Raw genomic sequence first — 57,671 nt, forward strand, 5'->3', positions numbered from 1 at the left:
GCCTCCTAAAGCGAGTAACCATAATACAAACTTGTTATGGACATCCCATCGTTTAAATCTACTTAACACTAGATATAGGAATGAAATTCCTAATAAGAAAAAGCCAATCATAACCATCAAATCAAACAAATAGTGAATGATTAATGGTGGTCGCTCACCTTCTGGGGTTTCCTCAAGTCCTAGTACCTCACTCGTAAAATCACCATGAGCTAAAAAGCTTAGAAAACCTGGGACTCGAATAGCTCCAACGACTTCATTGTCTTCATTTAACCATCCAAACAGAACTAGATCGGCATTTCCCTCTGTTTCAAAGTGCCACTCTGCAGCTGCTAATTTTTCTGACTGGTGCTTAGCTAGATACTTTGCTGATAAATCTCCACCTATTGCAGTTAGCATAGAGAACACAAACATAGAAATAACAGTCATTTTTAATGCTTTCTTATGATATTCTGCAGCACCTTTCTTTTTTAATAGTGCAAACGCAGCAATGGTAGCTAAAATTGCAGCAACTGTTAAATATGAACCTCCTAAGACGTGAAAAACTCTTGTTGGAGTTGACGGGTTTAACATTGCTTGCAATGGATTTACAGCAGTAAACTCACCATTCACCATTGTAAATCCGTCTGGTGAATTCATAAATGAATTCACTGTACTAATGAATACTGCGGACATACCTGCACCGATGATGACAGGTAAAGATAATAACCAGTGTGTATATTTCCCTTTAAATCGGTCCCAAGTATATAAATAAATCCCCAGGAAAATTGCTTCAAAGAAAAATGCAAAGACTTCCATAAACAGCGGCAATGCAATTACATTACCTGCAAGCTCCATAAAGTTAGGCCATACTAACGATAGCTGTAAGGCTATAGCCGTCCCTGTAACCACACCTATAGCTACAGATATTACAAAACCACGGGACCAGCGTTTAGCTAATAATTCATAATGTTTGTCTTTCTTTTTAATTCCAATAAATTCAGCTAAAGAAATAAATAATGGTACTCCTACACCTAATGTAGCAAAAACAATATGAAAAATTAGAGTCATAGCAGTAATTAATCTGCTTACCGTAACTGTATCAAACTCCATTTTCACCCTCCTCAAAATGTAATTTTATGTGAAATAATGAACAAGTTATTGCATACTTTGTTACTCTTTGCACAATAAAATGTATCATTCCTTCATTTTCATTTAAAAAACCACATATCCACCTTTTTAATTCATCGTAGTATATGTATTTCTTTTTCTATTTCCACTATATTTATAATGTTAACATGGATTTCTATAAAAATTTATGTCCATTTTTCGAAGGATTTTTTTCCCAAATGACAATATTTAAATAACATATTATTTCGAATTATTAATTTAAAGTTCTGAGAGAGAATAATGTTGATTTTCCTTTTTTAACTATCGGGTTAGTTAGTGGAAGAAGGGTTAATTAATTTCTATAATGAATTAGAGATAAAAAAGCAAGAAAATAATAATGTAATTAATAGAGGATTATGTTAATAGAAAGGTGCTAGGAGAATGAAAAAATCAATACAAAGTAGATTCATTGGAGTGTTTACATATAATGACGATTTAAAAGTATATGAGGCAAACGAAGGGAAAATACATTGGAAATTAGATATAAGAAATGAATTAGTTGATGTAGATGAGATGTTGAAAAAAGCAGAAAAACTTTTTTCATGTATAGAAGAATTTGATAAAAATGCAAAAGTATCCATAGCAGAGAAATTGATTGATTATAAAAATGATTTTTGGCCCGAGTATGATGAGGATGATGAAAATTTAAATTGGGATGCTGTAGATGCAGGGGAATATGATATAACAAAAGAAAATTTTCAGGAAGCAATTACCCTTTATGACATCGAAATTAGAGCAAATGAAATTTACTGTGAATATGATGATGGAGATTTATTTGTTGGGCATAGAATACATGCTTACTTTGATAATAATTATGTGTTATTAAGGGCTGATGTATAGAAATAATTTGATTTTTAAATTTTTTTGTGACAAACACTAAATTCTTGGTCTTTTCTATTAAAATAAACATCAAAAATGACCTTTATCAGAGCCAATTTAATAGATTTTACCAATAATCCTTTTAAACAAACAAAAAGCATGAGAACAAGTCTCATGCTTCCTTAATGTTATAGCTCTTCCCCATTTGTTGCAATTACATTTTTGTACCAGTCAAATGATTTTTTCTTGCTGCGTTCTAATGTTCCGCTGCCGTCGTCATGCTTGTCAACGTAAATAAAACCGTAGCGTTTAGACATTTCGCCTGTTGATGCACTTACTAGGTCGATACAGCCCCATGGTGTATAACCCATTAGCTCTACTCCATCTTGAACTGCCTCTCCCATTGCTTTTATATGTTCACGCAAGTAATCAATGCGGTAATCATCGTTAATCGTTCCGTCTGCTTCTACTTTATCATAAGCACCTAAACCATTTTCGACAACGAATAGAGGTTTTTCATAACGATCATATAGTTGGTTTAGAGAAATTCTTAATCCAGTTGGATCAATTTCCCAGCCCCAATCACTTGCTTTCAAGAAGGAATTTTTTATTCCGCCTAGGATGTTACCTTGGCCCACTTCTTCTGGTTTCTTGCCTTTCTTTTCTGTACGAGACATATAGTAGCTGAGTGCAACATAGTCAACTGTATGCTCCTTAATTAGCTCTAAGTCGCCTTCTTTAATATCTAGTTCAATTCCATGTTCTTTAAAATAGCGCTTAATGAATGCTGGATAATGACCACGCACTTGCACATCTCCACAGAAGTAGTTGAAGATTTGTTCTTCTTGCAATGCGAATAGAACGTTCTCTGGGTTTGAATCTACAGAGTAAGTTGGCAGGTAAACAAGCATGCAGCCAATTTGTGCACCTGGAATGATTTCATGACAAAGCTGAACCGCTCTTGCACTTGCTACAAATTGATGGTGATATGCTTGGAATGTTGGCTGGTAGCGGTCTTCTTCACTTTGAATCGCAAATCCTAAACCAAGGATTGGCATATGTAGACTGCTGTTAATTTCATTGAATGTCATCCAGTATTTTACTTTATCTTTGTAACGGTTGAATAGTACTGTTACATATCTCTCAAAGAATGTTACTAACTCACGGCTTCTCCAACCACCGTATTCTTTTACTAGATGAATTGGCAATTCATAGTGAGAAATTGTCACAACTGGCTCAATATTGTATTTTAATAGCTCATCAAACACTCGATCATAGAATGCTAAGCCTTCTTCGTTTGGCGTAAGTTCATTGCCATTAGGAAAGATTCTGGACCAAGCGATGGACATACGGAAAGTTTTGAATCCCATTTCAGCGAAAAGGGCAATATCCTCTTTGTAACGGTGGTAAAAGTCAATTGCTTCATGGTTTGGGTACGTATATTTCTCTGTGTCTAGTTCAAAATCAAAGCCTGGATCTGAAAGCACTTTTAATCGAACTTTCCCGCCTGGAAGCACGTCTGGTGTGTTTAAGCCTTTTCCACCTTCATTTGAGGCACCTTCTAATTGGTTTGCTGCAGTTGCTCCTCCCCAAAGAAATCCTTCTGGGAACTTAAATGTTGATGTCATGTTTGTTTCCTCCTTTATATGAAGGAGAGAATAGTGTATCACTCTCTCCTTATTCACATTGCTTTAAACGATAACCGTTAATAGTTTTTCGGATTGGACAATATTTTCTTCACTTGTTCCAACGACTTCTACATACTCACTTGTATTAGTAACAATCACTGGCGTTGTTACTGGATAACCAGCTTCTTTAATTTTCTCAATATCAAACTCTACTAACAGATCGCCTTGCTTTACTACATCATCTTGCTTAACATGCGGTGTATAGTATTGACCATTCAATTGAACAGTATTGATGCCTATATGAATTAATATTTCTGCTCCATCTGTTGAAGTAATACCTATCGCATGACCTGTCGGGAAAACGGTCGTAATCGTTCCATTTACTGGTGAAATAGCTTTTCCAACTGTTGGCTCAATCGCTATTCCTTTCCCCATTGCTTCTGAAGCAAATACAACATCGTCTACTTCTGATAATGGCAGTACCGTTCCTGTTAATGGGCTAGAAATTACTTCTTGTTTTATAAGCGGTTGTGCTTTTTCTTCTACTTTTTCTGCTTCTTTTTCAACTGGTTCATTCGATGCTTCTTCGTTCTTCTTTTTATCTTCAAAACCAAGCACTAGTACTAATACTAAAGCAATTACAAATGCAATGATCATTGGAATAATAAATGACACAATTGGTGTGTAAGCTGGAATTGTTAAGAAAGCTGGAAACGCAAAGGACATAGCTTTATTACCAAGAGCGCCACTTATTCCTCCTCCGATTGCACCAGCAATGGCAACGAAAGGAATTGTTCGTTTATTACGCAGCAGCAGTCCATAGATAATTGGCTCTGTTACACCTGCTAATGCTGCTGGTAAAAAAGTAGAACCAGCAACAGTTTTTACCTTCTTGTCTTTTGACTTTAAGAATATCCCCACTGCTAATCCCATTTGGGCAAACACAGCGGCGGAAAGCATAGCCATTAATGGATCATATCCTTCTGCTAAATTCTGCAGGATAAGCGGCACAAGGCCCCAGTGTAGTCCAAGTATTGTTAAGAAAGTCCAGCCTGCACCCATAACGGCACCTGCTAACCAACCACTCTTCGAACTTAAGAAGCTGATACCATCACCAATCCAGTTTCCTACATACACCCCAAATGGACCGAATGCCAGCACAGTTAATGGCACAATAATCATTAATGAAAGCATCGGCACCAAGAATAGCTGCAAGTCTTTATGAATAATTTTCTTTAAGAATTTATCTAGTAGTGCATAAATACAAATAGCAATAAACACAGGGAATACAGTAGACGAATAATCCATTAGTACAACTGGAATTCCAAGGAAACTAGAAACATTACTTGTCTCTGTCATTAACCCCGTAAAGTTAGGCTCAAGTAATGCAGCCCCAATTGTTCCACCAACATAAGGATTTGCGCCAAGCTTAGTAGAAATTGTAATCCCTAAAAGAATCGGAAGGAAATAGAATACTGCATTTCCAGCCGCAGACAGAATAAAGTATGTCCCGCTTGTCTCTGATAATAACCCAGTCATTGTTAAGACTGTTAAGATTGCTTTTAACATACCTGCACCGGCAAGCGCTCCGATTAATGGAGAGAAACTTCGTGATATTACTTCAAAAATTTGCGCCCCAATGCCTTGTTTCGGTGCATTTTCAGATGTTTGCTCCGAACTGCCAATATTAGCGATCTTGTTTATTTCTTTATATACTTCCGGAACATGACTTCCAACAACCACTTGAAACTGTCCGCCACTTTCTACAACACTAAGCACCCCGTCTAAGTTTTGCAGTGCTTCTTTATTCGCCTTGCTGCTATCGTTTAATTTAAAACGTAAGCGTGTTGCACAGTGAACAAGGCTTGAGATATTTTCTTCTTTTCCGACTAAATCAACTATGTCGTTAGCAAGTTTATTGTAGCTCATTTTCTTTTCTCCTTTTTATTTAATACACTTATATTCATTTCCCTGTTGACGTGAAATTTTCCAACAAAAAAAACCTAAATCAAAACATCTCTGTTTGATTTAGGTTTTGCCCGCAAGGTTACAACCCTATTTGTCATTATTGCTTTTGACAACTCGTTCTATATGGATCGTTAAATAGATCATTTCTTCATCTGTTAACACATAAGTATACATGCTTTCGATAAATTTCTTTATTTTCAGCGCACATTTATGTGCTTCCGGGTATTTCATCTGAATTACTTGATATAAATCATCATCTGTAGAGCTGTTATAGTGATTTCCTTTCACTAAACGCTGCGCAAAAAACTTGAGATGGGTAATAAATCGATAGAAATGCAGGGAATTCTCATTGAAATCAATTTTAAAGTGATACCTGACAAGTGTTAAAATTTCCTGCATAATCTTTGTCATATCATGAACAACTGGCATCTCTTCATTCAATTCAGCGTTGATGAAGTGAAGTGCCAAGAAGCCTGCTTCATCTTCTGGCAATATTACACCAAATTGATCACAAATCATATTCAATGCTTCTAATCCTACCTCATACTCATCTCTATACAGCTGTCTGATTTCCCATAGTAATCCGTTTTTTATAGGAAGGTGGTTCTTAAATCGATCCACTGCATAATAAATATGGTCCGTTAAATGAATATAAATGCTTTCGTTTAATTTCTTACCCAGCTTCATCTTCGCATATGCAATAATCTTCTCCGATAATTGCATATATTCAATCGGCATATCAGCAATCAAGGTTTTGAATTTCGTCATTATATCTTCGTTTTCTAAAGTGAAAATCTTATCGATTTGTTCTTCATCTATAAGATCACCAGCCCGCTTTTGAAAAGCTATTCCACGACCAATGATGATAATTTCTTGATTATCTTTTACAGAGATAACTGCATTATTGTTTAATATTTTCTCGATGTTCACTTTATTACCCTCCGATATATAGAGAAAAAGGCAAAACCCACCCTTTAAAAATAAGGTAATCGGTTTTGCCTGATTTAACAGTTACAATCCGTTCTGTATACGCTTCCTACATCTTATCAAATAATAATAAAAATAGCAAGTTAATTTTTATCAAGGGTACTTTAGCTCATTATTTTCCATATTAAAGAATGACTTTCCTAGCCTGTAAGAAGGCTTGGTTATTCTGAATCGTAACGTCTACATCGTAGTAACCACTTTCAAAAGAAGAGCATTTATAATCACCTGAACATCCTGTTACAAAGAATGGAGTATTAGGAAAATTGGAATGGATATTGGTTAGCTTGGAATAAAAAACATGGGCGTGATGTGTAAAGATCCCGAGGATTCTATTTCTAACATTGGCAGGAATGGCATTAAAAAAACGGTCCGTTTCTTGTCGGCTCACCACATGATCTGAGCTGACAGTATTATAAATTCCTGGTACATAAAGCGGCCAATGAGTATCGATAATATAGTAATGATTGTTATCCAGATTATTTAGGAGGTCAATGCTGTCTTGGCTGAATGTTCCCGTACCATTATCGAGCCAAACATGCTGCACTAACCCTTGAGTCCTTGGAATACTCACTCTGCCTGTTAACGGGTTAAAATATTGCAGAAATAAACTTCTGCTGTCATTCCTGCTAGTATCTTCCCAGTTTCCTATCGACGTTCGGTAATATATATTTTTAGGTCCCAGATTATGGTCAACAATATTTTTAAACTGCTGATAATAACTTCGCGCTTCTGCTGTTGTAAAAGCTCCTAAAGCATGGGCGTTGTCTCCACCAAAAATGACATATCTTTTGTTCCCAGTGCTTAAAACGCGGGGGAGGAAGTTATTAAAAATACTTTGGCTATTTAAATAGCCTACATGACTATCGCCAATAACTGCTATGTTGACATTATATCCGGATGAAGCCTGTAAATTAGACTGTGTTAATATACTAGGGTTAGAGGCAGAATTACCCCTTCTTTTCTTATTCATTTTCATCACACTCTTTTTCATTATCTTCCTATATGATATTCAGTAATTTATAGTGTGCTTGTACACTTTTAAATACCTTCCCACAGCAAAATATATTCTGTGTGATATAAAGAAATATTTTTCAATATAGTTGATAATTTTGAAAGATTACTAATACTTTCATCCTTTGTAAAAGTGTTATCGAAATGAGGGAGTGTATATTCGTCTAAATTACGAGCCATAGCTATTAACTGATTCATTATGTCTGCTAATGTTTTAAAAGAAGAAGCAGTTATTATACAGATTCCTGCTAAAGCAATTCCTTTTTCTGTTGCTATCTTATTATGGAAATTATTTTAAAAATTTAAGTCATTTACAGCTAATTGCTCGAATTCTTTACTATCCGGATAAAATACTGGGATAGTACTGATTAGTTCCGTTTGACGAGGATGAGCCTCTCCTACATAACACAAAAAATCATCGTGAATATAAATAATGTCTATTATTTTATTTTTTGGTGTATGTAAAACTTTGATTTCATGAAAGTAAGTCATAAGCGAAAGCTCCGGACTTATTTAATCTTAACAGCATAACAAGGATGAACTACTTTAATGCTAGTCTATAAATCCTTTGCAAAGCTTTCCATGATTATGCCACTAATAACACTTGTAATAAAGTTCTAGGAACAATTCTCCCATTCAAAAAAGCACGGGTTTCCCCGTGCTTAAAAGTGTATTAAGTTTAAAGTACTCCTGCAGCGGAAATCAATATCCCAGGCTACACTCTCACATGAACGGGTGTAGTCCCATTTTCCACACCTAACTGATTCAGCCATCTGCGATAAGCTATCGTTAGGGCATCTGATTTAAGATGCAGTTCTGCTTGTAAATCCAACGGAAGCAGTTCTGGCTTTTGGCTTTGTACAATATCTAAATCTTGATAAAAGATAGTGTCTTGGAACTCAACAAATGGTTCGTCAGGCATATCTAAATCATAGTTTCTTGTTAACAGCATATATGCTTGTGATTGTTCATTATCTACTTGATTAACAATCAGTAAAATAGTTAATGCATCGTCTGAGCCTTCTGATGTCTTCGTAAAACGAGCTGTTGTTGGATTTAAGATTTCGTATACATAATCTGCATAGCCACCCTTTGAACGTCCGTCAGGATTTGGCTGATAAACAGGAATTTTACTTGTAATATAGCGATTATCGATAAATTCTACTTTATAATCTACTACTTCCGCATGTTCCTCGTCTCCAAGTAAACCTTCATGTACGAACATAAGATGTGAAACATCAAGAAAGTTCTCAATAATTCTTGGTGCATTTGCTCCTACATCATAAGGACCACAGATGACAGTACGATGATTCTCCATGTTGAATTCTGGATAAGAAATAAGCGGAGCTGGATTGTCACCTAAATTAACCCAGATTAGACCAAGATATTCTTCACAATGATATACAGTTGCTTTTGCCTTCTTTGGAATAGCTCTTCCATTTGGAAGGGCTGGAATCTTTACACAGGCTCCAACACAATCATATTCCCACGCATGGTAAGCGCACACTAAATTTCCGTTTTTTACCTTTCCGAGCGAAAGGGCAGCGCCGCGGTGGATACATAAATCCTTAAAGGCATGAACTCCCTTTTCATTGCGGAAAATAGCGACTCTTTCTCCAAGTACAAATACTTGTTTTGGATCTTCTAATAATTCCTCTGCTTTACATACTGGATGCCATTCATTCCATAATCTATCTTGTTGCATTGTGTAAGACTCTCCTCTTTTTCTAGTTTACGTTCATGGAAACATCATTAACTTTTACTTTATCGTCTTTTTTCTGTGGAAGCACTAGGTTCAGAACTAATGCAGCAATCGCTCCGATAGCTGTTCCAGATGATACAAAATAAGTAACGATTTCTGGCAATCCAGCTAACACATCTGCAGGCATTAATACAGCGAATAATGCAAGCATAATCGGCACACCGATAACAAGCATATTTCTTTCTGTAAATGCTTCATCTTTAATAACTTTAAAACCATTCATCATGATAACAACACATAAAATCGCAAACACACCATTAATTACTACACTTGGGATACAGGCAATTAAGCTTGTAAGCTTTGGCATCATGCCAAGCAGCACTAAGATTACTCCACCAACAATAATTGGTTTACGGCTTTTCACCCCAGTTATCGCGATAATACCTGCATTAGAAGAATAACCTGTTACAGGTGTCCCCCCAAAGAAGGAACCAACGAAACAGCCTAACCCTTCCCCAAGAGCGCCGCCATTTAATCGCTTTTCATCTAGCTCTTCTCCAGTTACTTTACTGACAGTAAACCATGTTCCAGTAGTTTCAATAGTTACAATAAAGTAAACAACGACCATTACTAGAATGGCATGCAGATTAAACTCTGGCATACCGAAAGAAAATAGACCTGGCATTTGGAACCATGCTGCTTGCTTTAACGAATCAAAATGAACTAATCCAAAGAATGACGCAACAATAGAGCCAATAATAAGTGCTAAAACAACTGATACAATTTTAATATATCTCCATTTGGATTTAGCTTTTTCTCCGACATACATACAGAAGATAAGAACAGCCGCAGTAATGGTAGCTACTAGGATATTCTCTCCAAAGCTGCCTTCTGCTGTATAAATGGAGTTGATGGCACTCGGCATTAACGAAAGGCCAACAACCACTATAACCGTTCCTGCAACGATTGGCGGTATGATTTTTCTGACAACCTTGCTATAAACCTTGAGCGGATAACCTAATAAAGCAACAATTAATGCACCAGGAATTAAACTGCCAATCATGGCACCGATACCTGACGTTGTGCCAATCGCTGCTAATGCACTTAATGGGACAAAAGACGGCCCTTGCATAACTGGAAGCCTCATGGCAAATCCTGCTTGAATAATCGTGGCAATTCCGCATGCGATAAACGTCATTTGAATCAATAAGGCACTATCTGATACGGAAAAAGAAAGTAACCCGGCCAAAATAATTGGCGGAATAAATAAATCCATTGCTAATACTTGCTGTAAACCTAGAAAAATCGACTTGCCAACGGAAATTTTTTCTTTTTGTTCCGTGATAGTCTCCTTCATCTCTTTTTCCATTTCCCCATTCCCCCTATAGGTTATTAGACATTCATATAATCAAAAGTTTCTACCAGCAAAAAAGCTCGAAATACATACTTTTCCAGACAACAGAAAAGCATGTACTTCGAGCTTCATAGTTCAAAGTATCAAAAGAATAGACCTATATTCATAAGCCATTCTTTTAGCTTTTCATAGTCAGTTTATTTACGGTAAACAGGTAGAAACTTGTAGGCCATATCCCCACGATTATATGAAAAACACTATTTAATTTTGGTTTGTTATTACAATACCACGAAATTTATTAAGTTCAAGATATTTTTCAAAAATAATTTTTCTTGTTTCTTTAAATCTAGCAAAGCGATATGATTTTCTGTAGACTAGCTACTAATCATCCATTACAATGTTTATATTAACATAAAACACGAACAATAGGAAGGTGTTTATTATTAATTATACGTATATTTTTCACGGCACTGCATTCACTAGTTATTCTCCTAAAAAAGTAAATATCTTGAAAAACCATCTCTTCTTTGTAAATGCTGAAGGCTTAATCGAAAAGATTGTTAGCCCTGAAGAAGAGGATTATGCTTCCCTTTTAACTGCACACAAAGAAGATGCCAACTTTCGGCAATTAGATGAAGGCCAATATTTTTTACCTGGTTTTGTCGACTTACATGTTCACGCTCCGCAGTGGGCACAATCAGGGACTGCCCTTGATCTCCCGCTATATGATTGGCTGCATACGTATACTTTCCCCCTTGAAGCAAAATATGCAGATTTATCATTTGCTGAGACAGTATATGAAGATTTAGTTAGCACCTTACTCGCCAATGGAACTACAACTGTGCTTTATTTCGCGACAGTTCACAAAGAAGCAAGCTTATTATTAGCAGAGATTTGTGCAAAAAAAGGACAACGAGGCCTTGTAGGAAAAGTAGTGATGGATGATCCAGAACAAAATCCTCTCTATTACCGTGATGCTGATACAGAAACAGCTCTTAAAGATACAGAGGAGTTTATCCTTGCCGTACAGGAATTAGCCAAAGATGTGAAGCAAGGCGTCTACCCTGTTGTTACACCTCGCTTTATACCAAGCTGTTCAGACGAAGCGTTGAAAGGACTAGGTGATTTGGCTGCTAAATATGACACTCATATACAGTCCCATTGCAGTGAAAGTGATTGGGCACACCAATATGTAAAAGATAGATTGCAAAAAAATGACGCTTTTGCACTTAATGATTTTGGATTGCTAGGCGAAAAATCAGTTATGGCTCACTGCAATTTCCTTGATGACAACGATGCTGCATTGTTTGCAAGCACCGGCACTGCCATTAGTCATTGTCCATTATCGAACGCATATTTCGCCAACAGTGTCTTACCTTTAAAACGATTTCAAGCAATGGGAATTGATATTGGCCTTGGAACCGATATTTCAGCAGGCGCAACGCCAAGTATTTATGACAATGCAAAGCAAGCAGTCGTCTCGTCTCGCATGCTAGAAGATGGTGTCAGCACTGCACTTTCTGCAGAAGAGCGCGGTGTGCCAGATTCTCGCATTTCCATTCATGAAGCCTTTTATTTAGCTACGGCTGGCGGTGGTGAAAGCTTAAGTCTGCCTATTGGAAAAATAGCAGAAAACTATTCGTGGGACATTCAAATTATTGATACAAAAGCGCCCGCAGCTAAGCTTCCTATTTTTAATTCAGAGGAAGAATTAGATGATATTTTCCAAAAAATACTATACCTTGTTCGCCCAGAAAACATTAAAGAAGTGTGGGTCCAAGGAGAGAAGGTTCATTCACGTTAGTAATAGAATTAGCAAAACACGAACATTCATTATCACTTGCCTGTGTTATGGGATGAGACTTCACCCCGTAAAAATAAAAAAAGAAGACAACTCTTTAATAATAGAGAGTTTGTCTTCCGTTTGAAAGGACTCTTCATAGGGTCCTTTTAAGCTTATAATCTACTTCCATCAGCTAGATTTTTTTGCGAAATTTTCTGCATAAATCTTATTTAACGCCTGTTCTGCAAGATCTGCAAAGTAATAAGCCGCCGGCAATATCGCTTCTTCATTCAGTGTATATTTTGGATGATGGAGACCATATTCACCAGATACGCCGATATTAACAAAAGCACCACGAATTAATTGCTGGTAAAAGGAAAAATCCTCTCCTCCTGATGTTGGTTCAACTTCGACTACTTTATAGCCATTTGTTTTTGCAATATGGCTCGCAAAGTTGGTCCATTCTGGGTCATTATTAACAGATGGCGGGCCAGCATGCCAGATTAGTTCCCCTTTTGCGCCATATGTTTCTGTTATTCCTTTAATGACTCGCTCGATTTTTTTTCGTATCGTTTCGCGAATATCTTCCTTAAATGTCCTTACAGTGCCTTCTAAGTAAACTGTCTCAGGAATTACATTCCAAGTGTTGCCGCCGCGGATTTGTGTGACGCTGATAACGGCTGTTTCACTCGGCTTCGTTTCTCTGCTTATAACTGCTTGTAATCTTGAAATAATTTCAGCAGCAATTACGATAGGATCAATACCTTCATGTGGTCTTGCAGCATGACTGCCTTTTCCCTTTATGTTAATTTCGAACCGGTCAACTCCCGCTGTTAACACGCCTTCCTTTACACCAAGGACACCGACCTCACTAAGCGGGTCATTGTGTAGGCCAAATATTGCCTCCACTGCGTTCAAACCGCCTGAATTTATAATAGATTTGGCACCATGGCCAGTTTCTTCAGCCGGCTGGAAGATAATTCTGACTGTTCCCCGCAATCTGTCCTGCCTGTTTTTCAGCAAATAAGCGGCTCCAATTATAACAGCTGTATGGAAATCATGGCCGCATGCATGCATTACACCAGGAATAGTAGATTGGAATGAGCTGACAGCTTCCTCATTAATTGGCAAAGCATCAATATCAGCCCTGATAGCAACAACCGGCCCATCAGACTTTCCTTTAACTTCGCCAATGATACCTGTTTGCAATGGTACATCCAGCACGGAAATTCCTGCGTTTTCCAGCCATTTCTTTATCTTCTTGGAAGTTTCTATTTCTTGGTTAGAAAGTTCAGGTTCAGCATGAAGATTCCTGCGAACATCAATTAAATGACTTTCCAGTTCATTCTTATTATCGCTCACTATATTTAATCCCAATTTTCATCCTCCCTTTCCGATAAGCTGCTTTTAAGATTCCTCCAGAAATTGCTTAAGTGATTTAACTAACCCGCCGCTCCCAAATTTGACATACTTGCTGTCTGTTTGGAATTGCTCTTGTTCCCACAAATATTCTAAGTAAGCAATAACATGAATCCGTCTGCTGATGATATTATGAATTCCGTGTGAATAAAACCATTCATCAATTGTATGGTAAATCCCTTTATTTATTTTGTATTTTTCATTGCACCATTGAAAGAACCGAACTTCGGGAAAATGAAGATATTCACAATGAGCAAATGCTTCCCTTTTCTTGATTCGAAATACTTTTTTTGAGACGACAAGCCCATAATCCAGCAGCATGTGAATTCCTTCCTCCCCTGTAAGTTTATTTTTGATTAATTGGCTGTTTTTCGTATTGGCTATGCTTGTATGATAAACCTAAATTCTCGCGGAGCGTTGTACCAGTATACTCCTTATTGTAATAGCCCTTGCTTTCCAAAATTGGCAGGATGTGTTCAATCCAATCAGACAAACCGCTGCCAAGCACTGGGGCACCGTATATGAAGCCATCTGCAGCACCACCGTCAATCCAAGCAATCAGCTGGTCTGCCACTTGCTCATATGTTCCAAAAAAAGCGCTTTTCGGGGTTGTTACTTGCAGGGCAACCTCTCTTAATGATAGGCCATTTTCCTTCGCCAGTTTTTTGATGCCGTCTGTTGTAGAACGGAAGCTGTTTGCACCGATATCCCCAATTTCAGGAAAAGGCTCATCAAGAGGAAAGGCACTGAAATCGAAATGGTCAAAGAATCTTCCTAAGTAATTTAATGCTTCTTCTATGGATACAAGATTTTGAATAGCTGCATATTTTTCTTCCGCCTCTTCAATAGTTCTGCCTGCAATCGGGTGGATGCCAGGGAAGATTTTGATGTCATCCTTGCTTCTGCCAAGCTGCTCTGCCCGATTTTTCACGTCATCATAAAAAGCCTTAGCTTGTTCAAATGAATTCGAATTAGTAAAAACAGCATCAGCGTCCTTTGCAGCAAGGTATTTCCCTGCTTCAGATGAGCCAGCTTGAAAAATAACCGGCTGACCTTGCTTTGAACGTTCGATATTTAATGGACCTTTGACAGAGAAATGCTTGCCGGTATGATTTAAGGTATGCAATTTTTCTGGATCGAAAAACTGTCCCGTTGAGCGGTCTCTTACAAATGCGTCATCGTCCCACGAATCCCACAAGCCTTTGGCCACTTGCAAGTACTCTTCGGCAATTTCGTATCTTAACGCATGGTGAGGATGATCTGCTTTACTGTAATTTTCTGCTGATCCTTCTAATGGAGAAGTAACAACATTCCAGCCTGCTCTGCCGCCGCTCAGCTTATCTAACGAAGCAAACTGGCGAGCAATCGTGAATGGTTCACTATAAGAAGTAGATACTGTCCCGACTAAACCGATATTTTTAGTAATGGTGGCAAGCGCAGATAAAATCGTCAACGGCTCAAATCGGTTCAAGAAATGAGGAATCGATTTTTCATTAATATAAAGACCATCAGCAACAAAAGCGAACGTGAACCCAGCTTCTTCTGCCTGCTTAATGATAGATTGATAATATTCAATATTTACACTAGCGTCTGCAGGAACAGATTCATCTTTCCATGCGTTCATATGTCCTCCAGGGCCGTGCAGCATAACACCAAATTGAATTTGTTTTTTCTTTGTCATCATTCTCATCCTCCATTAGCTTTTTTTAAATACCAACAAATCTTGTAGGAATAGTTTTGATTATCATAAACCAAAAATTTGAAAATGTATAATTAGTATTTTTAAAGTCATGCTTTAATTTTATTAATACAGGTAACTAGACGGTTCTCAATTCCAAAAATTAGTATTTTTAAAGTCATTTATTAGTTTTTTTAATTTAACAAATCTTCTGTCAGATGTTAGCATAAGCACTAATCCTACAATACAAAGTTAAATAGTAGGAATTAAACTACACGCTACAGGGGGTATTACTTTGAAAAAAACAAAGTACAAATGGCTGTCATTATTACTTGTTGTATTCGTAATGGCTGGTTGCAGCAACAATACTGGCACAACAAGCAGTTCTGACAAAACGGACAATGAAGTTCAAGATGGAGGAACGTTGAATATCGCTTTTCAAAGTGAGCCTACCACACTTGATCCGCAAATCACCGGTAACTCTTCCGTAAAGGATGCAACAAGGAGTATCTATGAAAAGCTCGTTATTCTTGATGACAGCGGCAATGTTGTACCAGATTTAGCCGAAAAAATTGATGTAAGTGAAGATAAGAAAGTATATACATTCCAGTTGCGTAAAGGCGTAAAGTTTCATAATGGCCAAGAAATGTCGGCAGATGATGTAGAAGCGTCTATTAATAGATGGATTAAGCTTTCTTCTCTCGGCAAAACAAACTTTATTGGAGCAATCGTTAAAAAAACAGGCGATTATACAGTGGAGCTCCATTTAAAAACACCTAATGTAAATACGCTTGCACTGCTCGCCGATCCAATTCCCGCAGCCGTTATTATGCCTAAAGAAATTATTGAAAATGCGCCAGATGAAGGGGCAACAGAATATATAGGAACAGGACCATACAAAGTGAAGGAATGGAAACAAAATCAATATTTAGTTTTAGAAAAATTTGCTGACTACTCTTCAGATGGCAGAGAACTAAAAAAAGAACCACATCTAGATGAAATTAAAATCAGTTTTATTACCGATGAATCTACAAGAATCTCTGGATTGACAACTGGACAATTTGATATTGCATTAGGAATATCCAGTGATAATGCACAGCAAGTCGAAGGGGCACAGACTGCTACCCTTGAATCAGCGCCTGGCGGTTTCTTAGGTCTTTTTTATAATTCACAAGAAGGATTTTTCAAAGACTTAAACGCAAGAAAAGCAGTCAATGCGGTCATAAATGCTGAAGACATCCTGTCCAGCTCTTATGGAAGTTCTGATTTCTATGAGTTAACTTCTTCTATTGTTAATAAGCAATTCCCGAACTATTACAGTGAAGCTGGCAGTTCAGAATATAATCAGCATGATCAAGATAAAGCAAAGCAATATTTGAAAGAAGCTGGCTATAAAGGCGAAGAAATCAAGATTTTGACTTCCCGTGACTATCAGGATCAATATAATACCGCTGTGGTTGTCCAACAGGAATTAGAGGATATTGGTGTCAATGTAAAACTGGAAGTATATGATTGGGCAACATTCGGTGAAAAATTAACGGATACAAGTAGCTGGGATCTTTACCCTGTTGATTGGGCTGCACGCTCCACGATTTTCCAAGGCTTTTGGACTTCATATGGTGCGCCTGTTGAAGAATCAACTAAATATTTAGAAGCTATTAAGGCTGCTGACAATGTGGAGGACGCCAGACCTGCGATTGATGCTGCCCAAAAGTATGTGTGGGATACACTGCCATTTACTTTAATTGGACATAAAGTTGCCTTAAATGCTGTTACCAATAAAGTAGACGGCTATGAGTTCAATCTTGGACCTGTCTTTTATAATATCAGTCTAAAAAACAATTAATACAACTTAAGAAGCAAGACTTGTGCTTACTTACTCCTGTCTTGCTTCTTCCATTTTAATTATCAATTTTGAAAGGAAGATTTCATGGGCGGATATATTATAAGACGGCTTTTGTCACTCATTCCCGTACTGTTAGTCGTTGCTGTCGTTGTTTTTCTAATCATCCATATAACGCCAGGTAACCCTGCCATGATTATTTTAGGAGAAGGTGCAACTCCTGAGCAAATAGCAGAACTTAATCAAAAACTCGGTCTTGATAAACCGTTGTTGGCTCAATTTTTCATTTGGCTCACTAATATCGCACAAGGTGATCTTGGCACTTCTTATTTTCTCGGAAAGCCAGTTCTTACAGCATTTTTGGAAAATGCCGGTCCGACGCTTTCTCTCGCTGTTCTTTCCCAACTTATCGGTGTCAGCATCGCCCTTTTATTTGGGATTACTGCAGCTAAAAACCAAGGACGGGTTAAAGATGATTTGATTTCCGGAACTAGTTTAATCGGAATTTCGATACCTAGCTTTCTATTAGGCTCATTTCTGATTATGATTTTTGCGGTTCAGCTGAAAATCCTGCCAGTATCAGGCTATGCTCCTTTAGGTCAAGGAATCTGGGAGCATCTAAAGTATCTTATTTTGCCTTCGATAACTCTTGGAACGATTCAAGCCGCACTTATTACGAGAATGACAAGGTCCTCCCTTCTTGATACTTTATCGGAAAATTTCATCAAGACAGCAAAGGCGAAAGGTGTCAGTGAAAAGGCCATTTTGTTAAAGCATACTCTGAGGGTCGCCTTTCTCCCGATTTTAACTGTGATTGGCGAATCCTTCGCAGGGCTTGTCACTGGAGCTGCTGTTACCGAATCACTATTTAATATTCCCGGTCTTGGCCAGCTGATTGTCTCGTCCATTAATCGCCGTGATTATGCAGTCATACAAGGAGCTGTGTTGATGATAACAGTTGTCTATGTACTGATGAACCTGCTCGTTGATTTGTTATATGCCGTAATTGATCCACGGGTTCGGAATTCTTATCAAGTCTAAGAAAGGAGAAAAACATGTCAGAAAGCACGAAAGTACTAGTTAATAAGCCATTAACCAGCAGAAAAACAGTCAAAAAAAAGAGCCGGTTTTTTTCCAACAGATTGCTGCTTACGGGAAGTATTCTGCTAACTATAACTACTCTAATAGGAATGTTCGCCTCTTTTGTTTCTCCGTACGAGATTTTAGAAATCGACCCAAAAAACCGCTTAGCTGCACCGTCTAATGCCCATTGGTTTGGGACCGATAATTTTGGAAGAGATGTGTTCAGCAGGACGATGTACGGTGTTCGAATCTCCTTAATGATTGGAGTAACTGTAACCTTAATCGCTTCTGGTATTGGTCTGACTGTCGGGCTGCTAGCTTCCTATTACAAGCTGCTCGATCATATTTTTATGCGGATATGTGACGGGTTGTTTGCTTTTCCGTCTATTCTGCTGGCGATTGCGATTATGTCTGCCCTTGGACCAAAATCAATTAATGTTATCATCGCCCTTGTTCTTGTCTTCATCCCTTCTATAGCAAGGATTGTCAGGGCCGCTGCCTTAGTTGTGAAGGAAAAGGTTTTTATTGAGGCATTACAAGCACAAGGAGCGAGTTCATTGCGAATTCTCTTTTTGCATATTGCTCCAAATATCCTTGCTCCGCTCATTGTACAAGTGACATTTGTCTTTGCTGTCACTATTTTAACGGAAGCATCACTCAGCTTTCTTGGTGCTGGTATTCCTGCTCCCCTGCCAAGCCTCGGCAATATGCTTTATGATGGGAAGCTTGCTATATACAATGCTTGGTGGATGACCGTATTTCCCGGCCTGTTCATCATACTAATCGTGCTTGGACTCAACCTGTTCGGCGATGGCTTACGAGATCATCTTGATCCAAAAAGCAAACAAACTGTGAGGAGGAGGAAAAGAAAATGAGCCAGGTGCTGCCATTGCTTAAAATCGAGGACTTGCAAGTGGACTTTGCCACACATCAAGGAGAGGTCTCGGCTATTGACGGTGTTTCATTCGAACTGGAGGAAGGTGAAATATTAGGTGTTGTCGGGGAATCCGGCTGCGGAAAAAGCGTGACAGCAGAAGCCATACTCCAGCTGCTCGATGAAGACAGCACCTTTTATAATGGAAAGATTATGTTTAACGGGGAAAACCTTTTGGAGTATGACAAGAAAAAGATGGAGAAGCTGCGCGGCAATGAAATTGCGATGATATTTCAAGATCCAATGTCCTCTCTCAATCCTGTTATGCCCATTGGGAAGCAAATTGCAGAATCAATTCGGATTCATCAATCTGCCACAAAAAAAGAGGCATACCAAAAAGCAGTCGAATTGCTGAAGCTCACTGGAATCCCTTCCCCTGAACAAAGGGCAAAGGAATACCCTCACGAACTTTCCGGCGGGATGCGGCAGCGGGTTATGATTGCCATGGCGTTATCATGCCAGCCTAAGCTGTTAATTGCTGATGAGCCGACAACTGCATTGGATGTAACTATTCAGGCACAAATTCTCGAATTAATTACTTCTTTTCAGAAACAGCTGAATATGGGGATTATCCTCATAACCCACGACTTTGGTGTGATTGCCAATATGTGTACAAAAGTCGCTGTGATGTATTTAGGGCAGGTAATTGAAGAAACAGATGTGCAGACTCTTTTCAAACAGCCCTTTCATCCTTATACAATTGGTTTAATGAAGTCTGTGCCTCAAATTGAGGGTGAACGAGTTGATTATTTACACAGCATTGCGGGCACTGTTCCTTCCCTGTTTCAAATTCCAAAAGGCTGTCGGTTCGCACCGCGATGCAAGTATGCAACAAGCAGATGCGAAAGTAAAATGCCTCTTTTAGAAACAGTCGCAAAAAACCACCGTGTCCGCTGCTGGCATTATGATGAGGTAAAGAAAGGAGACACACTGTATGCAGACTGAGCAAACCTTAAACAGAGGAAAACCGATCCTTCAAGTGAAAAATTTGCAGAAATATTATCCTGTGAGAACTTCGTTAGGAAAAACAAAAGCCTTTATTAAAGCAGTCGAAGACCTTTCTTTTGACATTTACGAGGGTGAAACGTTCGGATTAGTAGGTGAGTCAGGCTGTGGAAAAAGCACTGCAGGAAGAACGCTCTTAAAGCTTGTCGAGCCGACAAATGGCGAGGTGCTTTATCGGAATAAAGATATTTTCAAGCTGAAAAAATCCGCTTTAAAATATGTGCGCAAAGAGCTGCAAATGATTTTTCAGGATCCTCATACCTCATTGGATCCACGAAAAAAAGTCGGCTATTCTATTGAGGAATCACTGGCGATTCATAAGATAGGAGCAAAGCAGGAACGAAAGAACCTAGCATTAGAGATATTAAAAAAGGTGGGATTTAATGAAGAACATTACAGTCGGTATCCACATGAATTCTCCGGCGGCCAAAGACAGCGTATTGGTATTGCCCGGTCGCTAGTCCTTGAGCCAAAGTTAATCATTTGTGATGAGCCAGTTTCCGCCTTAGATGTTTCTATCCAGGCACAAATTGTTAATCTGTTAAAAAGCCTGCAAAAAGAGCTGAACTTATCCTATTTATTTATCTCTCATGATCTTAGTGTTGTCAGACATATCGCAGATAAAGTTGGAGTTATGTACTTAGGCAACCTTGTCGAACAAGCTCCTACAGAGGAATTATTTACAGACCCATTGCACCCATATACTAAATCATTAATTTCAGCAGTCCCACTGTTAAATCCAGAGAGCAAACGAGAAAAAATGGTGATAAAGGGAGAGATACCCTCCCCTCTTAATCCGCCGTCAGGCTGTGTATTTCACACTAGATGCCCAGTCGCCTTCGATCGCTGCAAAACAGAAGTACCGAAAAATATACAGGTACAAACGGAACGGACTGTGAAATGTCATTTGTACGAAGGATAGATAATGAAGTTAATATGGATATAATATTTTAAATATAAGTTGACAGGTAGGAATTGTGTGTTTTATAATCATCTTAATTTAGAAAATTAAAAAATCGGCAAGCTGATCGGAACACCGAAGGCGTAACCTTTATTGCAATTACTGCATATATAGGATTACGCCCTTTTTTATACTTTCAATAATATTAAGGGGTATTGAACATGAAAAAATTGATTATTTTTGCATTTATCGGCCTGTTGGCACAATTGATTGATGGATCATTAGGAATGGCTTACGGAGTTACATCGTCGTCGCTCTTGCTTACTTTCGGAATCGCACCTGCTGTTGCTTCTGCATCTGTTCACTTAGCGGAAGTCGTCACTACAGCTGCTTCTGGGGCATCGCATATTAAGTTTGGCAATGTCGATAAGCAAACAGTCTATCGTTTGATTATTCCAGGCTCAATCGGGGCTTTCTTAGGGGCAACTTTTTTAAGCAATCTGCCAGGTGACTTAGCAAAACCTTATATCTCCTTGTTCCTATTATTACTAGGACTCTATGTGTTAGTACGTTTCTTATTTAACTTCCGTCCCTCTGAAGAAAAAAAGAGCTTATCACTAAGCCGCAAGCAATCCATTCCGCTAGGACTAATCGCTGGGTTTGCAGATGCGACAGGCGGCGGCGGCTGGGGTCCGATAGCAACACCAGTTTTGCTATCAAAGAAGGGGATCAGCCCGCGTAAAGTGGTTGGAACTGTTGATACAAGTGAGTTCGCCATTGCAGTATCTGCAACATTAGGATTTTTCATTTCCTTAGGATGGGAACAGGTTAACTGGCTGTGGGTAGGTGCCTTGATGATCGGCGGCATAATCGCCGCACCAATCGCAGCATGGCTTGTCCGCAAGCTGCATGCCCAGCTGATGGGTGTTCTGGTTGGTGGATTTATCATATTGGTGAATGCTCGCACACTCTTGACTTCATGGATTACTAATGAAGCTGCCTATCCATATATATATGCTGCCATTATTGTAGTGTGGGTAATATCTATCATTTATGCTGTAAACAAAGTTAAAGCTTATAAGAAACAAAGCAATACTAATATTTCTGCATAAAAAGGAAACAGCCATCCCTTGTATCGTCATATGATTCAAGGGATGTTATTTTATTGTCATGCGCTATTCAAAAAATGATAAATCAACCTATTCGTTTAGCACTTCACTCCTTATAAAGCAGAATTATGTTAACGTTAACATTTTCTACATGAAAAATAGTCTTAGTTTCTTTTTAAAATATCTGCTGCATTGGACTGTGAAAGAAATCCAAGCTGTTTCCATGCGTTTTCTGTTGACCATGGTTTATGAGGATTTTCTGAAACACCATAGTAGGTACCATATCTTACTGTTGACTCAAGGGCCAAGTCAAAAAGCTGGACCGCATCTTCATGGGTTAGCAAGGTTCTGTGCAAACGATCATTTTCTTCTACAGCTTGAATTTCGTCTGGATGTACACTTCCAATTCGTAAATTAATTACCGAAAGATTATTTTCAGGCTGATGTGTAAGAATATGGCCAATATTTTCGGAAGCAAGCTTTAGAACGCCGTATAGTCCATTCGAGTAAGGATAATCCGCTGTTGTAATTTCCCTTCCTAACCTTGAAAAACCATCTTTCTCATAATAATCTGTCGTATGATTGCTGCTCGCAAAGACTACCTTAGGAATTCCTAACGTAATTGCAGCCTGCATAACATAAAACGAAGCCATAAAGTGAATTTTCGTCATATCATTAAACTCATCTACATTCTTTAAGTCATTATGAGATTTAATCGTTAGTAAATTAAGCAATGCATCTGAATCTTTGGGAATGCTGTGAAGGAGCGATTCGTAATCTGTTGCATTTACCTCTACGAAATCAACTGCATGTTCAGGTGCCTTTTTATCAAGTATGACAATCTTGTATTTGCTGCGCAGACCTTGATATAAAATTGACCCAATTGTCCCAGCACCGCCAATAATGGTAACTTTCTTTTTCATTATTCTCCTCCATTAAATTAAGCCTAGTAATATTTACTACTTCTATATAAAAAGATATCCATCAGGCAGAATAATAAACATTGTGAATACAAAAAAGAGAAGTAATTTGCTAGTGCAATCACTTCTCTCTTACTCCTCTAAAACTATTAGCTATCCAATCCAACATACTCAAAGTAAGCAAAATCTGCATAAGAGCTCGCTTTTCGGTCCATATCATGGACAGCAATCCCGACAAAGTTCCCGGTAAATCCTCCAGATAGGAACATCACATCTTGGGCTGCTCCGATTTCCTGCCAAGCAGAGATATGTTCCATACGATAATAAAAATTAGCAACAGGTCCATTCACTTCCACCTTAAGCTCTACCTCTCCTTGTTCAAGCTTTACAATCACTGGATTTAAAGTAAATTCGCCATCTGCGCATTTCATTAAGCGAATGACGCGGCCGTGTGTTTCATCAAATGTTAAGTAGGCATACAAATAATTAGTATCGTTGAGATACAAGAGTAAACCTGCCATTTGGTTATATGTTTTTGGAGTGTAGTCTAACTTTGTTTCAGCGCTAAAATGAAAATCCTTTTGGCGGACGGCGAGTATATGATGCTCAAATAAGGATTGAATCGAGTCACCAGAGGACATTCGTAAATACCCATTACGGCTCTTTACATCGCACCATGTTTCATCTGCCAAAATCCGCAGTGTATTCCATTCTTTATCGAGATTACCGTTAAAATCATCTTTAAAATCGGTACTTTTTCTTTGATCTACTTCATTTACAGTAACGATTTCTGTTTCTAACAATGGACCATTGCCGCCGTCTGCTAATCGCAGCCAGCCGTCTTTTGTCCAATAAACCTCCTGGATGGCAGTTTCGCGTCCCAATATAGCGGCATTTCCTTGCAGGGGCCGCGTACATAAATAGATCATATACCATTCTCCTGTTGGCGTTTGGACGATGCTGCCATGACCTGAACACTGCAAGGGGGAGTCTGGTTTATCCCTTGCTGTCAGCATCGGATAATGAGGATCCACCTCATATGGACCTGTAATTTCCTTCGATCTGCATACTGTCACAGCATGGCCTGACCCTGTACCCCCTTCTGCGGTAATTAAATAGTAATAATCACCATGATGGTAAAGATGAGGCGCTTCTGTTTTAGCCAATTCTGTGCCATCAAAAATTTTATAAACTGGTCCTATTAATGCTTGATTCTCACTATCATATTCTTGCATCACAATTCCTGCTGATTTATTTCCGGTTGTCATGCGATAATCCCAAATTTCATTTAACAACCACTTCCGTCCATCTGCATCATGGTATAAGGATGGATCAAAACCGCTGCTGTTTAAATATACTGGCTTCGACCAAGGCCCTTCAATACTTGGGGCAGTAATTAAATAATTGTGAGAATCTTTAAATGGCCGCTTCGTACTTTTCACATCTGTATAGAGGAGATAAAATAATCCCTTATCATAACTAATTTGCGGAGCCCAGATACTTCCGTTTTGGGGGTTTCCCCGTAAATCGACTTGATAGGTTAAAATATCTGTCTTATGCTCCCAATTGACTAAATCCTTTGATTGATAGATACGTACTCCCGGCAGCCATTCAAATGAAGAAACAGCAATATAATAAGTATCCTCGACCTTCAGGACATTAGGGTCTGGATTAAACCCGGGCAATATTGGATTTTTGACTTTTGATCGATACATAATCTGCTCCTTCTCCATTCTTTATTTTTCTAAATAAACATAAGCTTGCAGCTATAAAAAAGAGAAAAGCTAATGGGAAAGCAATAAATTGGGTTCCAATTAAAGTTGTCAGACCGGCTGCCAAATAAAGAAAAGCTGCCCACTTAGGATACCTGTTTTTCCAGATGCATACTGTCGCTGGTAAAGTTAAACTAAGCACAATCAATAAGGTAACGCCAAACCATACAGCCAGTGCCTTCACTGCTGTGAAACTCTCAGACAGATAGTTCTTTGAAACATCCTCCTGCAGAATCGGAAAGACTGTGTCTGCAAAAGTTTTTTCCTCCATGGTCGTAATGGTTAAGGAAAAACCGCCCAAAAGAATGACACAAAGAATAACACCTGCCAAGCCAATGATTACTTCCCATTTTCGCTTCATTCTTCAAACCCTTTCTATTCCATAAAATTAATCCAATCCAACATGACTAACTCTTTTTTAGAATAATAGATATTTTTATATTCTTTAAACATAACCGTTTTTCGGTTGTGATGATTATCCCAATCATCCCATCTCGTTGGATGAATATGTGCGCCGATACGACAATTGGCAAAAGTAGTTTTTGCAAACGAACGCCACGGTCTTCCTAAAAACACATTTGCAACGTCTTCTTCCCCTGTTAAATAACAGTGTTCAAAATGGAACCCCTTCTTGCCTTCAGGAGTGGAGGCTGCCGTTATAAAGCCTTCGGCGTTATTCGGCCTTCTTAATGATTTAATTTCACAGCTTTGAAATACCGCTGCACCACCGCCAAAGATAAAATCGACTGTACCCTCGATATAACAATCGCTAAAATGACAGCTGTGCTCATCTAAAGATGCTTTGATTTCAGGAGTGGAGAATAATTGTCCGTTCTTTTGCAGGGGCGGCAATGGCCCGAGACAAATCGTGTCCTGATAACCTTTAAAAGAACAACTCTTGAACATAACATTAGTTCCTTCATTATAGAGAGCTACCGCCTGCCCCACCTTCTCTCCTGGTCCTGCATTATTAATCATGTCAATATTTTCGATTGCTATATTAGATCCATTGATAAAAAAAGTGGCTGTTTGAAAGGTTCCTATTTCCTGCTGCTGCTCATTTTTTTGTAAGGCAAACCGATTGCCAATAATTCTTACCGTTCCAACACCAATTATGGAAATGTCTGATTGATACAGAAGGATGTTTTCATAATAGTCTCCACTCAAAACCGTTAGCTCAAATGGTCCTTGTTCATCCTGCCAATAATCTAATGCAGATTGAATACTGGAAAAATCACAAAATTCATTTCTGCCAACAATTAACCTCTTTAAAGATGTTTCTTTAAGAACTTTTTCCATAATGCCCTCATCTCCCTTGTTTCTTGATGCCCTCCTGTAAGCATAAAGCCTTCAAAGTTTTGAGGAACGTGTTGGTTTGTATATGTTTTCTGCAGTTGTTCGTTTAAATATTTGGCACCTTCTATTGGACACATTCTGTCATCCCTGCCTGCCAGGCTTAAGCGCGGCCTTGGCGCTATCAGCTCTTGAACTCCTAAAGTGGAAAAATACTTTAAAAACCGAGGCACATAATAGTAGAAACCGTGATGATCCAAACCGCGTTTTTGAATCAGTGTCTCGATATGAACCTGACCAGCTATGTCAACAGACACTTTAATACGGTCATCAAGTGCAGCTAACCACCAGCTCATCAAACCGCCCATAGACATACCGATGGTTGCTAGTCTGCTAGAATCTACATCCGGCCGGGTTTCTAAATAATCAAGCAGTGTCAAGTTATCGTATAAACGCATCCCCCACAATGTCTGGCCATTTAAGAGCATCTCTTTAACAAGTTCACTTTCCTGTCTCCCTTTTCGCTCATTAAATCCCCACATATCAATGCAGCAAACAGCAAAGCCAAGCCCTGTAATCTCTTCTACAAAGGAGGGATTTTGTAAATACGTACTGCTAGTTAGGAGTTCTTCTTTCCCTTGATCAAAATTCCCGCCATGGGAGTGATTAAAGATAATTGTTGGTAGTGCGCCGTCTGCATTCTGCGGTTTGGCAAAATAGGCTGGCACCTTTTCGAAGCCATTTAATCCCAGCATTAAACTTTCCAATATATATCCGTTTCGTTCCTCCAGCCTAACTATTTCTGCAGATAAGGCTTCTGGTTTTGAGCGTTCTCCTAAAAGTTCAAATAATTTCCTTAGCTGTTTGTCTTTCACTTGACCTCCACTTCTTTAAGAAGTTCTTCTTCCGCTTTAGTATTCTTGGACTTACAATGAGTTACCTCAATATCCTCTGAATATTCAATATGGAAGGCTGGGCCTTCATGGTTCTCAACTGACACGCGATTAAACAAGACATCTTTGGCATAGCCAACATAAAAACCGCGATTATTCATATCCTCAATTCCAGCCATCATTGCCGGTTTCCCTGGAATAGCATTTTCAGCCATGGAGATATCGATATGATTAAAGCTGAGTTCTGACACATACTGTTCCGCTAACCCATAAATAAAGCCTGCTGCTGCATGGACATTGCGAGCTGTAATATGGGAGAAATGGATCCGTCTAAACATCGGAGTCTCCTCTGTTATTGGGTAAGGATTTTTATCCCATACATATTTATCTTTTCCGCGGGGACCACAGAAATAATACAAGTTTAATATAAATGGACACATTACTCTGTCCATCACAATATTATCAACGCGAATGTCCTCTACTACACCGCCGCGTCCCCGGCGTGATTTTAGGCGAATCCCTCGATCTGTATCTTGAAAAACACAGTTACTAATGGTCACATTGCGGATATCACCGCTCATTTCACTGCCCAATACAACAGCTCCATGCCCATGAATCATCGTACAGTTTGAAATCGTGATATTCTCGCAAGGAACACGTTCTGCTGTATCTTCTGTTCCGGATTTAATGGCGATACAGTCATCTCCTACATCAATGTGGCAATTGCTGATTCTTACATTGGAGCAAGATTCCGGATCAATTCCATCTGTATTCGGTGAGTCTGATGGATTAAAGATCGACACATTATCAATGGTCACATTGTTGCAACGGATTGGATTAACCGTCCAGCTTGGTGAGTTAATTAGTGTCACATCTTTAATGGTGATATTTTCACATCCATCAAAACTAATTAGCTTGGGACGTGGATAGGCGAGCTTCTCCCGTTGATTTCGGAATATGTCCCACCACTCCATTCCATTTCCATCAATCGTTCCAAATCCAGTTACAGAAATGTTTTTTGCATTTTCAGCATACAAACAAGATGCATAAACCTCTCTTTTGACACCTTCCCAACGAGATGTTACCACAGGGTAATGATGCTGCTTGTTGGAAAATTTCAATACAGCACCTCTCGACAAGTTCAATTCAATATTGTCTTTTAAAAATAACGCTCCGGTTAAGTATTCACCTGCAGGAATATTTATCGTACCACCGCCATTTTCATAGGCTTCATCAATCGCTGTTTGGATAGATGTGGTACATAATTCACCATCCTTTAGTACTTCAATCCCTTTTATCGTATAAGTTGTCATGGCTACACCTCTTTTATTACTTCTTCAAATTCAGCTAAAGCCTGCAAAAAAGCTCCCAACCCTTTTTGGTCGTTACAAATAATCGGTTCACTAATATAATAGGCATACGAGCCATCCCTTTTATCAGCACCGCCTAGTCCTGCAACTTGGCAAGTTTTATTTAGATTCACCCAGCCTTCCTTCGTTAACAGAACAAATTCCTCTAATAAGCCTTGATGAGATTTCTTTAATTGTGCTTCCCATGCTTTTCGATTCAAAACTCCTAAACGGATACCTTTTGCTATCGCACACACATACATACTGCTGCATGACGCTTCTAAGTAATTTCCTTTTTCATTTCCTTTATCTGTTACCTGATACCAAACACCGCTCTTCTCATCTTGGTAGTCTACTAGTGCTTGCAGTGTGTTCTCTAAAATTCGGACAAGATAATCACGGCCTAACGTTTTTTCCGGAAGTATTTCCAGCGTATCGACTACTGCTAACAAATACCACCCTATCGAACGGCCCCAGAAATTTGCTGACAATCCTGTTCTTTGATCGGCCCATGGCTGCACTTTTTGTTCATCCCATGCATGATACAAAAGCCCTGTCTCTCGATCTAGTAAATGCTCATAGCTTAGCTTAAACTGCCGAATGATATCCTCTAAACCTTCCCCATTAGCGAAAGTTGTCTGATACTCTGCATAGAAAGGAGAGCCCATATACAATCCGTCCAGCCAAATTTGGTATGGATAAATTTGTTTATGCCAGAATACACCTTCAGATGTGCGCGGATGTTCTTCTAACTGTCTCCGCAATAGTTCACAAGCTTTTTTATACTTCTCTTCCCCGGTTTCCTTATATAGCACAAATAGAAGCTTTCCATTGTTAATGTGATCAATATTATATTCCTCTAAGTGATAGCCTCTTATGGAACCATCTTCCTGTACAAAATAATCTATATTGTCCTTAATAAAGTTGAAATACTTCTGTTCTCCCGTTTGCCTCCACACTTTTTCAAAGCCTTTTAATATAACTCCATAATCATAGGACCATTTTCCATTGTTGCCTCTGTCTTCATATAAGCGGGGCAGTCTTTCCATAATGGAGTTCGCTGTTTTAACAGACCAGTTCATTTTCATGTTCTACTCCTTTTCTTTCAGAAGTTAACTTTTTAATTCACCATTCAATGGAGAAAACCATTAATTTGTATCTTTATATGCTTCCTTATATTCTTCTTTGATTGTTTTTCCTCCTTGTTCATTCCAATTCTTAACTGCTTGCTTAAAGTCAGCTAGGGAGATTTCACCTAAGATATATTGATAGGTAGCGTCCGTAATAATCTTTTGTAATTCAGAACCTTGAGTTGTAAAAGTTGGAGATTCTAATGGAACTGCAGGATTCATCAGGGCGTATTCTGCGTTTTCAGCTATTTTTTCATCAGCTTCGGCCTTGATTGGGTTAGGATCCTTCAAGTTGTAACCGGTTTCATTAGGTCGCGAAGATGCAAATGGCTGAACTTCCTGCTGCCATAAATCCTGATTAATAATTTCATAGGCACCATCATCGTTAAGCTTATAATGGGTACCTTCAATTCCATATGTCATTAATGTATAGTTATCTTCATCTATTAAATCATTAACAAATTTTAATAGCTTTTTCAATTCCTTTTCATCCTTAACTTCTGAACGTGGAAATGCTAATAATCCGCCAATCCCATTACCTCCAGACCAAATCGCTCTATCAGAATTAGACGCTGATGTCATATCGTTAACTAGAGCAAGTTCCATATTATCCTGGATTCCTGCTGCCATTGTTTCGAGATTTTTCGCGTCAAATAAGGCACCAACATAAATACCTCCTTTTCCTTGAGCAAAGTTTTGCTGCTGGTCAGTCTTCGCTGTTACAGCAAAATCTTTATTTATCCAGCCATTTTCATATAACTTTTTCATATAATCCATTGTTTCAATGTATCCGTCTGTTTCAAACTCTGCTACAAAGTCGCCTTTGGAGTCCACTTCCCAAGTGTTTGGTGTTCCAAAATAAGAACTTACTGTTTTGAATACGCCATACACTAAATCACTGCGGTCCATGAAACCAGTTGTATCATCTTTACCGTTGCCATCTGGGTCGTTCTCTGTAAATGCTTTTGCAACCTCCATTAATTCTTCTGTTGTTTTAGGAACCTCAAGACCTAAGTTATCTAACCAATCTTTACGAAGAACCACACCATTTCTTGCTAAGTCTTTTTGGAATGGTACACCATAAAGCTTCCCCTCTGTAGAAGCTGATTTTAGCATATCTTCGGGAATGGCTTTTAAGTTAGGGAATTCATCTAGATACTCTTCAATATTCCAGAACATACCAGATTTCAGTGCGTTTCTGACTGAAGAATTTTCTAAAATCGTTAACGTAACAATATCTGCCAAAGAGTCTGAAGCTAATGCAGTATTTATACGTTCCTCTTTTGAAGCATCGGGAATCCACGAGAATTTAATTTCTGTATCCGTTTTCTTTTCAAGTTCATTTAATATAGTATCTGTTGGAGGTGAAGCGGTATGGAGAATATTCAGCCAGGTGATCTCTGCTTTGCCATTATCCTTTTCACCATCTGCTGAATTATTGCTAGTTTTTGCCCCACTGCATCCTGCAAGCAGCAGCATGCTTGCAAGACTAACGCTAGCTAACTTTGATACCATTGGTTTTTTCATTACAATTCTCCTTTTCATTTATATTTGCTTCTTTAGCATCTTCGATTTCCATTCTGGTAAACACTTGATTGGCAGTCCAAGTAATTAGGAAGAAGAGGAAACTTACTCCAAAAAAGGTTAAAACGCCTGGAAAAAAAGTGATCGCTGCCCAATAAAGTACACCTGCCACTAGAAAAAAGATCAGCGAATATTGCAGACAGGCTATGCCAAATAGAAAGGACATCTTTATTTTCAAGAATATTCCATTCCAATTATAATGGGCCATAATTGGAAAGATATATACGAGAGATAACAAATAGATGCAGCCTACAATCAATAATGCCACTCTTAAGTACCAATTGGTCACGGTCAATAAGTCGACAACTAAAACAAAGCCAACAAAAAGATAAATCCAACTAATGATAACCGATTCCTTAAAGTTTTCTTTATAATACTGCCAATAGGTCTTAAAAACAGGGACGCTGTTTCCGCGAATCCATTGCCGGCATATACTAACTAAGGCGTAAGTAGAAGGGCCGATCCCAAACACACCTAATCCTAATAAAGTAAATAAAACCCACAATATATTTACATAAACTAAATTTAGGATGCTGGTAAAAATGGAATTTATTTTTTCTACCGATTTGAGCATCGTAGTCCCCTCTTTCTGGAATTATTAGTACACGCCATCTTCTCCAAATTTTTTAGCTAGTTTGTTAGCTAAAATAACTAATATCAATCCAACAATACCTTTAAATAAACCTACTGCTGTACTAAAGCTTAGCTGCCCATTCTTCAGCCCAGCTGTATAAATATAGGTGTCGAATATTTCAGCAACACTTCTGTTTAATGAATTAAGTAAGAGATACATATGCTCAAAGCCTAAATCTAAGGTACTTCCGATTTTTAAGATTAGGAGCGTAATTATAACAGGACGAATCGCTGGTAGCGTAACATGCCAGGTTTTTCTTAAAACACCAGCACCGTCCATTTCAGCAGCTTCATATAATTGTGTATCAACAGCAGTAATAGCAGCTAGATAAATAATCGTTGACCATCCTAATTCCTTCCATATTATTTGACTAATATAAACCGTTCGTGTCCAATCGGGGGACGTTAAAAAGCTGATTTTCTCAAATCCCATGGTTGCTAATAATTCATTAATAACCCCACCATCTACATTTAAGAAAACATAAGTGATGGATACAATGATTACCCAAGACATAAAGTGCGGAATATAAATCAAGGTTTGGATTCCTGATTTGAAATATTTGTTTTTCACTTCATTTAGCATGAGTGACAGGATAATCGGTAATGGAAAGAAGATTACAATATTTAAGGCAAACAAAATTAACGTATTATTCAATAACATGAAGAAAGTAGGTTCCGTAAATAATCGGATAAAATGTTTAAGACCCACCCACGGACTTTCCAGAATTCCTAAGTATGGTTGATAATCCTGAAATGCGATGATAAGTCCCGCCATCGGTAAGTATTTAAATATTAAAAAATAAAGCACTCCAGGGAAAATCATCAAATATAGGAGCTTATTCGTTTTTATCCCTGCCAGGATCTTTTGCCTCCGCATTACTTTTTCCTGCTTAACAGACACGGTTGGCAAAGTATGATTTGGGTTCACAGCACCTCCCATTTTACTCCTCCTTTAATTGTGAAATATCTTTCTGGTTTAAGCTTACTGAATCTAAATAATTACGTACATAATCATTTTATGATTACGCTTACAAACTTTGTTTTATCAACGTTTGTAACGATAATATTTGATTTTGATTATCCTTCTTTCCCTGAAATGATTATCCTGTTTTTTCTCTTCACGAACACATAGAAAGCGTTTTCTTCATTCTTTTTTATCAATGTAGGATAGTGATTATATACGTAATATTATTTTGAATGATAAGGTAGGCTTATCTTTAAACTGTAAATGAAGGAGGATTTATATGATGAAAACAAAAAAGAAAAAAATGACTAAAGGAGGCCGGGCTTTTTCCATAATTAATGGAACGATATTAATTATTATCGCACTCATTTGTTTCCTCCCATTTGTCAATGTGATCGCCAGTTCGTTTGCATCCACACAGGAAGTGGTAGCGAGAAAGTTTATCTTATTTCCTCGTACCTTCTCTCTCGATGCTTATCGGTATATTTTATCAACTCCAACTCTATTTAAATCTTTAGCCGTTTCGATTGGGGTTACTGGTATTGGAACCTTGGTGAGTATGGTTCTTACTGCTTTAATGGCATATGGTCTATCCCGGAAATATTTATTCGGAAGAAATTTCGTTAATTTCATTGTTGTGTTCTCGATGCTGTTCAGCGGAGGAATGATACCAACCTTCTTAGTTGTTAAATCAGTCGGATTGATTGATTCTTATTGGTCTTTAATTCTGCCAGTCGCCATTAATGCTTTTAACCTTATTATAATGAGGAATTTCTTCCAAGCCCTGCCCGATAGTTTGGAAGAATCTGCGAAAATGGATGGCTGCACCGATTTTGGTGTATTCTTAAAAATCATGCTGCCTCTTGCCTTGCCATCCATTGCAACTATTTCCCTCTTTTATGCAGTGACCTATTGGAATACGTATATGACAGCAATCTTATACATCAATGATTCCTCTAAATGGCCGATTCAAGTATTATTACGCCAGATAGTTATTGTATCTAGCGGTATGCAAGCCGAGGGTTCCTCTGTAGATGTGGTTCCTCCTGCTCAAACGATTAAAATGGCTGTCATTGTAATTGCAACGGTTCCAATGCTTATTGCTTATCCATTTGTACAGAAGTACTTAGTAAAAGGTGCCTTGGTTGGATCTGTCAAAGGGTAATGTCTAACAAGAAAAAGCTTCTGGAAGCGCAGCAGAAGCTTTTTCTATTGTATTCTTTAGGAATGCCGATATTCTTTTCGGTAGTCCCCTGGCGTTATGCCCAATTTCTTTTTAAAAAAGCGGATAAAATTTTGCGGGTTTCGATATTTCAAACGCTCTGCGATATCTTTTATCGCTAAATCTGTGTCTTTTAACCAGGTTTGAGCCATTTGTAAACGATAATTCATTAAATAATCCACGAAGGTCTGCCCATATTCTTTTTTAAAGACATTGCTTAAATAGTTAGGATTATAATGCAAGCGGTCAGCAATTATATCAAGAGATATCTCCTCATCAAATTCCGTTTGGATAATATAGACCATTTTTTCTGACAGAGATTTAAAGCCACGCTCTGTTTTATCTTGCGTGCTAATGATTACTGGCTTTATTAAATCAATGATTAGCATTTGCTTAATTTTTTCCGGATGATAGACTGTTATCGCTGCTTGATACATCTTTTTTATATTTTCAAAGATTTTTGATTCTGCACCTAACAGCTGGCCTAACTGGACTAACTCATTTATGACTCTTATTAAGGTAACTCCTAAGCTTATCGGGTTTTTATTTAAGCGAAAAATTTCGTCCACTAATACTCCAACCATCGCAATGACAACTTCTTCGTCCCCCGACCGGATCGCATTCATTAACTCATTCTGTAACTCGACAGGAAATTTTGAAATGGACGCATCATTTAGAATCGAAGCGATATCATAATAGAATATAATCGATTCTGAACCAACATTCACGCGATAATGAAGTGATTCTTTAGCTAAGTCCACTGCCTTTTTACTTTCTATTAAAGTATCATAAACAGGGCTTATACCTGCGCTTATCACAATATTCAAGTATTTTTTTACAGCTATTTGAATTTCTTCATAATACTTCATAATCCGCCGCTCAGCTTCTTGGTCCTCTTTATCAAGGACAAAGATGACTGCTTGCATCTCATCATTTAAAACAATCGGAATTAATCGTTCCGTCTTCGGAATCATTTCTTCCACAATATTATTAATAGCCAATAAAAATATGTTTCTATCGTCCATTAGCTGTTCATCTATGCTGTCTATTTGAATTAACCCAGTATAAAATACCTTATTTTCATCGAAATGGTAACCAAACTGCTCCAGACGGTGAATGACCTCGTTTTCTGTTATGCGTTTTCTAAATAAACTCAAAACAAATAAGGTTTCTAACTGTGGTTTTTGCATGGTAAGACTTGCTGTCAGAACCTCTTTTTGTCCAACTACTCTTTCTACAGATTCTGCTAACAAGGAAAGTTCATTTTGCTTAAGATTTACCCTTTGAATGTCTAGCTTGTCTTGGATTCTTTTTATCGGACGTGAAAAGGACTCAGCTAACAGAAAAGAAATAAAGCCAACAAGCAGAACTAAAATTGCTGATGCAATCAAAAGCCCTATTCGCGTATTATGGATGATACTTCCTATTTCCCCCTCATTAATCTCTACTATGTAAAGCCAATGATTATAATCTGAGCGGGTAAAAACGTATTTTTTGCCGTCTTCAGTATCTATTACACTCGAACTTTGTCCATTTTCCATTGCAGCTGCTGTTAGTTTTTTAGAGCTTTCCTCCGACAACTTCCTATCATTTCCTGTACGTGAATAAATCAACTCTTCCTTTTGATTATATATTTGCACCAGTTGTTTATTATCACCAACAATCTTATCAATGCTTAACTTGGGAATATTGGCTATTCCTAACGCAAATTTTTCACTTTGATAAATAGGTAAAGTCATAACCATTTGAATACCATTCTTGATTGGTTTCCAAAAAAGACTTCTGCTCGAATCAGATACATAATCTTTTTGATAAGTTGTTACTTCATCCTTCGGCAGAGTTTTTAAAGAACCTTCGATAATTCCCCAATGCTCTGTTAAGCTAATCAAACTATAGTGACTTCCTTCAATCCCCATCATTTCGATATAACTCATTTCTTTTTTGATATCGCGATAAACAGAGAAATCTTTTCCGGATAATGGATTATTAAAAATATTTTCAAAATTGGAAGTGGAACTGTATGCCGTAAATCCATATTCGATTGTTCTTACCTTCTGTTCCACGTTCTGAAGGATTTGGTTTGTATAATTTTTCTTATCTGTTAAAAAACTTTCCTCAACAGATTCGTAGGTAGAGTTATAAATAAAAATACTAAACCCTGCAACAAGTCCGACTCCTACTAAGAAAAACGGAATAAAAAGACTGTAAAACACTCGCGTTTTTTTAAACAATACCATCACTCCTTCATTAAAATTCCTCGCAACTTGTAAGCGTTATCATTTTATAATACCTTAATTTCCATCATATTAGGAGGTCTAATTAGCTTTCTTCATATGCCACTAGTCTATAGTAATCCAGTTTTCTAATTGTAATTGACATTTAAACCTTTAAATTATAATATGTAAGCGTTAACTCATAATTCATAATTATCAAAAACAATCGTACTAATATGATTATACATAATAGTGTTAACGTGTGCATATACCTAATTTGAAAAAATTGGATAAATAATAAGAAGAGGTGGTATAAATGCGAAAAAAAGCAACTATTTTCATAGCTGGAGATTCGACAGCTGCGATTAAAGTACCGGAAAAGCGACCAGAAACAGGCTGGGGTGAAGCCTTCCAAGCTTATGTTAAGGAGAATGTCAGACTTGATAATCGTGCGATTAATGGCAAAAGTACGAAATCATTCATTAAGGAAGGTCATTTAGAAGCAATTGAAAAGAGCATTAAATCAGGAGATCACCTGATTATTCAATTTGGCCATAATGATCAAAAACTTGAAGATCCTGAAAGAGGTACACATCCTTATGAAGATTATCAACAAAACCTACTTAAATATGTTCAGGTTGCACAAAGTGTAAATGCCCATCCCTTATTATTGACATCTGTTACTAGACGCAATTTTGTTGGAAATAAGATTGCCGAGAACTCAGTTGGCGATTATCCAAAGGCAATGATTGAATTTGCCAAACAAAACAAGGTGCCAGTACTGGATATTCATAAAATAACTCGCGAGTTTTTGAATGCTGCCGGTGAAGAAAAATCAAAGGATTATTTTTTACATCTACCTCCTGGCCAATCTGAAAACTATCCAGAAGGTATTATAGACAATACCCACTTTAATGAAGCAGGAGCTGCAAGGACAGCTCAATTAATTGTCGCGGCAATGCAGGAAAGTAATCTACCGATAAAAGAATTATTAAACGGCTTAGATACTTCGGACAATGAAAAGCTCAGCGGTTTTCTCCACAACTAGGAACTTACTTTAAGTTTTTCACCTATCATTTTACCCCTCTTCTCAAAATATTTGATAAAATATCTTTAAGGAACAAAAGCTAATCTTAAAAAATATTTAAGGTGACAAACATGAATATAACCCAGCTTCAATATTTAGTGGACGTCGGAGAACTAGGCTCCTTTACTGATGCCGCTAAAAAGAATTTAATGACAGTCCCAGCAATCAGCCTCTCGATTACGCAATTAGAGGCAGAATTAGACGTATTGCTGTTTACACGTTCACGAAAAGGTGTAACCCCAACAGCTGAAGGCAAAAAAGTTATCCAGCATGCTGTTACCGTTTTGAAAACAATCGACAGGCTCAAATATGATATTGCTGTTTCAAAAAACAATCAGTACGGAAATATTGTTATTGCCACGATTCCCGGGCTAGTCTCACAAATCATTAATAATACCCTCGAATTCCGTGAAAACTATCCTTATATTAATGTCCAGGTGATGGAGGAAGATACAGCTGCAGTGCTCGAACAGGTTAAAAACGGCCATGCAGATATGGGATTTGTTTCACTTGGATCAAACAATCATGATGTGGCTTTAGATTGGGAACCGATTAAAAGGGTCGAAGTGGTGCTTGCCGTGAATAAAAGCTCTATCTTGAGATTCAACAATAAAATCTCTCTTGACCAAATCATTAACGAAATGAATGAATCAATTGTCCTGTACAATGATCCTTATTTGAAGAAAATTGCCGACGATTTGTTTCCAGATAACTTGAGGAACAGGATTGCATTGACAACAAATAATGGGGACGTGCTTTTACAAATGGTGCTGCAACGGAATGCGATCACGATTACAAATGACTATATTATTCGAGCATTGCCGCCACATCTAAAAGATGAGGTGGTGACGATTTCTATCAATGAGTATCTTACCCTTTCTAATTATTTATGGCGTGTGACACGAAAAAATGAAAAATGCCCAGAAATGATTGATCAGTTTACAGAGCATCTGTTGCAGGATTTAATATAGCAAAAAAGCCTTCCGAATTCGGAAGGCTTTCTATTATATTAATTTCCCAAGAAATCAGGGTCCATAAAGCGAGGATTTGGGTACTTATAGAAGCCTTCTCCTGTTGCAACCCCAAGTTTACCTTTGTCAACATACTCTGTTTTCAAGAGCTCTGCCAACTTTTTGAATTCTGGATTTCCTGTTGCTTCTGCTTTGGCTTTCACAATATTGTAAGATGTAGTGATGCCGACAACGTCAAGGATTGCAAAAGGTCCTTTTGGAGCGCCAGTAGCAATCATCCATGTTTTATCGATAGTTTCAACGTCAGCAACCTCTCTTGACAAAAGCAGCTCAGCAGCGTCTAAAAGTGGCACAAGCAAGGAATTCAAAATATATCCTGGCTGCTCCTTATGTAGAGGCAGCGCCACCATTCCAATTGCTTTTGCAAAATCGACTACTTGATCAAACACTTTCATGTCTGTTCCTGGATGCTTCATAATCTCCGCTGTATTGTTAATCCAAATCTCATTAGCAAAGTGAAGTGCCAAAAACTTCTCTGGACGCCCAGTTGCTTCAGCAAACTGGCTCGGCAATAATGTCGATGAGTTTGTGGCAAAAACAGTTTTTTCTGGTGCTACTTTGCTAAGATTTTGATAAAACTCTGTTTTTATTGGCACAATTTCTGGTATTGCTTCAATTAGTAAATCTGCATCAGCAGCTGCTTTTGCCAGGTCACTGTAATAAGAAATACGGCCAAAGGCTGCATCTACCTGCTCTTGGCTGGCATTTAGATCCTTCTGATAACGACCTTTTAATATGTTGATTTTTTCCTTCGCTGATTGCAGTGCTTCATCATTAATATCATAAATTGTTACATTGAAACCGTGGAAAGCTGATTGGAAAGCGATTTGGCTTCCTAAAACCCCGCTGCCTGCAACTGTGATTTGTTTGAATTCCATGATTTATACCATCCCTTTGTACAATTAATAAACTATTTAGTACTACAATACTATTTTAAAATAGATTATATATTAAATAAAGTTAATAAAACTTAATTTACTTTAAGTTTTATTTAAGGTGTGTGCTGTCTTATTTCTTTACGGACACTTTTGGTGTAGAAAACCTTAATATATGTATAAGCTGTTTTCCCATATAATCGGGCTGTTCCTGAAAATTACTGTCAATCCACTGCAGCAGAATGCCGATTATCCCATGAATTCTATAAGTAGAAAAAAGATTGATATCAATATCAGAATCTACATCATCTGTGAAGAACTCAAATTCGGACCTGAAAAGCTGATCTAGCCTGTTAATCATTTTTTCCTTAAAGGAATAATTTGTTTCAGGAGACAGCATCAGCTTGTAAAACTCCTTATGCTCTAAAAAATGATCAAATAATACAATAGCGTTGGCAGACAGCTTGTGAAAATCAATGATAGATAAATGCTCATATGGCTTTTTATATGCTTCATCCATCAACTCAAACATGTCCTCTATAATCTCATCTAATAGCTCTTCTTTACATTTATAGTGTGCATAAAAGGTGCCTCTATTATAATCTGCAGCATGAACAATTTCAGTGATGGTAATATCTTGAAAACTCTTCCTTTTCATTAATTCCAACAACGCTGCCTTGAAATTTTCAACTGTTCTTTTAACCCGTTTATCTGGATAAATAGTAGACAATGGAAGGACTCCTTTAATAATTTTACTAGACAAATGATTATCATTTGTATGTTTTCGTACATATTCATTATTATTGCATATTGAAGCCCTTTCATAAATAATCTAAGCTTTAATTGCAGATAAATATAATCTAAAACTCGAAAGGATTGATATAGTATGACATTTCCTGTACTAGACGGAAAAGTTGCCATAGTAACTGGTGCTGCAATGGGCATGGGTCTTGCAACGGCAAAACTATTTGCAGAAGCAAAGGCAAAAGTGGTAGTAGCTGATTTTAATGAAGAAAAAGGACAAGCAGCAGTAGCTGAAATCGAAGCTGCTGGCGGTACAGCTTACTTTGTAAAGGTTGATATTTCTAAATCAGAGCAAGTCCAAAACCTTGTTGCAAAGACAGTAGAAAAATTCGGCCGTCTTGATGTTGCAGTAAATAACGCAGCATTAACTCCAGACAATGCTCCAGCGGCTGAATTTGATGAGGCATATTGGGACAGATTAATCTCTGTTGATTTGACTGGAACAGCTCTTTGCATGAAATATGAATTACAGCAATTGATTAAACAAGGTGAAGGCGGCAGCATCATCAACATTTCTTCTGTGAGCGGATTCCGTCCTCAGCCGAACAATATTGCATACGTGGCTGCAAAGCATGGCGTTGTTGGAATGACAAAGGTTGCTGCATTAGAAAATGGCGACAAAAATATCCGTGTCAACACAGTTGCACCAGGTGCAATCGATACACCAATGCTGCGCGGCTCCTTGGAAGAAACAGGGCAGACAGAAGAAGAATTCGCTCCTCAGCTCAGCTTGTTAGGAAGATTTGGCCAACCGGCTGAAATCGCACAAGCAAGCCTATGGTTAGCTTCCGACCAATCATCTTATGTAACAGGAACAACTATCCATGCTGATGCTGGTTATACAAGCAGATAATCATACGAAAGCAGCAGCTCCATCATCGAGCTGCTGCTTTTTTTTCCTTCATCAAAGGACATTTTTAACCTGCTTTGTGTAAAAAAAGCGGACAATCGCAAAGTAAATTATTTGGATTAATGTAAATACACCTAGTACTGCTGTGGATATTTTTGTTAAATCATAATAAAATAAATGTGATAACGCTGTTAGTGCAACTGCCCCATGAATCAGTGCCACCAAAATCGGCGTAAAGAATAGAATTGCCGTTTGTCTTGTAAGAACGTTCTTCAATTCTTTCTCTGTTAATCCCATTTTGGCAATAGACCGAAACTTCTGTTTGTCTTCCTCTAAATCTGCGTACAGTCGGAAATATAGAAAGCTTCCCGCTGAAACAAAAAAGACTATTCCAATAAACAAGCCTACAAATAATACTAAGCCATATTGCTTATTGAGCTGATAGATACTATAATCCTTAGCAGAAAATTCATAAGGAGGAACTACTTCTTCTATCTTTTTGGAAGCTGCTATAATATTGTCTTGCCCTTCTGTGACTTGCCATGCATGATAGCTCTCCTCACTTAAAGGAGCTGGCAGTTCCTCAAAGTCCTGGTCAGAAACTACATAATAAGAATCCGTTGCTGGAAGGGCTCTGGAATAAATCACTTCTTTTGGAACCAAGGATGTACCTGAATTCAATTTTAACGGTTGTTTAAGTAATTCTTCCGTTTGGCCAAATTCATTGCCAGTAAATTCAACTACCTTAACCTCACCTTTGCCAATATTAATTGTGTTTTCTCCCAATAAAACAGCAAATCGATTAAATTCTGTTTCACTAGTTATAACGATATGATCTTGTCCTACCTCATAATAGCGGAGCTGGGTTTGCTCATGATTTGCTTCCATCTTTTCTTCCTTGATTGTTTCATTTATAAAAGCAACATCTTCCTTGTCTTGATCTACCGTTATATAGTCAAACGTATAAGGATTGTTATTTTTCAGCCCTGCCGTTAGGAAGGTTTGAAACCCAAACAATGTTCCGATTGCACTAAAGGCTACTGTAGATATAATGGCAACCATAAAAAAAGTACGGGCATTATCCTTCATCCGGAAGGATAAATCAGAAAAAAGAATCATATTTGTTTTTCGCCAGAATATGTTGTTGTTATGTTTCAATCTGCGGATGATATATACACTCAGCTGTGTAAACAACAGATAAGTACCGATAATTACGACTATTACTACTGGCAGCATCGCGACAATCACGACAGCACCTTCTACTATTAGAGCAGCTGCATAGCCAACTCCAATCAGCAATACTGCAGAAATTGTTAAAAAGATATTAGCTTTTGGTTCACCTTTTGACTTCTTATTTCCTTTGATTAAATCGATGAGCTTGCGACTGCGTAGTATATAGGAAACAAATAACGAAATAAACAAAAACAACAATATAAACGAAAGAAATGTGATGATAATGGCTTGTGTAGGAAAATAAAAGTTTAGCGCGTCATCCAAAACAAGCACATTTTCTGCGATTAATAATATCACTTTAGAAAAAATCAATCCTAATAAAATACCGCCTAAGGTTGCAAAAAAACCGATTACCATGTTCTCCATGAATATCATGAGACGAACTTGCCTAACGGACATCCCTTGCATCATCAATAACCCTAACTCTTTCTTCCGGGTGCTCAAGAAGGAACTCATAGAATATAGTATGAAGAAGAAGGAAAAGACATAGATGATTCCTCCTGCAATATTCATCCCTTGTTGTACGGAGGAATTCATGTCACTTCCAGATATAACGTGATGGTAGGCGAAAATCGCAAATGTGAAGAATACCATCACCGTAAACATACTGCTTAGGAAGTAGGCTGCATACAGTCGTTTGTTGCGGATAACATTATTAAACGCGAATCTGCGAAAGGTCATGCCCATCTCCTCCTAGTAAAGAAAGTGTATCAATTATTCTTTGGAAGAAGGCTTGGCGATTATCGCCGCGATGAATTTCCGAATAAAAATTGCCGTCCCGAATAAAAATTACCCGATTACAGTAACTGGCTGCTTGCGGATCATGAGTCACAAGTAGCATCGTTGTGCGCTCCTGTTTATTTATCGTTTCCAGCATTTCCATGACATCTTTGGACGACTTCGAATCTAAATTTCCGGTTGGTTCATCAGCAAGCAGCAATTTAGGGACATGAATCATCGCCCTTGCCACTGCTGCCCTTTGCGCCTGACCTCCAGAAATCTCATAGATGCGCTTATTCATAATAGCGGTAATCCCCAATTTTTCCGCGATTTCCTGTGCCTTTTGTTTCATCTCTTTTACTTTTTTGCCATCGAGTGTCAACGGAAGAACAATATTTTCTTCTACCGTTAAGGTATGCAGCAAATTAAAATCCTGAAATACAAAGCCCAGCTCCCGTCTGCGGAATTTTGCCAGCTCCTCTCTTTTGAGCTGATGCGGATTATTACCATTGATCAATATCTCGCCTGTCGTTGGCTCATCAATTGTTGCTATCATATTTAAAAGAGTCGTTTTCCCACTGCCAGAGGGTCCCATAATTCCTACAAATTCGCCGTTTTCAACAGATAAATTTATATTGTTTAATGCTTTATAAGCAATTTTGCCTTCATATATTTTACTGACCTGGTTCACTTCTAACATCACAAGATCTCCTTTTCTGCTTTTGACCTGTGATTAGTATACCTTGCAAAAGTAGTGCTTAACTATCGATTCTTCTTACACTTTCCTTACAAGCTTGTAAGGTTTTGCGTGTCCGAGAAAACGATGCGAAAAGTTGTACCTTTACCTGATGCTGACTCCATTTCAATCTGGTGACCGAGAATATTCAGCGTCTCCTTCGTTAAATACAGTCCCATCCCTGTAGATTCCCGAAACCTTCTGCCATTTTCTCCGGTAAAAAAGGGATCGAAAATCCGCTTTTTATCGCTTTCTGGTATGCCAATTCCAAAATCCTTTACTTCCAGAATGGCTTGTTTCTCTCTTTCATAAATGGAAATAACAATCCGATTACTAATCCCAGAAGAATATTTAACTGCATTACTAATAAGCTGGGTGAGAATAAAAAACAGCCACTTCTCATCAGTCTCGACTGTCATTCCTGGCTTTTGCACCTCTAGCTTAGGATAAACCTTGTTCCTGATATAAAAGCGTTTATTCTCACCGTTCACTTCATCTATCAATTTTGCTAGATTTACCGGCTTGATATGAAAATCCTGCTCTATTGTTTTTAACCTGGCTATATACAAAACTGTGTTCAGACCAGTCTTCATTACTTCCGTCTCTTCGCGGATGCTGGATGACTCAGGTTCATCTAAATTTTGGGCAGTGAGTTCAATTACTGATAATGGGGTTTTCATCTGATGCACCCATTGGTCCATAAACTTACGATGCTCTTCCTGCTCTTTTTCAACTAGTTTCAATTGATTTTGAAAAAGTTTGTATTGAGTTCGCATCAACTCATCGAAGGCTTTAGAAATCGGGGCATCATCTGTTTTTTGATAGCTGTCATCAAGCGTTTCCAGCGGCTGATTTAAACGCTTGTACATTTTCTGCCGTGATAAATAATAATATAGGAAATAACTAACAAGGATGAAAAAGTTGAGAAAAACAGCGTAAGCAAACAGCTTAATATCTCGATAGCCATCAAACCAAAAAATCGAAAGAAAAAGGAGCATTTGCACAGCCTGCACAAAAATCAACAACGTATGCTCTTTTAAGAATAATCTCATTTCTTTTCCGCCGTCCATGATACATGTAACCGATATCCTGCTCCTCTTACAGTTTCCACTGCATCGTGTAAGCCAATTTCCTGAAACTTTTTACGGACTCTTGTAATATTAACATTCAATGTATTTTCATCTACATAGCTTTGGTCATCCCACAGCTTTTCCAGTAAATCCTCTCGTCCAGCCACACGAGGATATCGTTCCATCAAGCTTTCAATAATATCTGCTTCTTTCTTTGATAAAGAAATACTCTTGCTTCTATAGGTAAGCTCGAGTCTCTCTGGAAAGAATCTTAGACCAGCGTTTTCTAATATTCGGCTCTCTGGAATGCTGGCATACTCCCCGTAAGCACGGCGCAGCTGGCTGCGGATTTTTGCGATTACAATTTCTGCACTAAACGGCTTTGTTATATAGTCATCTCCGCCATTCTCTAATGCCATCACTTGATCCATCTCCCCTATCCTTGCAGAAAGAAAAATCACAGGACAAACCGATTCCTTGCGAATTTGCCTGCACCAATAATAACCATCAAAACTTGGCAAATTAATATCTAACAGCACTAGATTTGGATTTATTTCATAAAATGTATTCATTACATGTTCAAAATCAATGACACACGTCACATCATAACCATATTTTTCAATATGCGTCTTTAAATGGGTTGCAATTTTAGGGTCATCCTCAACAATCATTATTTTTTGCATGTTTGATCACTCCTTATTTCAGTTTCCATTATGGCATAGAATGGGAGCAGCGACAAAAAATTCATAAAATCGTAAAACGCTCTCTGCACAAGCAGCATCTTTAAAGGCGATGTATATATAATTGATAAAACGGATTAGGCGCTTGCGCTAATTTAGGGCATTTAAAAATTATAATAATAGAGTTAAACGTATGCGATAGCCATATTTCCAATTTCCGGAGCGAGAAAATCAACACTTTTTAGCTGAAACGTATGAAGCAAAAAACCGGCCATCCTTTCGGATGCCCGGTTTATCTATAATAAATCTTTACTTTCTTATTGTTTTTAAAGCGCCGCTCCAAGCATTTACTTGGTCAAGCATTGCATTTACATTTGTAAGATGCAGATCAGCTGGCTTAAATACAGAGCCATTTTCGAAATCTGTGAATAAGGATAAAGTTGGATGAACACGCACGTCGGCAATCAATAGTTCCCCTAAAATCCCTCTTAAATGTTCTGCAGCTCGAGCTCCGCCTGTTGAACCATAGCTTACTATCCCAGCTGCTTTATTGTTCCAGGCTTCGCGAGCTGAATCAAGGGCATTTTTTAATGCTCCTGTGATACTGTGGTTGTATTCTTGAACGATAAAGACAAATCCATCTAGGCTGTTGAGCTTTTGATTCCATGCCGTTATACTTGGCTCACTGCCATCTGTAGTGCCAAGAAACGGCAGATTAAATTCAGCAATATCAACGACTTCGTAATTAGCATCACCGCGTTTGTCAGCAATTTCTTTCACCCATGCCCCTACTTGCGGACTTACTCTACCTTCTCTAGTGCTTCCTAAAATAATCCCGATATTTAGCTTTTCAACTGCCATTGTCTCATCCTCCTCTGTTTGTTTCCCAAAAATCTTTTTGAAAAAACTCATTTTATCAACCACCTGTCACAAGAGAAAGATCTCTTATTTAGTGTTTTCTTTGACTATTTGCTCTAATCCTTTACGAATAGATGTTACTGGACGTCCAAGCACCTTTTCAAAGTCATTGCTTTCAATTTCTAATGTTCCTTCACGGATGTCTTTTTGAATATTAACAAGCATTGGCAGGAGAAACTCTGGAACACCTGCGCCCTTCATAATCTCTGTGTAAGCAGCATCATCCACATGCTGTACAGCAACATTTGCCCCAATAACAGCACCAAGCTCTGCGGCAATTTCATCCGTTGTTAGCAATGGGCCAGAAAGTTCATAAATTGTATTTTCGTGACCAGTTCCAGAAAGCACTATCGCTGCTGCCTCTGCATAATCCTGCTGTAATGCCCAGCCGACTTTGCCGTTTCCTGCTGATGTTACCCATGCTGCTCCTGCTAGAACTCCTTGGATGCTGGAGCTTTCATTTTCTAAGTACCAGTTGTTGCGCAAGAAAGAATATGGTATACCAGACTCTTGAATTCTTGTTTCTGTTGCTTTATGTGTTGGAGCAAGGAAATTGCTGCTTGCCTGTGCATTGCCGATACTTGTGTATGCGATGAATTTCACTCCAGCACGCTCGGCTTCGGCTACTGCATCTGTATGCTGGCGGATTCTTGTTTCGTTATCTCCATCTGCTGAAATGATAAGCAAACGGTCAATCCCTGCAAAAGCTGCAGCCAAAGTTTCAGGCTGATTAAAATCGCCTTGTCGAACTTCCACTCCAAGCGCAGAAATCCATTCTGCTTTCTCTGGATTGCGGACACTCACTGCCAGTTGTTCTGCAGGCACTTTTTTAAGTAATTCCTTCACCACCTTGCTTCCTAATTTGCCAGTTGCTCCAGTTACTAATAGTTTCATTGCAATTCCTCCAAGTAAATTTATTCATGTAATGATGTTATCATGCATAATAACGCTGTAATTATTTTGAATACCTGTATTCATAATAGATACCTCTATAACTTTTGTCAACGAGAATGTTTTTTTATTTTTTGGGGAATATCATGTATAATACTTTTTATTCTTATTCTAAGATCTTCATAATCGTATAAGCAGGTGAGTTTTGTGCAAATAAGCAGCAGGTTTACTGTTGGTGTTCATATATTAGCTCTATTGGAAATTAATAAAAAAGGAGTCAGCTCTTCTGAATTTTTGGCAGGAAGTGTTAATACAAACCCCACTTTGATCAGAAAAATTATGGGAATGCTGAAAAGAAACGGGCTGATTGAAGTTCAGCCAGGAATTGCTGGGGCTAAGCTTGCTAAGCCTCCCTCCGCTATCCGCTTAATAGATGTATATAAAGCTGTTGCTGTTGTAAAAGAGCAGGAATTATTCAGTGTACATGAAAATCCGCTGCGTGACTGCCCTGTCGGCAGAAACATTCAGGATTCGATTACGCCAGTTTTATCATCAGCCCAAACAGCCTTAGAAAAAGAGCTGGAAAATGTGACAATTGAGGATATCATTAAAGATATTGAGCAAAAAGAGAAAGATATGACAAGTAGCTCATAAATAAAAAAACTAACCCACTAGCCTTGCATAGCTGCACGGAATGTTTGTGGGTTAGTTTTTATTAATTCAAGGTTTAAGGACAACTTTAATACAGTTGTCTGTTCGTGTATCAAAATATTCATAGCCCTTTTCTGCCTCACTAAGGGGCATGACATGTGTGATTACATCACCGAAATCCATCTTGCCTTGTGATACAAGATTATATAGGTAAGGCATATAATGGATGACAGGAGCTTGTCCTGAACGGATATTAACATTTCTTTGAAAGATGTCGCCTAAAGGAAAAGCGTTATATCTTCCGCCATATACGCCGGTTACTTGAATGGTGCCGCCTTTGCGAACAGCCTGACTGGCAATAACTAATGCACTCAATGTTCCGCCATGGAGCTTTAAGCCAGTAGCGAGATATTCCATCGGTGTCATTTTCCCGTCCATACCAACTGCATCGATGACAACATCCGCTCCGCCCTTTGTTATCTCCTTTAAGTATTCACCTGTATTGGGATGATGCTCAAAATTAACTGTCTCGACTTTATTTGTTTTTTTTGCATGCTGCAGGCGATATTCGAGATTATCCACAGCGATAACTCTTTTTGCGCCTTTAAACCATGCAAACTTTTGGGCCAGCAAACCTACCGGACCGCAGCCGAGGATTACCACTGTGTCTCCATCCTTTACACCTGCATTATCAACGGACCAAAAAGCAGTAGAAGCTGCGTCTGACAGCAGTACCAATTGTTCATCCTCAACTTCACAATTTTCGGGTATTTTGAATGGGGTAAAATTGGCATATGGCACACGCAAATATTCAGCCTGACCGCCAGGATAGCCTCCCGTTAAATCGGAGTAACCAAAAAAACCACCAATTTCACCATTGTCATTAGAATTATCACATTGGCTTTCTAGATTATTTTTGCAAAAGAAGCATTCCCCGCAGGCTACGTTAAACGGAATGATAACTCTGTCCCCTTTTTGGAGATTTTTCACGTCAGGTCCCACTTCTTCGACAATCCCCATTGGCTCATGTCCGATAATATAATCTTCTGGAAAGTTCGGAATCATTCCATGTATTAAGTGAAGATCAGATCCGCATATTGCTGAAGTGGTGACTTTTATAACAATATCATCACTCTTTTCAATCTTTGGACTCGGCACTTCTTTAACCTTTACATCTTTAATGCCTTGGAAAGTAACAGCCTTCATTCTTTACATCCTTTCTTATTCATCGTCATCTATTTGCGCCATCATGCCAAGGCGGGAAGTATCTCCAGGAAATAAATCCATCTTTCCTATCATTAAAGCACCTTCAATAGACTTTAAATCCATCTTGTATTGATCTTCTAAATTATATGGATGCAACCAGCCTTTTTTCATCATGAAGTTAGACACTTCCTCATGTAATGCCAACCCTGCCTCAAGCTGAATCCGAAAAGCTTCCCGTAAATCTGGTGTTACCGTTTCAGACAAGGCAGTCGCAGCATTTCGAACACCAGTCTTAATGCTCAGCAAAAACTCCAGCGCTAATGCAGAATCAGCCATTTCCGGCATGCCTTCCGCATTTTCCACCTCTAAGTAATCTTTAATCATTGTAGTTCTCCTCCGAAACTGGGTTAGGCATTTTATAAAAGTTTTGCAAATATTCCAGTGCCTGAATGGATTGCTCGACATCCTTCTCCATTAACGCCTTTAATTCCTGATCAAAGACGACACCGGACATCATCTTGGATTTAATTACACAAGTTGTTTTGAAATTCAGCATTTCATGCAGCTCTAATGTCTCATGGTTTGCTAAGCCATTAGTCTCCATACACTCACCTCCATAGGTTTACTAAAGTATTTTTCGTTTACAATCTTTCCTTTATGCGGATTGCAAAAATTCCAGATTAATACAAAATACTTCAACAAGACTATACCTGTTGAAGTATTTCTATTTTATTTATTATTTTGGTTTTGACTGTTCGAACTTTTCTTTACTCGGTCTTTCTTGCACTTTTCGGTTAGAATCAAATGATTCTATATTTGCAAACCCATGTGTACCTCTGCCATTTGGCATATTTCCACCTCATCTCTCCTGTTTATTTTGTATAAATCAGCCGAGAAAATGAACGGAATTGGAAGGAAAATTCAGGAACTCAGGATGAGTGTAAGACAGTGCATAAACTCTTTTATTAGTGAAATTATAACAAGGACTATGTATGCAAGTGTTATGAAGGAGGATTAACATATGCCAAGAAATTTAGGGTTGCATGAAAGCTTAGAACTTCATGAACTTCTTACATTTAAAAATACATGCTTGACTAAATCAACAACGATGGGTACTTTAGCAAAAGATGCCGCACTTCAAGATATTCTTAATCTAGATGCGGCACAATCTCGTGAGGCTGTCGAAGCACTTAGGAGTTTGCTGGCTCAGCAAGGAGGCACTGTATTATGAATGGAATTATGCAAAACCTTATCGGCTTAGGAGATATTACGGATCAGGTTATTGCCACAGATTTATTAATTTCCGCCAAATCTGGCATAAGAAACTATGCTTTTGCGATTACGGAGGCTGCTACCCCGGAGGTCCGTTGCGTGTTGAACAAACAATTGCATGATGCGATAGACTTACATGGCAAAATCAGTGATTATATGGTAGCAAACGGCTACTATCATCCCAGCAATGTGAATGAACAGCTGAATGTAGACTTGCAAACAACAGACACAGCCTTAAGCCTTCCAAATAAGCAGGATAAGTAACACTGTTATAGAAACAACAAAAGCTAAATTGTTTAGCTTTTGTTGTTCAGATTTGCCTTCCTTAGCTCTTTATGATGATTCGTTCATTTAAAGATTGAACGGGACGATGGTCGTCAGGGAAAATTCGTCGAAATGTCTCCATTTGTTCTTGCGACATTTCAATTGGTGTTTCAAACACAGTCCAGTTTACTTGTTCTGTACACGGCGGTGTTGTTAAAGACCCATCATAATGAAAGGCAGTTTGCTCTTTTGGAAGCAATGCACTTAAATTAACTGGTTTAGTTAAGGAGATATCTGCCTTTGTTTCTTCTTGTGGAAGTTGATTCCATAAATCAGCTAATATTTTATTTTCTTTCCCTTCCTGAATCATTACACCAATAACCGCAATCTTCCCATCTTCATCTTTATGAACTAAATGAAGCTCCATCTCATAATTTTTTCCGTTAAATTGATGTTCGCTCGGGGTATGGAAATGAAACTGTGCAAGGTTGTATTCCTTCCCGTTAATTACAGCCGTATTGCTTTTGTCTACTGCATTTGCTTGAATTGTATGCCCATTGTTTTGAAGAGTAAAGAACGAAGACTTATACTTAATTTCCGTCTCCCCTTCAGATGTCTCTGCTTCTACTTGAGAGAAATCAATATTAATTGGTGACTGTTCCGTTCCATCAACACAAGCTAAGTTTGCTTGACCTAATTCTCCCCAGTGAACAGGACTAGTGTCTCCTTCATAAGACCAATGCGCAGCATCGATTTCTCTTTCTTTTTCTGCTTTTAATCCTGCACCAGTTTCTGTCGAACAGGCTCCCATCCCAAATACACTGACAACAGCTAACAATGGATATACAAGTATCTTTTTCATCGTTAATGTCTCCCCATTCTTTTATTAAAACTTATATTAATAAGATACTAAATTTCCATAATAATACATACATAGTAATTTTTAGTTAATCGCTTACATATGAAAAATAGATTTATTTTCCCATTTTTAACTTTATTCGAAAAACTAGACTCTCTTAACTATTCATGAATATAGATGTATGATTAATAACAAACCTATAAAAATACAGATATTGAGTACTTTGGAGTTTGCAACAAGGAGTGCTCACCCAATTTTACACAAGCATTCTAAGCAGGATGTCTATTAACCTCTTTCATATATGAATGTATATTGCGTTAAACAAAGTAAATATTTGTAATAAAAGTGATAATTACTATAAAGTCGAATGACTAAATTAAATATCTGAAACATTATTAATCTATTGTGCTATGTCATACTTGTTATTTTGTTTATTCGAGTTATTGATAACGATAAAAGGATTATTGCTTTAGGTATTATCATTTTTTCACTCCGAGCTATATATGACATTGTAAAATATCGTAAAAGCAAAACTAAAGAGTCTTCATAAGCCTTCTTTTCTATTATGATTGCAACTCTAAAATTGTTACTTACCAATTCCAGCTGGAATTAATATAGTAAAGGAGGTTTATATAGTGGCGAATAAAATTAACTTTATCTTCACTGTCCTTTTCATTGTTGTTCCGTTCGTATTTCTAATTAGTTTTTTTATTTGGAGATTATTAATGAATACAGGTGGTTTAATAGTTATAGCCGCCGATTGTTTACCTATTCTAGGTATTTATTATTTTCTTACTAGTATTGTGTTCTTCATTATGTATATAAAAAAAATTGATTTAAAAAATTTGTAATTGCTCACAACCTTTCCCTCTTCCTAAACTCCACATCATCTTCCGAAAAACCTCTTCAAATTCACTCAAACGGACCGATATAACATCTAGAAATATATGTTAAGATGAGTGAGGTTGGAGAATGAAAATTAAAACACAATTAATTATCATACTGACTGTTTTGCTTTTTTCTTTAGTTGGTATTGGTATTTACAGCAATAACAGCCTGCATAATGCAGAGGATTATTCTAAAAAATTAAATGAAGCAAAAGAGATGCAGCGTCTCGTTACACATGTTCAGTATCGTCTTGCAGGAATGTCCAATGATGAGAGAGGGTTCTTACTGACAGGTGACAGCCAGTATACAGATGGAATTAAAGAAAAGGCTGTAAACATTGAAGATACGCTAACTTCTATGGAGAAGTTATCAATTTATCAAACGTATAAAGACAGTATTGAGCAACTAGAAACCAGCTTCCAATCTTATACGTCTATGAGTGACAAAGTTGTCAACACATTCAATAATAGTCCTTCTGATTCGGAGGCATTGCATTTTGGTGACTTAAGAAATGTAAGAAAAGAAGTCCTTGATCCTGCTGTTGACAAGCTGGTAGAACAAATAAATGAGAATGTTAGTCAAATTGAAGCAGATAATGAAAAAAACAGTGATATGGCAAAAACTACATTAATTACTATCATTATATTAGCAGCAGGTTTAAGTATTGGATTAGGTTTTATACTGCTGCGTTCGATTTTACGCCCATTAAACATCATGAATAAGCAAATGGTTGAAATTGCATCAGGTGACGGAGACTTGACTAAAAGTGTGAAGGTAAGTGGTAAGAATGAATTTGCTCATTTGGCAACTTCCTTCAATGAATTTGTTGCTTCTCTAAGATCCATGATTTCACAAGTTGGACAAACTTCTAAGTCTGTTGCCCAATCCTCAGATGAGCTTGCTGCAAGCATGGAGCAATCACGAGTAACAGCAGAGCAAGTCGCCGACTCGATACAGATGATTTCGGAAAACAGTAATGAGCAAAACAATTCTGCACAGCAAAGTCTGAACAGAGTTAATAATTCCTTACAAAATGTCTTAAATGTATCAACTAAAGCGAACCATGTAGCAAAAGAATCAGACCGTATTAAAGGAAAAGCAAACGATGGTGAACAGGCAATGGCCGAAATGCAAGGACAGATGGGCACTATCCACCATTCGGTTGGATTAGCAGAAAATGGCCTGCACTCCTTAGTCTCAAGCATCAATGAAATAAAAGATACTTTGAACAATATTCAGGAAATTTCCGGACAAACGAACTTGCTTGCCCTAAATGCGGCTATCGAGGCGGCAAGAGCTGGTGAACATGGTAAAGGCTTTGCCATCGTTGCTGATGAAGTGAGAAAATTGGCAGATATGACAAGTACTTCTGCCAACCATATTGATACATTAATCAACACTATTCAGAATCATTCATTAGAAACAGTGGAGAATATGACCCTTGTAAAGGAAAATGTGAATTCTGGAATGGAACTGGCGGATCGAACTAATTCACATATTAAAGAAATACTGAACAGCATCGAGGTTGTTGCTGGTCATATTAAAGAAGTTGCTTCTACAACAGACCAAATTACAACAGAGGTGCAAGGCGTTCAGCAGTCAATGGAAGAAATCGCACACAGCTCTAACAAAACATTAGCAAACACAGAAGAAGTCGCTGCTGCAACAGAAGAGCAAACTGCTTCCTTCCAGGAAGTGTCTGCATCAGCGGCTGCTTTATCTAAGCTGTCTGAAGAACTGGAAAAATTAGTTCACCGCTTTAAGATTGCAGATGGAGAAATAAATGATTGAATCAAACTGCTCAAGGTAAATGAACCTTGGGCATTTTTTATGATTTTCTGGAGAGAAATTACATAAGATTAACCTTTTTGGCAACATTATTCAGTATATGAGGTGAGCTGAATGAAGTATAAAAAGGAAAAAATCATCGAAGGTTTTGTATTGGCCTTAAGCTTAATCATTCTCTTCAAACTTATCCCAAAGAAAAAGTCACGAACAGCAGTCTTGGCTTTCTTATTCAAACTAGTGATTACCTGGCTTTTTGGTTTATTAGTGGTAGAGAAGGATGCCATCAACTATCCTGTACGGCTTTTTTTCAAAAAAACATATAAGGGCAGCTTTACCTTTGAATATATTGGATACCCAGCACTATGCGCCTTATTTAATTCCTATTATCCTGAAAAAAAAGGACCCTTAGTTAAAATAGGATACTACTTTCTCCATACCGGTTTTATCATTATTGGTGAATTATTAGCACTTAAATACACGAAGCTGATTCAATATGAAAACTGGAAATGGTATTGGAGCTTTACGACTGTTTGGCTTACTTATTACTGCTCGCGTCTGTTCCATGTCTGGTTCTTTGGAAAAAGTCACTGGAAAAAGAAGTCATTGGGGAATGTTTTTAGAAATTTGTGGATGTAGAAAAAGATAGCAGCAACTTAGGCAGCTATTTTTCTATATACGAATTTATTTTATCCAGAGACTAAACAATCCATCTGTTATCCCGATTGAGTACATATAATAAAGACCAAATGCAAAGCTTATCGACCCAGCACATCTTACTAGCAGCTTATTTGTCCGAACACTTTTCGTGCTATACACAAATGGTATGCCAATAATTGTAGTAAAGACGAGCATTCCAATAATTGTTCCTATTCCAAAAACGAGTATGTACAAGGCACACTGCCAAACAGAAGAGACGGTTGACATCGTTAATATTACCATAGCTGCACTTCCTGCAAGACCGTGAATAATTCCTATAAAAGTAACTTTAATAAGTGAAGTCCGTTCAGCTTGCTTATTAATATTCTTGATTTTATCAAAAAAAATATTTTTGCTGCCTAAATATACGAGCATTATACCAACTATAAATTCGAGGGTCATTACCCATTTATCAGCAAGTTCCCCTTTTAGCAATACAATCAATATTCCAAAAACAAATAATGTTGCTGTATGGCCAACTCCCCAAAAGGCGCCTGCTAAAGTTGATCTGGAAAGTCGTTTATCCTTACTGACAATAGTAGATACAGCTATAATATGATCTGGTTCTAATGAATGCTTTATGCCAAGTATTAATCCTAAAAATAACACAGAAATGAATTGAAAAATCATCACAGGCTCCCCCCTTTATTCCCTGACTTCCCCATTTCGCCACACTTGTTCATATACTCTTTTCAGTGGAACTTGATGGTGCACTGCTATTTTTTTACATTCTTCATACTCTGGCGCCCGCTGCACAATCTGTCCTTGCAAGATGCCCTCTTTTACTTTTACTGTCCCCCACTCTGTCTCGACATATCTAAATCTTCTTTCAAGCCGATGGACAGTAACTGGATAATAACGTACACCGAGTGTGGTAGTTTCTATAAAAAGAACCTTTTCTATTTCTGCTAGTTTTTCCTGTGAACACAACAATTGCAGCAGTATTCCCGGTCTATTTTTCTTCATGTAAATAGGAGTATAAAAAACATCGTTGGCTCCAGCATCGAACAATAAATCCATTACATAACCGAGCACTTCCCCAGAAATATCATCTAAGTTCACTTCCACTTTAATCATATTTCTATCGATATGCTCCTCATTAGAAGGATGAACTAGATTATCCATCATTGCTCCCCAATAATTACACGCAGAACATTTGGATGTTCAGCAAAATTTTTTGTGCCAGTACCATAACCGATTGATTGCACCATTATAGATGGAAATGCACAAAATTCGTCTGCCAATGCGGCAGCAATAGCGGCACCTGTCGGAGTAGTCAGCTCGCCCCGAATTTTAGTATGTTCAATTGGAATTTCTTTCAGAATTTCCAGGGTTGCAGGAGCAGGTACAGGATATATCCCGTGATCAATCTTAATTCTGCCAGTGCCAACAGGGAGAGCGGAAGCCTTAATGACAGAAACCTCCAGATGATGGATTAAGATAGCAGTCCCAACAATATCAATAATGGAATCTACTGCACCAACCTCATGAAAATGCACTTGTTCTAAGGGCATACCATGTATATGTCCTTCAGCTCGGCCAATTTTCTCAAATATTTTCAATGCTGTATTTTTAATATCATCAGAAAAGTCAGCGCTCTGTATAAGCTCCACAATGTCCTTATAAGAGCGGTGTTGATGACTATGATTATGATTATGATGATGTGAATGCTCATGGCTATGATCATCGTCGTGGCTGTGTGAATGCTCATGGTTATGATCATCGTCGTGGCTGTGTGAATGCTCATGGTTATGATCATCGTCGTGGCTGTGTGTGTGTTTATGGCTATGGTCCCCACTGTCGCCAGCAATACTATGTTCTGTTAAATTATCCACCAAAATTACGTCGAATTTCGTGCTGCTGATTCCATTTTTGACAACCTTCTTCCATACAAGCTTGTATTCATCTTCCATCTTAAGTTTTGACAGTTCTTGAACTAAGAATTCTGGGTCAGCTCCCGCATCGATTAATGCGCCAATTACCATATCACCGCTTATTCCAGAAAAACAATCAAAGTAGAGCGTTTTCATTTTTTCTTACTCCTTTCTGTGCGAGTTGATTGATTAGGACAGCGTTATAGCCGCCGCCAAAGCCATTATCTATATTTACAACACTTATTCCTGATGCACAGGAATTCAACATTGTTAATAATGCGGATAAACCGTTGAAATTGGCACCGTAGCCTACGCTTGTCGGCACAGCGATTACCGGGTGTGACACAAGACCGCCAACAACACTTGGCAGTGCTCCTTCCATTCCAGCTATAACTACAGAAACAGTTGCATTCTGGATTTCCTCCAGATGATTGAACAGGCGATGTATTCCTGCAACTCCTACATCATAAATGCGACGCACCTCACTTCCGAGCACTTCTGCTGTGACTGCCGCTTCTTCTGCCACTTTTAAATCCGATGTGCCCGCACAAATGACTGCAATATAGCCATTATCGGTAGCTTTAGCTTCCCTCTCTATCGGATCTTTCCAATAGAGAACACGAGCTGTTTTATTGTAGATAAACTCTGGATATACGCTTTGAATCGTTTCTGCTTTTTCTTTAGAAACTCTCGTCACTAGAACCTGATTGTTCCGCTTTTTTAAGGATTGGATGATGGAAATAATATGCTTTGCTTCCTTCCCTTCCCCGTAGACGATTTCTGCGAAGCCTTGACGTTTTTTGCGGTGATGGTCTACTTTCGCAAATCCTAAGTTCTCAAATGTTGCTAACTTCTTTTTAGCTTCATTTATGCTTAACATACCACTTTGAACTTGAGACAAAATTTCCTCCAGCATGTTGGTCCCCCTCAGAGAT

56 protein-coding genes and 1 riboswitch are annotated in these 57,671 nt (G+C 38.1%); of the genes, 18 read left to right on the forward strand and 38 right to left on the reverse strand.

Features of this window, described 5'->3' with window-relative positions:
- Nucleotides 1-1,089, reverse strand: a 1,089-nt coding sequence (locus MKX82_RS20040) for a cytochrome ubiquinol oxidase subunit I (RefSeq protein ID WP_341079636.1), incomplete at its 3' end; no start/stop codon positions are given.
- Between the two features lie 438 nt (nucleotides 1,090-1,527).
- Between MKX82_RS20040 and MKX82_RS20045 the strand changes: the two genes are divergently transcribed.
- Nucleotides 1,528-1,986, forward strand: coding sequence for a DUF2262 domain-containing protein (locus MKX82_RS20045; protein WP_251646717.1), 459 nt, complete (start codon nucleotides 1,528-1,530; stop codon nucleotides 1,984-1,986).
- A 167-nt stretch (nucleotides 1,987-2,153) separates the two neighbouring features.
- Here the strand turns inward: MKX82_RS20045 and MKX82_RS20050 are convergent, their stop codons facing one another.
- The 7 genes from MKX82_RS20050 to MKX82_RS20080 all read right to left on the reverse strand — a co-directional run bounded on the left by MKX82_RS20050 (nucleotide 2,154) and on the right by MKX82_RS20080 (nucleotide 10,630).
- The gene (locus MKX82_RS20050) at nucleotides 2,154-3,593 is read right to left on the reverse strand and encodes a glycoside hydrolase family 1 protein (protein ID WP_341079638.1); all 1,440 of its coding nucleotides are present in this window, start codon (nucleotides 3,591-3,593) and stop codon (nucleotides 2,154-2,156) included.
- 63 nt (nucleotides 3,594-3,656) lie between these two features.
- Complete coding sequence (locus MKX82_RS20055) at nucleotides 3,657-5,522, reverse strand: beta-glucoside-specific PTS transporter subunit IIABC (protein ID WP_341079640.1); 1,866 nt, start codon at nucleotides 5,520-5,522, stop codon at nucleotides 3,657-3,659.
- A 126-nt stretch (nucleotides 5,523-5,648) separates the two neighbouring features.
- Nucleotides 5,649-6,491 (reverse strand): BglG family transcription antiterminator LicT, encoded by an 843-nt coding sequence (gene licT / locus MKX82_RS20060; RefSeq protein ID WP_237943160.1) that lies wholly within the window; start codon nucleotides 6,489-6,491, stop codon nucleotides 5,649-5,651.
- A 181-nt stretch (nucleotides 6,492-6,672) separates the two neighbouring features.
- On the reverse strand, nucleotides 6,673-7,518 hold the full coding sequence (locus MKX82_RS20065; protein ID WP_341079647.1) for a hypothetical protein: 846 nt from the start codon (nucleotides 7,516-7,518) through the stop codon (nucleotides 6,673-6,675).
- Nucleotides 7,519-7,853: 335 nt separating this feature from the next.
- Nucleotides 7,854-8,051, reverse strand: coding sequence for a hypothetical protein (locus MKX82_RS20070; RefSeq protein WP_341079649.1), 198 nt, complete (start codon nucleotides 8,049-8,051; stop codon nucleotides 7,854-7,856).
- Nucleotides 8,052-8,274: 223 nt separating this feature from the next.
- Nucleotides 8,275-9,264: an aromatic ring-hydroxylating dioxygenase subunit alpha gene (locus MKX82_RS20075; protein ID WP_233314890.1), complete on the reverse strand. Its 990-nt coding sequence runs from the start codon at nucleotides 9,262-9,264 to the stop codon at nucleotides 8,275-8,277.
- Nucleotides 9,265-9,286: 22 nt separating this feature from the next.
- A complete protein-coding gene (locus MKX82_RS20080) occupies nucleotides 9,287-10,630 on the reverse strand; it encodes a nucleobase:cation symporter-2 family protein (RefSeq protein ID WP_233314889.1) in 1,344 nt (447 codons plus the stop codon).
- Nucleotides 10,631-10,784: 154 nt separating this feature from the next.
- Nucleotides 10,785-10,886: riboswitch (purine riboswitch) on the reverse strand.
- 168 nt (nucleotides 10,887-11,054) lie between these two features.
- Between MKX82_RS20080 and guaD the strand changes: the two genes are divergently transcribed.
- Nucleotides 11,055-12,419 carry a guanine deaminase gene (guaD, locus tag MKX82_RS20085; protein WP_341081552.1) on the forward strand — a complete coding sequence of 455 codons (1,365 nt, stop codon included), beginning with the start codon at nucleotides 11,055-11,057 and terminating at the stop codon, nucleotides 12,417-12,419.
- A gap of 168 nt (nucleotides 12,420-12,587) precedes the next feature.
- Here the strand turns inward: guaD and MKX82_RS20090 are convergent, their stop codons facing one another.
- From MKX82_RS20090 to MKX82_RS20100, 3 genes are read right to left on the reverse strand one after another with little or no spacing between them, the layout of a single operon-like run.
- Entirely contained in the window at nucleotides 12,588-13,760 is a 1,173-nt protein-coding gene (locus MKX82_RS20090; RefSeq protein ID WP_341079654.1) for an amidohydrolase, read from the reverse strand.
- 45 nt (nucleotides 13,761-13,805) lie between these two features.
- A complete protein-coding gene (locus MKX82_RS20095; RefSeq protein WP_233314887.1) occupies nucleotides 13,806-14,138 on the reverse strand; it encodes a hypothetical protein in 333 nt (110 codons plus the stop codon).
- Nucleotides 14,139-14,163: 25 nt separating this feature from the next.
- Nucleotides 14,164-15,498, reverse strand: coding sequence for an LLM class flavin-dependent oxidoreductase (locus MKX82_RS20100; protein WP_341081554.1), 1,335 nt, complete (start codon nucleotides 15,496-15,498; stop codon nucleotides 14,164-14,166).
- Between the two features lie 292 nt (nucleotides 15,499-15,790).
- Here MKX82_RS20100 and MKX82_RS20105 point away from each other — a divergent pair, with 292 nt between their 5' ends.
- From MKX82_RS20105 to MKX82_RS20130, 6 genes are all read left to right on the forward strand, one after another.
- Nucleotides 15,791-17,341: an ABC transporter substrate-binding protein gene (locus MKX82_RS20105; protein ID WP_341079656.1), complete on the forward strand. Its 1,551-nt coding sequence runs from the start codon at nucleotides 15,791-15,793 to the stop codon at nucleotides 17,339-17,341.
- A gap of 84 nt (nucleotides 17,342-17,425) precedes the next feature.
- On the forward strand, nucleotides 17,426-18,379 hold the full coding sequence (locus MKX82_RS20110; protein WP_341079658.1) for an ABC transporter permease: 954 nt from the start codon (nucleotides 17,426-17,428) through the stop codon (nucleotides 18,377-18,379).
- A gap of 14 nt (nucleotides 18,380-18,393) precedes the next feature.
- The gene (locus MKX82_RS20115) at nucleotides 18,394-19,296 is read left to right on the forward strand and encodes an ABC transporter permease (protein WP_341079660.1); all 903 of its coding nucleotides are present in this window, start codon (nucleotides 18,394-18,396) and stop codon (nucleotides 19,294-19,296) included.
- Complete coding sequence (locus tag MKX82_RS20120) at nucleotides 19,293-20,300, forward strand: ABC transporter ATP-binding protein (RefSeq protein ID WP_341079663.1); 1,008 nt, start codon at nucleotides 19,293-19,295, stop codon at nucleotides 20,298-20,300. Before MKX82_RS20115 ends, MKX82_RS20120 begins: the two co-directional genes overlap by 4 nt.
- Nucleotides 20,290-21,282: an ABC transporter ATP-binding protein gene (locus MKX82_RS20125; RefSeq protein WP_341079666.1), complete on the forward strand. Its 993-nt coding sequence runs from the start codon at nucleotides 20,290-20,292 to the stop codon at nucleotides 21,280-21,282. Before MKX82_RS20120 ends, MKX82_RS20125 begins: the two co-directional genes overlap by 11 nt.
- Before the next feature lie 200 nt (nucleotides 21,283-21,482).
- Complete coding sequence (locus MKX82_RS20130) at nucleotides 21,483-22,373, forward strand: sulfite exporter TauE/SafE family protein (protein WP_233314881.1); 891 nt, start codon at nucleotides 21,483-21,485, stop codon at nucleotides 22,371-22,373.
- 161 nt (nucleotides 22,374-22,534) lie between these two features.
- Here the strand turns inward: MKX82_RS20130 and MKX82_RS20135 are convergent, their stop codons facing one another.
- The 10 genes from MKX82_RS20135 to MKX82_RS20180 all read right to left on the reverse strand — a co-directional run bounded on the left by MKX82_RS20135 (nucleotide 22,535) and on the right by MKX82_RS20180 (nucleotide 32,821).
- Nucleotides 22,535-23,293, reverse strand: a complete 759-nt coding sequence (locus tag MKX82_RS20135; RefSeq protein ID WP_341079668.1) for an NAD-dependent epimerase/dehydratase family protein — start codon at nucleotides 23,291-23,293, stop codon at nucleotides 22,535-22,537.
- Between the two features lie 146 nt (nucleotides 23,294-23,439).
- The gene (locus MKX82_RS20140; protein WP_341079670.1) at nucleotides 23,440-25,005 is read right to left on the reverse strand and encodes a glycoside hydrolase family 43 protein; all 1,566 of its coding nucleotides are present in this window, start codon (nucleotides 25,003-25,005) and stop codon (nucleotides 23,440-23,442) included.
- Nucleotides 24,962-25,423, reverse strand: coding sequence for a hypothetical protein (locus MKX82_RS20145; RefSeq protein ID WP_341079672.1), 462 nt, complete (start codon nucleotides 25,421-25,423; stop codon nucleotides 24,962-24,964). Before MKX82_RS20145 ends, MKX82_RS20140 begins: the two co-directional genes overlap by 44 nt.
- A 14-nt stretch (nucleotides 25,424-25,437) precedes the next feature.
- The gene (locus tag MKX82_RS20150) at nucleotides 25,438-26,361 is read right to left on the reverse strand and encodes a pectinesterase family protein (RefSeq protein ID WP_341079674.1); all 924 of its coding nucleotides are present in this window, start codon (nucleotides 26,359-26,361) and stop codon (nucleotides 25,438-25,440) included.
- On the reverse strand, nucleotides 26,331-27,230 hold the full coding sequence (locus MKX82_RS20155) for a dienelactone hydrolase family protein (RefSeq protein WP_237943184.1): 900 nt from the start codon (nucleotides 27,228-27,230) through the stop codon (nucleotides 26,331-26,333). Before MKX82_RS20155 ends, MKX82_RS20150 begins: the two co-directional genes overlap by 31 nt.
- Entirely contained in the window at nucleotides 27,227-28,561 is a 1,335-nt protein-coding gene (locus tag MKX82_RS20160) for a glycoside hydrolase family 28 protein (protein WP_341079677.1), read from the reverse strand. Before MKX82_RS20160 ends, MKX82_RS20155 begins: the two co-directional genes overlap by 4 nt.
- 2 nt (nucleotides 28,562-28,563) lie before the next feature.
- Complete coding sequence (locus MKX82_RS20165) at nucleotides 28,564-29,685, reverse strand: glycoside hydrolase family 88/105 protein (protein WP_341079679.1); 1,122 nt, start codon at nucleotides 29,683-29,685, stop codon at nucleotides 28,564-28,566.
- 60 nt (nucleotides 29,686-29,745) lie between these two features.
- Complete coding sequence (locus MKX82_RS20170; protein WP_341079681.1) at nucleotides 29,746-31,272, reverse strand: extracellular solute-binding protein; 1,527 nt, start codon at nucleotides 31,270-31,272, stop codon at nucleotides 29,746-29,748.
- Complete coding sequence (locus MKX82_RS20175) at nucleotides 31,223-31,885, reverse strand: YesL family protein (RefSeq protein ID WP_233314872.1); 663 nt, start codon at nucleotides 31,883-31,885, stop codon at nucleotides 31,223-31,225. The genes MKX82_RS20170 and MKX82_RS20175 overlap by 50 nt, the downstream gene beginning before the upstream one ends.
- Nucleotides 31,886-31,909: 24 nt before the next feature.
- Entirely contained in the window at nucleotides 31,910-32,821 is a 912-nt protein-coding gene (locus tag MKX82_RS20180) for an ABC transporter permease (protein WP_282581473.1), read from the reverse strand.
- A 367-nt stretch (nucleotides 32,822-33,188) separates the two neighbouring features.
- On the opposite strand from MKX82_RS20180, the gene MKX82_RS20185 reads away from it, so the two are divergent.
- A complete protein-coding gene (locus MKX82_RS20185) occupies nucleotides 33,189-34,073 on the forward strand; it encodes a carbohydrate ABC transporter permease (RefSeq protein WP_233314870.1) in 885 nt (294 codons plus the stop codon).
- Nucleotides 34,074-34,129: 56 nt separating this feature from the next.
- Here MKX82_RS20185 and MKX82_RS20190 read toward each other — a convergent pair whose 3' ends face one another.
- A complete protein-coding gene (locus tag MKX82_RS20190; RefSeq protein WP_233314869.1) occupies nucleotides 34,130-36,361 on the reverse strand; it encodes a helix-turn-helix transcriptional regulator in 2,232 nt (743 codons plus the stop codon).
- 298 nt (nucleotides 36,362-36,659) lie between these two features.
- Between MKX82_RS20190 and MKX82_RS20195 the strand changes: the two genes are divergently transcribed.
- Nucleotides 36,660-37,391 carry a rhamnogalacturonan acetylesterase gene (locus MKX82_RS20195; protein ID WP_341079684.1) on the forward strand — a complete coding sequence of 244 codons (732 nt, stop codon included), beginning with the start codon at nucleotides 36,660-36,662 and terminating at the stop codon, nucleotides 37,389-37,391.
- Between the two features lie 110 nt (nucleotides 37,392-37,501).
- The gene (locus MKX82_RS20200) at nucleotides 37,502-38,401 is read left to right on the forward strand and encodes a LysR family transcriptional regulator (RefSeq protein ID WP_233314867.1); all 900 of its coding nucleotides are present in this window, start codon (nucleotides 37,502-37,504) and stop codon (nucleotides 38,399-38,401) included.
- Between the two features lie 38 nt (nucleotides 38,402-38,439).
- Here the strand turns inward: MKX82_RS20200 and MKX82_RS20205 are convergent, their stop codons facing one another.
- Both MKX82_RS20205 and MKX82_RS20210 read right to left on the reverse strand, forming a co-directional pair.
- Nucleotides 38,440-39,339 (reverse strand): 3-hydroxyacyl-CoA dehydrogenase, encoded by a 900-nt coding sequence (locus MKX82_RS20205; protein ID WP_233314866.1) that lies wholly within the window; start codon nucleotides 39,337-39,339, stop codon nucleotides 38,440-38,442.
- A gap of 130 nt (nucleotides 39,340-39,469) precedes the next feature.
- Complete coding sequence (locus MKX82_RS20210) at nucleotides 39,470-40,066, reverse strand: TetR/AcrR family transcriptional regulator (RefSeq protein WP_341079687.1); 597 nt, start codon at nucleotides 40,064-40,066, stop codon at nucleotides 39,470-39,472.
- A 156-nt stretch (nucleotides 40,067-40,222) separates the two neighbouring features.
- Between MKX82_RS20210 and MKX82_RS20215 the strand changes: the two genes are divergently transcribed.
- The gene (locus tag MKX82_RS20215; RefSeq protein ID WP_341079690.1) at nucleotides 40,223-40,993 is read left to right on the forward strand and encodes an SDR family NAD(P)-dependent oxidoreductase; all 771 of its coding nucleotides are present in this window, start codon (nucleotides 40,223-40,225) and stop codon (nucleotides 40,991-40,993) included.
- A gap of 51 nt (nucleotides 40,994-41,044) precedes the next feature.
- Here MKX82_RS20215 and MKX82_RS20220 read toward each other — a convergent pair whose 3' ends face one another.
- From MKX82_RS20220 to MKX82_RS20245, 6 genes are all read right to left on the reverse strand, one after another.
- The gene (locus tag MKX82_RS20220; protein WP_251646748.1) at nucleotides 41,045-42,904 is read right to left on the reverse strand and encodes an ABC transporter permease; all 1,860 of its coding nucleotides are present in this window, start codon (nucleotides 42,902-42,904) and stop codon (nucleotides 41,045-41,047) included.
- Complete coding sequence (locus tag MKX82_RS20225; protein ID WP_341079692.1) at nucleotides 42,879-43,643, reverse strand: ABC transporter ATP-binding protein; 765 nt, start codon at nucleotides 43,641-43,643, stop codon at nucleotides 42,879-42,881. Before MKX82_RS20225 ends, MKX82_RS20220 begins: the two co-directional genes overlap by 26 nt.
- Nucleotides 43,644-43,729: 86 nt before the next feature.
- Nucleotides 43,730-44,731 (reverse strand): sensor histidine kinase, encoded by a 1,002-nt coding sequence (locus MKX82_RS20230; protein ID WP_341081556.1) that lies wholly within the window; start codon nucleotides 44,729-44,731, stop codon nucleotides 43,730-43,732.
- Nucleotides 44,728-45,432, reverse strand: coding sequence for a response regulator transcription factor (locus tag MKX82_RS20235; RefSeq protein ID WP_341079693.1), 705 nt, complete (start codon nucleotides 45,430-45,432; stop codon nucleotides 44,728-44,730). The genes MKX82_RS20230 and MKX82_RS20235 overlap by 4 nt, the downstream gene beginning before the upstream one ends.
- 306 nt (nucleotides 45,433-45,738) lie before the next feature.
- Entirely contained in the window at nucleotides 45,739-46,341 is a 603-nt protein-coding gene (locus MKX82_RS20240; protein WP_233314859.1) for an NADPH-dependent FMN reductase, read from the reverse strand.
- Between the two features lie 33 nt (nucleotides 46,342-46,374).
- Nucleotides 46,375-47,241 (reverse strand): SDR family oxidoreductase, encoded by an 867-nt coding sequence (locus MKX82_RS20245; RefSeq protein WP_233314858.1) that lies wholly within the window; start codon nucleotides 47,239-47,241, stop codon nucleotides 46,375-46,377.
- A 204-nt stretch (nucleotides 47,242-47,445) separates the two neighbouring features.
- On the opposite strand from MKX82_RS20245, the gene MKX82_RS20250 reads away from it, so the two are divergent.
- Nucleotides 47,446-47,892 carry an Rrf2 family transcriptional regulator gene (locus MKX82_RS20250; protein ID WP_341079695.1) on the forward strand — a complete coding sequence of 149 codons (447 nt, stop codon included), beginning with the start codon at nucleotides 47,446-47,448 and terminating at the stop codon, nucleotides 47,890-47,892.
- A gap of 66 nt (nucleotides 47,893-47,958) precedes the next feature.
- Here the strand turns inward: MKX82_RS20250 and MKX82_RS20255 are convergent, their stop codons facing one another.
- The 3 genes from MKX82_RS20255 to MKX82_RS20265 are packed head-to-tail and all read right to left on the reverse strand — an operon-like array spanning nucleotide 47,959 to nucleotide 49,699.
- A complete protein-coding gene (locus MKX82_RS20255) occupies nucleotides 47,959-49,095 on the reverse strand; it encodes a zinc-dependent alcohol dehydrogenase (protein ID WP_233314856.1) in 1,137 nt (378 codons plus the stop codon).
- Between the two features lie 15 nt (nucleotides 49,096-49,110).
- The gene (locus MKX82_RS20260) at nucleotides 49,111-49,479 is read right to left on the reverse strand and encodes a spore coat protein (protein WP_341079697.1); all 369 of its coding nucleotides are present in this window, start codon (nucleotides 49,477-49,479) and stop codon (nucleotides 49,111-49,113) included.
- On the reverse strand, nucleotides 49,472-49,699 hold the full coding sequence (locus MKX82_RS20265) for a spore coat protein (protein WP_233314854.1): 228 nt from the start codon (nucleotides 49,697-49,699) through the stop codon (nucleotides 49,472-49,474). Before MKX82_RS20265 ends, MKX82_RS20260 begins: the two co-directional genes overlap by 8 nt.
- Nucleotides 49,700-50,116: 417 nt before the next feature.
- Between MKX82_RS20265 and MKX82_RS20270 the strand changes: the two genes are divergently transcribed.
- Nucleotides 50,117-50,326 (forward strand): hypothetical protein, encoded by a 210-nt coding sequence (locus tag MKX82_RS20270; RefSeq protein WP_251646754.1) that lies wholly within the window; start codon nucleotides 50,117-50,119, stop codon nucleotides 50,324-50,326.
- The gene (locus tag MKX82_RS20275) at nucleotides 50,323-50,631 is read left to right on the forward strand and encodes a spore coat protein (protein WP_233314852.1); all 309 of its coding nucleotides are present in this window, start codon (nucleotides 50,323-50,325) and stop codon (nucleotides 50,629-50,631) included. The genes MKX82_RS20270 and MKX82_RS20275 overlap by 4 nt, the downstream gene beginning before the upstream one ends.
- 61 nt (nucleotides 50,632-50,692) lie before the next feature.
- Here the strand turns inward: MKX82_RS20275 and MKX82_RS20280 are convergent, their stop codons facing one another.
- Nucleotides 50,693-51,493, reverse strand: a complete 801-nt coding sequence (locus MKX82_RS20280) for a carbonic anhydrase (RefSeq protein ID WP_341079700.1) — start codon at nucleotides 51,491-51,493, stop codon at nucleotides 50,693-50,695.
- Nucleotides 51,494-52,125: 632 nt separating this feature from the next.
- Here MKX82_RS20280 and MKX82_RS20285 point away from each other — a divergent pair.
- The 3 genes from MKX82_RS20285 (at nucleotide 52,126) to MKX82_RS20295 (ending at nucleotide 54,802) form a co-directional block, all read left to right on the forward strand.
- A complete protein-coding gene (locus MKX82_RS20285; RefSeq protein ID WP_341079703.1) occupies nucleotides 52,126-52,341 on the forward strand; it encodes a hypothetical protein in 216 nt (71 codons plus the stop codon).
- Between the two features lie 121 nt (nucleotides 52,342-52,462).
- On the forward strand, nucleotides 52,463-54,169 hold the full coding sequence (locus MKX82_RS20290; RefSeq protein WP_341079704.1) for a methyl-accepting chemotaxis protein: 1,707 nt from the start codon (nucleotides 52,463-52,465) through the stop codon (nucleotides 54,167-54,169).
- A gap of 111 nt (nucleotides 54,170-54,280) precedes the next feature.
- A complete protein-coding gene (locus MKX82_RS20295) occupies nucleotides 54,281-54,802 on the forward strand; it encodes a CBO0543 family protein (RefSeq protein WP_233314849.1) in 522 nt (173 codons plus the stop codon).
- A gap of 45 nt (nucleotides 54,803-54,847) precedes the next feature.
- Here the strand turns inward: MKX82_RS20295 and MKX82_RS20300 are convergent, their stop codons facing one another.
- From MKX82_RS20300 to larB, 4 genes are read right to left on the reverse strand one after another with little or no spacing between them, the layout of a single operon-like run.
- Entirely contained in the window at nucleotides 54,848-55,492 is a 645-nt protein-coding gene (locus MKX82_RS20300; RefSeq protein ID WP_233314848.1) for a HupE/UreJ family protein, read from the reverse strand.
- A 15-nt stretch (nucleotides 55,493-55,507) separates the two neighbouring features.
- A complete protein-coding gene (gene larC, locus MKX82_RS20305) occupies nucleotides 55,508-55,990 on the reverse strand; it encodes a nickel insertion protein (RefSeq protein ID WP_411411387.1) in 483 nt (160 codons plus the stop codon).
- A complete protein-coding gene (locus tag MKX82_RS20310; protein ID WP_341079705.1) occupies nucleotides 55,987-56,892 on the reverse strand; it encodes a LarC family nickel insertion protein in 906 nt (301 codons plus the stop codon). Before MKX82_RS20310 ends, larC begins: the two co-directional genes overlap by 4 nt.
- Nucleotides 56,873-57,652: a nickel pincer cofactor biosynthesis protein LarB gene (larB, locus tag MKX82_RS20315; protein WP_341079707.1), complete on the reverse strand. Its 780-nt coding sequence runs from the start codon at nucleotides 57,650-57,652 to the stop codon at nucleotides 56,873-56,875. Before larB ends, MKX82_RS20310 begins: the two co-directional genes overlap by 20 nt.
- Nucleotides 57,653-57,671: the final 19 nt, after the last annotated feature.

Origin of the sequence: Niallia sp. FSL R7-0271, from assembly GCF_038005785.1 — a bacterium.
Taxonomy (GTDB): Bacteria; Bacillota; Bacilli; order Bacillales; family Cytobacillaceae; genus Niallia.

Excerpts from the sequence above, each read along its gene's own strand:
- MKX82_RS20045 (WP_251646717.1), top strand. The coding sequence starts at position 1,528 with ATGAAAAAATCAATACAAAGTAGATTCATTGGAGTGTTTACATATAAT.
- MKX82_RS20050 (WP_341079638.1), bottom strand. The coding sequence starts at position 3,593 with ATGACATCAACATTTAAGTTCCCAGAAGGATTTCTTTGGGGAGGAGCA.
- MKX82_RS20055 (WP_341079640.1), bottom strand. The coding sequence starts at position 5,522 with ATGAGCTACAATAAACTTGCTAACGACATAGTTGATTTAGTCGGAAAA.
- MKX82_RS20065 (WP_341079647.1), bottom strand. The coding sequence starts at position 7,518 with ATGAATAAGAAAAGAAGGGGTAATTCTGCCTCTAACCCTAGTATATTA.
- MKX82_RS20070 (WP_341079649.1), bottom strand. The coding sequence starts at position 8,051 with ATGACTTACTTTCATGAAATCAAAGTTTTACATACACCAAAAAATAAA.
- MKX82_RS20075 (WP_233314890.1), bottom strand. The coding sequence starts at position 9,264 with ATGCAACAAGATAGATTATGGAATGAATGGCATCCAGTATGTAAAGCA.
- MKX82_RS20080 (WP_233314889.1), bottom strand. The coding sequence starts at position 10,630 with ATGGAAAAAGAGATGAAGGAGACTATCACGGAACAAAAAGAAAAAATT.
- MKX82_RS20095 (WP_233314887.1), bottom strand. The coding sequence starts at position 14,138 with ATGCTGCTGGATTATGGGCTTGTCGTCTCAAAAAAAGTATTTCGAATC.
- MKX82_RS20100 (WP_341081554.1), bottom strand. The coding sequence starts at position 15,498 with ATGACAAAGAAAAAACAAATTCAATTTGGTGTTATGCTGCACGGCCCT.
- MKX82_RS20110 (WP_341079658.1), top strand. The coding sequence starts at position 17,426 with ATGGGCGGATATATTATAAGACGGCTTTTGTCACTCATTCCCGTACTG.
- MKX82_RS20115 (WP_341079660.1), top strand. The coding sequence starts at position 18,394 with ATGTCAGAAAGCACGAAAGTACTAGTTAATAAGCCATTAACCAGCAGA.
- MKX82_RS20120 (WP_341079663.1), top strand. The coding sequence starts at position 19,293 with ATGAGCCAGGTGCTGCCATTGCTTAAAATCGAGGACTTGCAAGTGGAC.
- MKX82_RS20125 (WP_341079666.1), top strand. The coding sequence starts at position 20,290 with ATGCAGACTGAGCAAACCTTAAACAGAGGAAAACCGATCCTTCAAGTG.
- MKX82_RS20130 (WP_233314881.1), top strand. The coding sequence starts at position 21,483 with ATGAAAAAATTGATTATTTTTGCATTTATCGGCCTGTTGGCACAATTG.
- MKX82_RS20135 (WP_341079668.1), bottom strand. The coding sequence starts at position 23,293 with ATGAAAAAGAAAGTTACCATTATTGGCGGTGCTGGGACAATTGGGTCA.
- MKX82_RS20140 (WP_341079670.1), bottom strand. The coding sequence starts at position 25,005 with ATGTATCGATCAAAAGTCAAAAATCCAATATTGCCCGGGTTTAATCCA.
- MKX82_RS20145 (WP_341079672.1), bottom strand. The coding sequence starts at position 25,423 with ATGAAGCGAAAATGGGAAGTAATCATTGGCTTGGCAGGTGTTATTCTT.
- MKX82_RS20150 (WP_341079674.1), bottom strand. The coding sequence starts at position 26,361 with ATGGAAAAAGTTCTTAAAGAAACATCTTTAAAGAGGTTAATTGTTGGC.
- MKX82_RS20160 (WP_341079677.1), bottom strand. The coding sequence starts at position 28,561 with ATGACAACTTATACGATAAAAGGGATTGAAGTACTAAAGGATGGTGAA.
- MKX82_RS20165 (WP_341079679.1), bottom strand. The coding sequence starts at position 29,685 with ATGAAAATGAACTGGTCTGTTAAAACAGCGAACTCCATTATGGAAAGA.
- MKX82_RS20170 (WP_341079681.1), bottom strand. The coding sequence starts at position 31,272 with ATGAAAAGGAGAATTGTAATGAAAAAACCAATGGTATCAAAGTTAGCT.
- MKX82_RS20175 (WP_233314872.1), bottom strand. The coding sequence starts at position 31,885 with ATGCTCAAATCGGTAGAAAAAATAAATTCCATTTTTACCAGCATCCTA.
- MKX82_RS20180 (WP_282581473.1), bottom strand. The coding sequence starts at position 32,821 with ATGCGGAGGCAAAAGATCCTGGCAGGGATAAAAACGAATAAGCTCCTA.
- MKX82_RS20185 (WP_233314870.1), top strand. The coding sequence starts at position 33,189 with ATGATGAAAACAAAAAAGAAAAAAATGACTAAAGGAGGCCGGGCTTTT.
- MKX82_RS20195 (WP_341079684.1), top strand. The coding sequence starts at position 36,660 with ATGCGAAAAAAAGCAACTATTTTCATAGCTGGAGATTCGACAGCTGCG.
- MKX82_RS20200 (WP_233314867.1), top strand. The coding sequence starts at position 37,502 with ATGAATATAACCCAGCTTCAATATTTAGTGGACGTCGGAGAACTAGGC.
- MKX82_RS20205 (WP_233314866.1), bottom strand. The coding sequence starts at position 39,339 with ATGGAATTCAAACAAATCACAGTTGCAGGCAGCGGGGTTTTAGGAAGC.
- MKX82_RS20215 (WP_341079690.1), top strand. The coding sequence starts at position 40,223 with ATGACATTTCCTGTACTAGACGGAAAAGTTGCCATAGTAACTGGTGCT.
- MKX82_RS20220 (WP_251646748.1), bottom strand. The coding sequence starts at position 42,904 with ATGACCTTTCGCAGATTCGCGTTTAATAATGTTATCCGCAACAAACGA.
- MKX82_RS20225 (WP_341079692.1), bottom strand. The coding sequence starts at position 43,643 with ATGTTAGAAGTGAACCAGGTCAGTAAAATATATGAAGGCAAAATTGCT.
- MKX82_RS20230 (WP_341081556.1), bottom strand. The coding sequence starts at position 44,731 with ATGAGATTATTCTTAAAAGAGCATACGTTGTTGATTTTTGTGCAGGCT.
- MKX82_RS20235 (WP_341079693.1), bottom strand. The coding sequence starts at position 45,432 with ATGCAAAAAATAATGATTGTTGAGGATGACCCTAAAATTGCAACCCAT.
- MKX82_RS20240 (WP_233314859.1), bottom strand. The coding sequence starts at position 46,341 with ATGAGTTTTTTCAAAAAGATTTTTGGGAAACAAACAGAGGAGGATGAG.
- MKX82_RS20245 (WP_233314858.1), bottom strand. The coding sequence starts at position 47,241 with ATGAAACTATTAGTAACTGGAGCAACTGGCAAATTAGGAAGCAAGGTG.
- MKX82_RS20255 (WP_233314856.1), bottom strand. The coding sequence starts at position 49,095 with ATGAAGGCTGTTACTTTCCAAGGCATTAAAGATGTAAAGGTTAAAGAA.
- MKX82_RS20260 (WP_341079697.1), bottom strand. The coding sequence starts at position 49,479 with ATGATTAAAGATTACTTAGAGGTGGAAAATGCGGAAGGCATGCCGGAA.
- MKX82_RS20265 (WP_233314854.1), bottom strand. The coding sequence starts at position 49,699 with ATGGAGACTAATGGCTTAGCAAACCATGAGACATTAGAGCTGCATGAA.
- MKX82_RS20270 (WP_251646754.1), top strand. The coding sequence starts at position 50,117 with ATGCCAAGAAATTTAGGGTTGCATGAAAGCTTAGAACTTCATGAACTT.
- MKX82_RS20275 (WP_233314852.1), top strand. The coding sequence starts at position 50,323 with ATGAATGGAATTATGCAAAACCTTATCGGCTTAGGAGATATTACGGAT.
- MKX82_RS20280 (WP_341079700.1), bottom strand. The coding sequence starts at position 51,493 with ATGAAAAAGATACTTGTATATCCATTGTTAGCTGTTGTCAGTGTATTT.
- MKX82_RS20290 (WP_341079704.1), top strand. The coding sequence starts at position 52,463 with ATGAAAATTAAAACACAATTAATTATCATACTGACTGTTTTGCTTTTT.
- MKX82_RS20295 (WP_233314849.1), top strand. The coding sequence starts at position 54,281 with ATGAAGTATAAAAAGGAAAAAATCATCGAAGGTTTTGTATTGGCCTTA.
- MKX82_RS20300 (WP_233314848.1), bottom strand. The coding sequence starts at position 55,492 with ATGATTTTTCAATTCATTTCTGTGTTATTTTTAGGATTAATACTTGGC.
- larC (WP_411411387.1), bottom strand. The coding sequence starts at position 55,990 with ATGATGGATAATCTAGTTCATCCTTCTAATGAGGAGCATATCGATAGA.
- MKX82_RS20310 (WP_341079705.1), bottom strand. The coding sequence starts at position 56,892 with ATGAAAACGCTCTACTTTGATTGTTTTTCTGGAATAAGCGGTGATATG.
- larB (WP_341079707.1), bottom strand. The coding sequence starts at position 57,652 with ATGCTGGAGGAAATTTTGTCTCAAGTTCAAAGTGGTATGTTAAGCATA.